General features: G+C 65.3%; 58 protein-coding genes and 1 pseudogene (1 of these 59 running past the window's edge). 9 read left to right on the top strand and 50 right to left on the bottom strand.

The features are described 5' to 3' along the window. From PYV55_RS02600 to PYV55_RS02450, 31 genes are all read right to left on the bottom strand, one after another. Positions 1–489: the 5' portion of a TIGR03747 family integrating conjugative element membrane protein gene (locus tag PYV55_RS02600; RefSeq protein ID WP_023121148.1), read on the bottom strand. Its footprint begins 261 nt before the window's first position; 489 of the gene's 750 nt are visible here — the first part of the coding sequence; its start codon is at positions 487–489; the stop codon falls past the left edge of the window. Further along, positions 486–2,642, bottom strand: coding sequence for a type IV conjugative transfer system coupling protein TraD (traD, locus tag PYV55_RS02595; protein WP_275848987.1), 2,157 nt, complete (start codon positions 2,640–2,642; stop codon positions 486–488). Before traD ends, PYV55_RS02600 begins: the two co-directional genes overlap by 4 nt. An 8-nt stretch (positions 2,643–2,650) precedes the next feature. Further along, the gene (locus tag PYV55_RS02590) at positions 2,651–3,184 is read right to left on the bottom strand and encodes an integrating conjugative element protein (protein WP_061959952.1); all 534 of its coding nucleotides are present in this window, start codon (positions 3,182–3,184) and stop codon (positions 2,651–2,653) included. After that, positions 3,181–3,801 (bottom strand): lysozyme family protein, encoded by a 621-nt coding sequence (locus tag PYV55_RS02585; protein WP_275848983.1) that lies wholly within the window; start codon positions 3,799–3,801, stop codon positions 3,181–3,183. Before PYV55_RS02585 ends, PYV55_RS02590 begins: the two co-directional genes overlap by 4 nt. After that, positions 3,786–4,505 (bottom strand): TIGR03759 family integrating conjugative element protein, encoded by a 720-nt coding sequence (locus tag PYV55_RS02580; protein WP_024537154.1) that lies wholly within the window; start codon positions 4,503–4,505, stop codon positions 3,786–3,788. The genes PYV55_RS02585 and PYV55_RS02580 overlap by 16 nt, the downstream gene beginning before the upstream one ends. Before the next feature lie 9 nt (positions 4,506–4,514). Continuing rightward, on the bottom strand, positions 4,515–5,162 hold the full coding sequence (locus PYV55_RS02575; protein ID WP_043223361.1) for a hypothetical protein: 648 nt from the start codon (positions 5,160–5,162) through the stop codon (positions 4,515–4,517). Then, entirely contained in the window at positions 5,159–5,728 is a 570-nt protein-coding gene (gene pilL2 / locus PYV55_RS02570) for a PFGI-1 class ICE element type IV pilus protein PilL2 (protein ID WP_275848977.1), read from the bottom strand. Before pilL2 ends, PYV55_RS02575 begins: the two co-directional genes overlap by 4 nt. Before the next feature lie 197 nt (positions 5,729–5,925). Continuing rightward, positions 5,926–8,211 (bottom strand): helicase-related protein, encoded by a 2,286-nt coding sequence (locus PYV55_RS02565; RefSeq protein ID WP_275848975.1) that lies wholly within the window; start codon positions 8,209–8,211, stop codon positions 5,926–5,928. 98 nt (positions 8,212–8,309) lie between these two features. Next, positions 8,310–8,615, bottom strand: a complete 306-nt coding sequence (locus tag PYV55_RS02560; protein ID WP_128666852.1) for a hypothetical protein — start codon at positions 8,613–8,615, stop codon at positions 8,310–8,312. A 102-nt stretch (positions 8,616–8,717) separates the two neighbouring features. Beyond that, positions 8,718–9,827: a DUF6094 domain-containing protein gene (locus PYV55_RS02555; protein ID WP_037040771.1), complete on the bottom strand. Its 1,110-nt coding sequence runs from the start codon at positions 9,825–9,827 to the stop codon at positions 8,718–8,720. A 65-nt stretch (positions 9,828–9,892) separates the two neighbouring features. After that, positions 9,893–10,543 (bottom strand): hypothetical protein, encoded by a 651-nt coding sequence (locus PYV55_RS02550; protein WP_037040773.1) that lies wholly within the window; start codon positions 10,541–10,543, stop codon positions 9,893–9,895. Between the two features lie 84 nt (positions 10,544–10,627). Next, positions 10,628–10,993 carry a hypothetical protein gene (locus tag PYV55_RS02545; RefSeq protein WP_009461172.1) on the bottom strand — a complete coding sequence of 122 codons (366 nt, stop codon included), beginning with the start codon at positions 10,991–10,993 and terminating at the stop codon, positions 10,628–10,630. Between the two features lie 89 nt (positions 10,994–11,082). After that, positions 11,083–11,694 (bottom strand): DUF3275 family protein, encoded by a 612-nt coding sequence (locus tag PYV55_RS02540; RefSeq protein WP_023125201.1) that lies wholly within the window; start codon positions 11,692–11,694, stop codon positions 11,083–11,085. Positions 11,695–11,749: 55 nt separating this feature from the next. After that, positions 11,750–12,301 carry an STY4534 family ICE replication protein gene (locus tag PYV55_RS02535; RefSeq protein ID WP_010792166.1) on the bottom strand — a complete coding sequence of 184 codons (552 nt, stop codon included), beginning with the start codon at positions 12,299–12,301 and terminating at the stop codon, positions 11,750–11,752. 345 nt (positions 12,302–12,646) lie between these two features. Further along, complete coding sequence (locus PYV55_RS02530) at positions 12,647–13,012, bottom strand: DUF3085 domain-containing protein (protein ID WP_009401122.1); 366 nt, start codon at positions 13,010–13,012, stop codon at positions 12,647–12,649. 65 nt (positions 13,013–13,077) lie between these two features. After that, a complete protein-coding gene (locus tag PYV55_RS02525) occupies positions 13,078–13,875 on the bottom strand; it encodes a GTPase (protein WP_275848967.1) in 798 nt (265 codons plus the stop codon). A gap of 290 nt (positions 13,876–14,165) precedes the next feature. Further along, entirely contained in the window at positions 14,166–14,882 is a 717-nt protein-coding gene (locus PYV55_RS02520) for a DUF5983 family protein (RefSeq protein WP_275848965.1), read from the bottom strand. Between the two features lie 250 nt (positions 14,883–15,132). Further along, positions 15,133–15,525 (bottom strand): hypothetical protein, encoded by a 393-nt coding sequence (locus PYV55_RS02515; RefSeq protein ID WP_003141051.1) that lies wholly within the window; start codon positions 15,523–15,525, stop codon positions 15,133–15,135. A gap of 25 nt (positions 15,526–15,550) precedes the next feature. Next, a complete protein-coding gene (locus PYV55_RS02510) occupies positions 15,551–15,787 on the bottom strand; it encodes a hypothetical protein (protein ID WP_010792170.1) in 237 nt (78 codons plus the stop codon). A gap of 779 nt (positions 15,788–16,566) precedes the next feature. Next, positions 16,567–18,582, bottom strand: a complete 2,016-nt coding sequence (locus PYV55_RS02505; protein WP_023125205.1) for a DNA topoisomerase III — start codon at positions 18,580–18,582, stop codon at positions 16,567–16,569. 294 nt (positions 18,583–18,876) lie between these two features. Continuing rightward, on the bottom strand, positions 18,877–19,260 hold the full coding sequence (locus PYV55_RS02500) for a single-stranded DNA-binding protein (protein WP_004255072.1): 384 nt from the start codon (positions 19,258–19,260) through the stop codon (positions 18,877–18,879). Further along, positions 19,257–19,805 carry a DUF3158 family protein gene (locus PYV55_RS02495; RefSeq protein WP_004255075.1) on the bottom strand — a complete coding sequence of 183 codons (549 nt, stop codon included), beginning with the start codon at positions 19,803–19,805 and terminating at the stop codon, positions 19,257–19,259. The genes PYV55_RS02500 and PYV55_RS02495 overlap by 4 nt, the downstream gene beginning before the upstream one ends. Next, the gene (locus tag PYV55_RS02490) at positions 19,802–20,590 is read right to left on the bottom strand and encodes a PFL_4669 family integrating conjugative element protein (RefSeq protein WP_004255078.1); all 789 of its coding nucleotides are present in this window, start codon (positions 20,588–20,590) and stop codon (positions 19,802–19,804) included. Before PYV55_RS02490 ends, PYV55_RS02495 begins: the two co-directional genes overlap by 4 nt. A gap of 188 nt (positions 20,591–20,778) precedes the next feature. Next, complete coding sequence (locus PYV55_RS02485) at positions 20,779–21,531, bottom strand: OST-HTH/LOTUS domain-containing protein (RefSeq protein ID WP_275848959.1); 753 nt, start codon at positions 21,529–21,531, stop codon at positions 20,779–20,781. 238 nt (positions 21,532–21,769) lie between these two features. Beyond that, positions 21,770–22,954: an STY4528 family pathogenicity island replication protein gene (locus tag PYV55_RS02480; protein WP_275848957.1), complete on the bottom strand. Its 1,185-nt coding sequence runs from the start codon at positions 22,952–22,954 to the stop codon at positions 21,770–21,772. Positions 22,955–22,957: 3 nt separating this feature from the next. Beyond that, positions 22,958–23,518 carry a DUF2857 domain-containing protein gene (locus PYV55_RS02475; protein ID WP_010792177.1) on the bottom strand — a complete coding sequence of 187 codons (561 nt, stop codon included), beginning with the start codon at positions 23,516–23,518 and terminating at the stop codon, positions 22,958–22,960. 17 nt (positions 23,519–23,535) lie between these two features. After that, positions 23,536–25,179 (bottom strand): ParB family protein, encoded by a 1,644-nt coding sequence (locus tag PYV55_RS02470; RefSeq protein ID WP_345803584.1) that lies wholly within the window; start codon positions 25,177–25,179, stop codon positions 23,536–23,538. Beyond that, positions 25,172–25,408, bottom strand: a complete 237-nt coding sequence (locus tag PYV55_RS02465) for a hypothetical protein (protein ID WP_012584779.1) — start codon at positions 25,406–25,408, stop codon at positions 25,172–25,174. Before PYV55_RS02465 ends, PYV55_RS02470 begins: the two co-directional genes overlap by 8 nt. After that, positions 25,392–26,258: a ParA family protein gene (locus tag PYV55_RS02460; protein ID WP_013721843.1), complete on the bottom strand. Its 867-nt coding sequence runs from the start codon at positions 26,256–26,258 to the stop codon at positions 25,392–25,394. Before PYV55_RS02460 ends, PYV55_RS02465 begins: the two co-directional genes overlap by 17 nt. Before the next feature lie 40 nt (positions 26,259–26,298). Continuing rightward, complete coding sequence (locus PYV55_RS02455) at positions 26,299–26,517, bottom strand: AlpA family transcriptional regulator (RefSeq protein WP_004255100.1); 219 nt, start codon at positions 26,515–26,517, stop codon at positions 26,299–26,301. A gap of 124 nt (positions 26,518–26,641) precedes the next feature. Further along, a complete protein-coding gene (locus PYV55_RS02450; protein ID WP_010792182.1) occupies positions 26,642–27,397 on the bottom strand; it encodes a hypothetical protein in 756 nt (251 codons plus the stop codon). A gap of 342 nt (positions 27,398–27,739) precedes the next feature. Here PYV55_RS02450 and PYV55_RS02445 point away from each other — a divergent pair, with 342 nt between their 5' ends. Beyond that, positions 27,740–27,982: a hypothetical protein gene (locus tag PYV55_RS02445; RefSeq protein ID WP_134586898.1), complete on the top strand. Its 243-nt coding sequence runs from the start codon at positions 27,740–27,742 to the stop codon at positions 27,980–27,982. On the opposite strand, the gene PYV55_RS02440 is transcribed toward PYV55_RS02445, so the two are convergent. Both PYV55_RS02440 and PYV55_RS02435 read right to left on the bottom strand, forming a co-directional pair. After that, the gene (locus PYV55_RS02440) at positions 27,952–28,863 is read right to left on the bottom strand and encodes a LysR family transcriptional regulator (RefSeq protein WP_013721842.1); all 912 of its coding nucleotides are present in this window, start codon (positions 28,861–28,863) and stop codon (positions 27,952–27,954) included. The two genes, PYV55_RS02445 and PYV55_RS02440, sit on opposite strands and share 31 nt — an antisense overlap. 256 nt (positions 28,864–29,119) lie before the next feature. Next, on the bottom strand, positions 29,120–29,314 hold the full coding sequence (locus PYV55_RS02435) for a hypothetical protein (protein ID WP_275848946.1): 195 nt from the start codon (positions 29,312–29,314) through the stop codon (positions 29,120–29,122). Positions 29,315–29,351: 37 nt separating this feature from the next. On the opposite strand from PYV55_RS02435, the gene PYV55_RS02430 reads away from it, so the two are divergent. Beyond that, positions 29,352–29,765 carry a LysR substrate-binding domain-containing protein gene (locus PYV55_RS02430; protein ID WP_275848944.1) on the top strand — a complete coding sequence of 138 codons (414 nt, stop codon included), beginning with the start codon at positions 29,352–29,354 and terminating at the stop codon, positions 29,763–29,765. A gap of 111 nt (positions 29,766–29,876) precedes the next feature. On the opposite strand, the gene PYV55_RS02425 is transcribed toward PYV55_RS02430, so the two are convergent. From PYV55_RS02425 to PYV55_RS02370, 12 genes are all read right to left on the bottom strand, one after another. Then, entirely contained in the window at positions 29,877–30,350 is a 474-nt protein-coding gene (locus tag PYV55_RS02425; RefSeq protein WP_004255128.1) for a cytochrome c, read from the bottom strand. A 48-nt stretch (positions 30,351–30,398) separates the two neighbouring features. After that, on the bottom strand, positions 30,399–31,598 hold the full coding sequence (locus PYV55_RS02420; RefSeq protein WP_151609303.1) for a lipid A deacylase LpxR family protein: 1,200 nt from the start codon (positions 31,596–31,598) through the stop codon (positions 30,399–30,401). Beyond that, on the bottom strand, positions 31,595–32,461 hold the full coding sequence (locus PYV55_RS02415) for an LOG family protein (RefSeq protein ID WP_151609302.1): 867 nt from the start codon (positions 32,459–32,461) through the stop codon (positions 31,595–31,597). Before PYV55_RS02415 ends, PYV55_RS02420 begins: the two co-directional genes overlap by 4 nt. Next, the gene (locus PYV55_RS02410; protein WP_151609301.1) at positions 32,461–33,870 is read right to left on the bottom strand and encodes an MBL fold metallo-hydrolase RNA specificity domain-containing protein; all 1,410 of its coding nucleotides are present in this window, start codon (positions 33,868–33,870) and stop codon (positions 32,461–32,463) included. The genes PYV55_RS02415 and PYV55_RS02410 overlap by 1 nt, the downstream gene beginning before the upstream one ends. A gap of 7 nt (positions 33,871–33,877) precedes the next feature. Then, the gene (locus tag PYV55_RS02405) at positions 33,878–34,081 is read right to left on the bottom strand and encodes a YgaP family membrane protein (protein WP_010792188.1); all 204 of its coding nucleotides are present in this window, start codon (positions 34,079–34,081) and stop codon (positions 33,878–33,880) included. A gap of 20 nt (positions 34,082–34,101) precedes the next feature. Next, positions 34,102–35,640, bottom strand: a complete 1,539-nt coding sequence (locus PYV55_RS02400) for an efflux transporter outer membrane subunit (protein ID WP_017462959.1) — start codon at positions 35,638–35,640, stop codon at positions 34,102–34,104. Beyond that, positions 35,637–36,755, bottom strand: coding sequence for an ABC transporter permease (locus PYV55_RS02395; protein WP_099589929.1), 1,119 nt, complete (start codon positions 36,753–36,755; stop codon positions 35,637–35,639). The genes PYV55_RS02400 and PYV55_RS02395 overlap by 4 nt, the downstream gene beginning before the upstream one ends. A 4-nt stretch (positions 36,756–36,759) precedes the next feature. Continuing rightward, entirely contained in the window at positions 36,760–37,929 is a 1,170-nt protein-coding gene (locus tag PYV55_RS02390) for an ABC transporter permease (protein WP_275848935.1), read from the bottom strand. Next, positions 37,926–39,698, bottom strand: a complete 1,773-nt coding sequence (locus PYV55_RS02385; RefSeq protein ID WP_151609299.1) for an ATP-binding cassette domain-containing protein — start codon at positions 39,696–39,698, stop codon at positions 37,926–37,928. The genes PYV55_RS02390 and PYV55_RS02385 overlap by 4 nt, the downstream gene beginning before the upstream one ends. A 1-nt stretch (position 39,699) precedes the next feature. Next, entirely contained in the window at positions 39,700–40,740 is a 1,041-nt protein-coding gene (gene hlyD / locus PYV55_RS02380; RefSeq protein ID WP_151609298.1) for a secretion protein HlyD, read from the bottom strand. Positions 40,741–40,767: 27 nt separating this feature from the next. Further along, a complete protein-coding gene (locus PYV55_RS02375; protein ID WP_151609297.1) occupies positions 40,768–41,193 on the bottom strand; it encodes a hypothetical protein in 426 nt (141 codons plus the stop codon). Positions 41,194–41,380: 187 nt separating this feature from the next. Next, complete coding sequence (locus tag PYV55_RS02370; protein WP_004255154.1) at positions 41,381–41,989, bottom strand: TetR/AcrR family transcriptional regulator; 609 nt, start codon at positions 41,987–41,989, stop codon at positions 41,381–41,383. 335 nt (positions 41,990–42,324) lie between these two features. Between PYV55_RS02370 and PYV55_RS02365 the strand changes: the two genes are divergently transcribed. The 6 genes from PYV55_RS02365 to PYV55_RS02340 all read left to right on the top strand — a co-directional run bounded on the left by PYV55_RS02365 (position 42,325) and on the right by PYV55_RS02340 (position 48,561). Continuing rightward, complete coding sequence (locus PYV55_RS02365; RefSeq protein ID WP_151609296.1) at positions 42,325–44,085, top strand: PHA/PHB synthase family protein; 1,761 nt, start codon at positions 42,325–42,327, stop codon at positions 44,083–44,085. 108 nt (positions 44,086–44,193) lie between these two features. Beyond that, a complete protein-coding gene (locus tag PYV55_RS02360; protein ID WP_013721835.1) occupies positions 44,194–44,637 on the top strand; it encodes a phasin family protein in 444 nt (147 codons plus the stop codon). A 10-nt stretch (positions 44,638–44,647) separates the two neighbouring features. Continuing rightward, a complete protein-coding gene (gene phbB / locus PYV55_RS02355; protein WP_151609295.1) occupies positions 44,648–45,394 on the top strand; it encodes an acetoacetyl-CoA reductase in 747 nt (248 codons plus the stop codon). Positions 45,395–45,670: 276 nt separating this feature from the next. Beyond that, entirely contained in the window at positions 45,671–46,555 is an 885-nt protein-coding gene (locus PYV55_RS02350; protein WP_226038649.1) for a LysR family transcriptional regulator, read from the top strand. A 628-nt stretch (positions 46,556–47,183) separates the two neighbouring features. After that, entirely contained in the window at positions 47,184–47,858 is a 675-nt protein-coding gene (locus PYV55_RS02345) for a hypothetical protein (RefSeq protein WP_275848926.1), read from the top strand. Then, positions 47,851–48,561 (top strand): RES family NAD+ phosphorylase, encoded by a 711-nt coding sequence (locus PYV55_RS02340; RefSeq protein ID WP_275848924.1) that lies wholly within the window; start codon positions 47,851–47,853, stop codon positions 48,559–48,561. The genes PYV55_RS02345 and PYV55_RS02340 overlap by 8 nt, the downstream gene beginning before the upstream one ends. Before the next feature lie 214 nt (positions 48,562–48,775). On the opposite strand, the gene PYV55_RS02335 is transcribed toward PYV55_RS02340, so the two are convergent. Further along, complete coding sequence (locus PYV55_RS02335; protein WP_275848922.1) at positions 48,776–49,723, bottom strand: pseudouridine synthase; 948 nt, start codon at positions 49,721–49,723, stop codon at positions 48,776–48,778. Positions 49,724–50,050: 327 nt separating this feature from the next. Between PYV55_RS02335 and PYV55_RS02330 the strand changes: the two genes are divergently transcribed. Further along, a complete protein-coding gene (locus PYV55_RS02330) occupies positions 50,051–51,202 on the top strand; it encodes a porin (protein WP_275848920.1) in 1,152 nt (383 codons plus the stop codon). A gap of 163 nt (positions 51,203–51,365) precedes the next feature. Here the strand turns inward: PYV55_RS02330 and PYV55_RS02325 are convergent. The 4 genes and pseudogenes from PYV55_RS02325 to PYV55_RS02310 all read right to left on the bottom strand — a co-directional run. Next, a pseudogene (locus PYV55_RS02325) lies at positions 51,366–51,974 on the bottom strand (AMP-binding enzyme); the annotation flags it as partial. A gap of 415 nt (positions 51,975–52,389) precedes the next feature. Further along, positions 52,390–53,157, bottom strand: coding sequence for an ABC transporter permease (locus PYV55_RS02320; protein ID WP_275848918.1), 768 nt, complete (start codon positions 53,155–53,157; stop codon positions 52,390–52,392). A gap of 38 nt (positions 53,158–53,195) precedes the next feature. Next, positions 53,196–54,026, bottom strand: coding sequence for an ABC transporter ATP-binding protein (locus PYV55_RS02315; protein ID WP_275848917.1), 831 nt, complete (start codon positions 54,024–54,026; stop codon positions 53,196–53,198). A gap of 140 nt (positions 54,027–54,166) precedes the next feature. After that, positions 54,167–55,219: an ABC transporter substrate-binding protein gene (locus PYV55_RS02310; RefSeq protein WP_275848914.1), complete on the bottom strand. Its 1,053-nt coding sequence runs from the start codon at positions 55,217–55,219 to the stop codon at positions 54,167–54,169. Positions 55,220–55,433 lie beyond the last annotated feature (214 nt).

Raw genomic sequence — 55,433 nt, 5'->3', positions numbered from 1 at the left:
CAGGGTCAGGCACAGCACCAGTAGCCGGACGAGGAAGACCAGCGTCGTGTAGGCCGCCGCGATCAGGTAGCGCTCCAGGTTCACGGAGACCAAGCCGATGTAGTAGCGGAAATCCTTGGTCGGGCGATGGCTGCCGGCGGCGGCCTGCGCCGAGGCGTCGCGTATCCAGTCCAGCAGGCCGCTCTTCACGAACAGCCAGTCGTAGCCCTGCTCGACCAGCCGGTGCGCGGTGCGGCCCGGCTCCTGCACCAACGCGCTGCGGGTGAAGTGAGTGGAGAGCTGATCCAGCTCGTAGTGCAGCATGCCCTGCGCGTGGCGCCAGCCCTGATCGGGCCAGAAGAAGTGCATGCCGACGCACGCGATCAGGATGCACAGCAGCAGCGCGCCGGACAGCACACCGAAGAAGCGGAACGGCAGCGTGACCAAGCTGGCGATCAGGCCTTGCTGTCGTTGCTGCTGGCGCTGGGCCGCGACGGCCGGATCGCTCATGCTTCGGCCTCTTCCGCGGCGGCCATCTGCTTGAAGTCGTCCAGCAGGTCGTCGGGCAGCGCCTTGTCCTGCAGGCCGGGGATGCCTTGGTTCTCCCACCAGTCTCCTGCCTCGACATAGTGCTGCCGCATGTAGCCGGCCAGCTCCTGCAGATCCTTCGGCATGGCTTCGTCGGGGTCGGGTGCCGGCAGCGGCATGCGGACTTTCCAGAGGTTGCCGCCCTCGGTCAGCGCGAAGCACTGCCCCTTGGGCAGCGCCACCACATGCGCCGGCTCGATCAACGGCACGCTGTTGCTGCTGATGCGGTCCTGGGTGTTGGACGTGAACGCGGTATTGCCGTGCGGATCGGAGCTGTCGGTGGCGCCGCTCATCAGCGCCGTGGCGTACACCTCGACCTGGGGCAGTTGTCGCGTCAGCAGCTCGGCGGTGGCGGTCTCGCGCACGCGCAGCATGAACAGGTTGTTGAAGTTGCCGACCACCTGGCCGGCCTTGGCACGGTTGCCGATGCGCGCCTCGATGTCGCTCAAGGTCTGCGTGTAGGCCGTCACCTGCACGCCGGCACCGCCGCCCTTGTTGACCATCGGAATGAACTCGTCGCCCATGAGTTCATTGAATTCGTCGGCGTGGACGTTGATCGGAATCTTGGCGCTCACCGCGGCGCCGGGCAGCCCGTCATCGATGCCGAACTTGTAGATGTGGCCGGCCACCGAGACCAGGTCGCTGAACATCGAGTTGCCCACCGCTGCCGCGACTTCGGCGTCGGACAGTGCATCCAGCCCCACGTAGACCACCGCGCGCTTGCGGATGACCTGCATCCAGTCGAAGATCGGCCGCGGGTCGGACAGGTCGGAATAGTTCGGTGCGAGCAGTTGCGCGATCTTGCCGGTGGTGAGCTTCTCCAGCAGCGGCAGCAGCGAAGCGACGATCTTGTCGAAGTACGTCCGGTCGTAGCGCACGGCGCTGCGCAGGCCGTCGAGCACCGGGTCATAGATGCGCACCTGGGACAGGTACTGTTCGAGGGCCACCACGCGCTTCTCGCGCCCGATCATGTTGCGCGGGATGTTCTTCTCGTTCAGCTTCGCTTCGAGCTGGACGATGACCTCCCAGGCCTTCGGCTCGTTCTTTGCGAAGTAGTGCTGGGCGTACTCGATGAACAGCGCGTCGATGTTGATGACGTGGCGCTGGATCAGCAGGTAGTCCGGCCGCTGCCCCAGCTCGACCAGGGCGCGGGCGATGATGTTGACGAAGCGCCAGGCGAATTCGCGGAACGCGGCGCTGTTGCCTTCGCCCGAGAGCTGTCCGGCGATGCGCGTGGCCACCTCGGATATCCGCCCGAACCGGCCCACGGCGTTGTAGCGCGCCGAGATGTCGGGCCAACCCAGATGGAAGACGTAGAACTCGCCTTCGCGCCCGGCGCGCTTGGCCTCGACGTACATGCGCTTCAACAGGTCCGCATCGCCCTTGGGGTCGAAGACGATCACCACCTCGTGCTCGCCGCGGACCTTGCGGCGGATGTCCTGGGTGATGAACAGCTCGGCCAGCCGCGTCTTGCCCACGCGCGTGGTGCCCAGCACCAGGGTGTGGCCAACGCGCTCGCCCAGCGGCAGGGTGACGTCGACCTCGTGCGGCTCGATGCCATGCAGGCGCGGCAGTCCGCCGACCGGCGGCAGCGGCCGCGCGGGGTTGAGCGGGCTGTCCCAGGCCAGCGCGCGCGCCAGCGTCGAGATGGGAAACGGTGCGAACTCAAGCCGCTCCTCCAGCCGCCGGGCGGCCCGGTAGATCGCCGTCGGCTCGACATAGCGGCGGAACTCCGGCCGGTAGGTCTGCATCAGCCGATGCGTGTGTCGCTGCTCCCAGCGAAAGCCCCGGCCGACGAACAGCCGTTGCTGACTCACCGGCACGTCGCGGCTGGTCATCACGTAGCGCGGCAGGCGGCGGATGGTGCGGCGATAGCGCAGGATCGCCCAGGCATCGCGCAGGCGAATCGCGCCGAAGGTCAGGAAGGCCAGCGCCGAGCCCAGGCCGAGCAGCGGGCTCAGCGCGAGCGACCACGGTGCCACCAGGCACAGAATCGCGGCGCCGGTGCAGACCGCCACGGTATGAAGCTCCACCGCTGGCCGCAGCAGAACCTCGACCGCATGCGGTTGGGCCATTTGCGCACCTACTGCTCGACGCCGGTGGACGTGATGAGCACCGGGTAGTGGCGCAGGCCCAGGCGCTGGGCCAGGTCGTCGCCGGAGGCCGGCGAGAGGGTCAGGCCAGGAGCGAGTCTGCGCAGCGCCGTCAGCGCGGCCATCGAGTCCACGTTGACCACCAGGCCCACGGCCTGCAGCTCGCGCAGCGCCGCCTGCCGCTGCCGCAGCCAGGCGCGCGAACGCTCGTCGTCGCCGATCAGGAACAGCGCCGTCAGGCCCGGCGCCCGGATGACGCGGCGCTGCACGTCGCCCGGCGACAGCTGCGTCGAGCGCACCGGCAGCATGGCGGCTTCGGCGTCGGCCGCGTTGCCCGCGTGAGGGACCGGCATCGGGGCCGGCGGTGTGGCCTGATCCGGCTGCGGATTCAGCGACCGGTAGTACGTCAGCGCGGAGTCGCCGCCGCGGTCTTCGACGACGATCAACGGCGCGGAGGCGGTCTGGGCGAAGACGGTGGTCGTGGACAGCAGCCCGATGGCGGCGATGAGGACGATGTGGTTCATGGCGTGGTGGCCTGGAGGGTGGGAACGGGAACGCCGGGGTCGAGCACGCGGGTCAGGTGCCGATGCACACTGCGCCGGTAGCGCGCCGCGGGTGCCCCGCCGGCGGGCCGGTGGTAGCGGCCGATGGCAAGCAGCCAGTCCTCGCCCGGCGTGTGCTGTTCGCGCAGGATTTCCGCAGCGATGGCGAGGTTGCGGTACGGGTCCAGCAGCTCGCAGGGCTGCGTGTAGCGATGCGTGTGGTAGCCGAGATTGACCTGGCCGAGGCCGGCGTCGATGCGATTGGCCGGCGTGCGGGCGAGTGCCCGGCGCAGCCCCGCGCAGGCCTCGGCGCGGGTGGCATAGCGCTGTGGCGAGCCGGCGACGTTGAGCGTCCACGGCCAGGGGATCAGGCGCCCGCGCAGCATGGCGCCGCTCTCCTGCAAGGCCACCGCGTACAGCACCGCCGCCGGCACGTCTGCACGGTGCGCCGCCAGTCGATAGGCCGGCGGCGGCACTTCCCGCGCCAGGGCGGCCAATGCCCAGCCGCCGGTGGTGAGCAGCAGCATGGCGCTGGCGCAGCGGATGGCGATGCGGGACGGCCGACGCTCCCGGCCCGGAGCACCTATTGCCGCTGCCATTGGCCGTTCACCTCGCGCACCACGGCTGGCAGCTCGCCGGGCAGGCCCAGCGACAGCCAGCGCCCGGCATCGTGGTTGAGCGTGATGGTGCGGGCGCGCACCCTGGCCGGATCGATGCCCGCCTGGGTGGCCCACTGCCGGATGCGCGCGTCGTCCTGACGGCTGCCGACCATGTAGAGGTCGAAGGCCGTGCCAGCCGCCTGCAACTGCTGCACGCGCTGCGCGCACGGTGCGCAGTCGGCCTTGACGAAGACGGCCAGGCGCCCGGAGCCGGTGTTGCCGGCACCCTGCGCCTTGGCGCCGGGCAGGCTCACGCGCGGCTGGCCGGGAAACAGGCGCTGCCACGCCGCGTCGTAGGCCCGCTGGTAGGCCAGCGTCTTGCCGACGCGCCGAGCCTCGGCCTGCACCTGCAACTCCGCGTAGCGCCTGCGCTCCTCCTCGCTGCGGGCCTCGATGCCCAGCGCCGTGAGCGGATCGAGCTGGGGCGAATAGACCCCGAGCGGCCCCTGCATCAGTTGCCGGTAACGTGCCCACTCCTCGGAGCGAAGCCCCCACTCCCGCGCCTGTCTCTCGTCGAGCGCGGCATCAGTGCCCGGCTGCACCTGGGCGGGCACCATGCGCGAGTTCGTCACCGGGGCCGGCTGGGCGGATGCGCCGAAAGCGGCGAACAGAACGACGGCAGCGAGCGACGACCGCAGGATCATGGCGACCTCCTACGGCACCGCAACGCGCTGCGTCTGGCCATTCACCTGGAACACGCCCGCCTGCGCCTCGATGGATTGCAGTTGCCAACCGCCCTCGGCATCGCCCTCGCGCAGCAGCCGGGCGCCCGCGAGCGAGGCCGCAGCGGTGGAGGTGATCGACAGAAAGCGCTCGCCTCCCCGTAGCTCCACGCCGAGCACCCGGAATGGCGGCTCCGGCACCTTGGGCTTCGTCGCAACCGGAGCGCGCGGGCGAGCGGCGGATGCCACCTGCCGGGTCTTCTCCAGGCGGGTCTCGATCCCGTTCACGCGCGCCTGCAGCGTCTGCAGGTCGACGGCCAGGGCCCTCGCCTCGTCGGCCTCTTCGAGGCGCGTCATCCGTTCGTCCAACGCCTGCCGCGCGGTGGCGAATTCGGCCTGGCTGATCGGCGCCGGCCGGCGCTTGTCCGCATCGGCCTGCCTTTCGAGATCGGCCACGCGCAGGACCAGCGCCTTGACCTGCGCATCCTGTGCGCTGCTCTGGGTCTGTTCGGCGAGCCGCGACAGGCCGACGCTGTTGATGAGTGCCACGGCACTGATGAGCAGCAGCCAGAAGACCGCGGCGACCTTGAGCCAGCGCGTGCGGGAATGGCGCTCGGATGGCGCTTGGGGAAAGGTCATGGCTGCATCTCCTCGGGCCGGTCGGCGTCCGGCACGGGCGTGGCGGTGCCGGACGGGTTGGCGGAAAGGAAGGTGGGAGCACCGCGCCGGCTGAAGCAGACCTGGCGGGTCAAGTCATCGACCGACAGCTCCCAGGCGGGGCCGGCAAGGGTCAGCAAGGCATCGCGCAGCATCAGCGGGCCCAGGCGCAGGTGTGCGGCGGGCAGCGGCAGCGCGTAGAGCGTGGCGGCCGCGGCCGCATCGCAGAGCCGGTAGCCGGAGCGCAGGAGCACATGGCGCATGGCATCGCCCACGCTGGCATCGAGCATGGGCGGAATCGAGACCTCCACCGCCTGCTGCAAGAGATCCCGCTGCGCAGGTTCCGGCACCAGCTCGACCAGGGTGTAGCGTCCGTAGCGGGCCACCGGAACGAAACCCGGCTCCGGCGCGACGGCGGTTGGCGATGCGGCCGGCACCGCTGACGCAGACGGTGCGGCGGTCGTGGCGCAGCCGGCGGCCAACAGGCTACCGGCCAGCAAGCCAGCGGCGAGGGCCAGGCGGTGAACAGCGCGGATGGATGGTTGCATGGAGGGCGCTTCCCTGGAACACGGAGCGCTCACCATCGCCGCCGCTTGGCCTGCGGGCAGCAAACAAAACGCACTGACGCCCGCCCGAATACATGGAGGGCGGCGCCATGGACTGTCATACGCCCAAGAAAAACGGCCCCGAAGGGCCGTGGAAAGAAGCCGGCGACCCCGAGGGGCCACCGGCATGGGCACATGGATCAGACCGTGACAAGCTGTCGGGCCAGGGCGACCTCGACGGAATCACCATCCTGGTTCAGAACATCCAGGCCCGACTCGGGCACGTCGCCCGACGTGCTCTGCGACACCATGATCTTCCGGGCCATCAGCCCCAGGCAGGTCATCTGCGAGGAGTTGGCGTAGCCGAGGTAGATCACGCGCACCGGCTGCTTCTGGCCGATGCGCCAGGAGCGCCGGGCAGCCTGCTGCAACGAATACACGTTGTAGCCGGACTGGAGGAACACGATGGTCGGGAACTCCAGCAGGTCCAGGCCGGTTTTCACCAGCTCGGGATTGGTGATGAGCACGTCGATGCCACGGTCCAACTGCTCGGCGATCCAGTCTTCCCGGCGGGAGGCATCCACGCTCGCGCGCAGTACCGCCACCTTGAAGCCTTCCTGCTCCAGCAGCACCTTCAAACGCGACGTGGTGTCGCGTGTGCCGGTATAGACCGAGTAAACCAGGGTCTTGCGACCTTCTGCCTTCTCCCGCTTGCAGATCTCGATCAGCTCGCGCTCCTTGGGCATCACCTCCAGCTCGTTGAACTGAGCCGGGACGAACGCCAAGGTGTTGCGCGTGCGCGGATGCACCACCGTTTCCGACCGGAAGCAGCAGTCCGGCCAGGCCAGCAGAACGTTGAGGACCACACCGAGCAGCGTCGTGTCGCGCCTCGCCAGGGCCTGCTTCAGCTCCTGGGTCAGCCGACCCGCCAGATCGCGGTAGGCCGCGGCCTGCGCCGTGTCCATCGCGACTTCGCGGAACTCCTCGTCGTAGGGCGGCAACACGTTGCCACCGATGTCCTTCAACTTGAGGAAGACCGTGAACGGCAGGACGCAACGCAGCACGCCCTTCGGACCGAAGCCCGGCGCCTTGACCGTGCGCACCGATACCTTGGTGCCCTTGGCCGTCTTGTGCGCCGTGCCCGTGCTCTCGGAATAGATGTCCTTCAAGACACCGTGATCGCGCATGAACGCCATCGCGGCCGACGTCATGCTGCCGCTCTTCGTCGGCCGGTAGCCGTCTTCGATCATCCGCCCCGGCAGGGCTCGGAACAGCAGGTGGAACAGGTCGTCGCCGTAGCCGCCCATCAGTGTGCCGGTGAGCAATAGCGTCTTGCGCGCCTTGGCCGCCAACACGCCCATGGCCTGGCCCTGTGCGGAGCCGCCGTTCTTGTACTCGTGCGCCTCGTCGGCGATGAGCAGGTCGAACGTGCCTTGGGGAAGCTGCCTCTTAATGAACTCGGACGGCTGGTAGCCGCCCTCGCCGAAGCCGAACTCCATGTTGGCCATCGCGCGTTCCATCCGGTGGGCTTGCCGGTCCGAGAAGACCAGCTCGCCGTTGCCATCCATCAGGTTGATGAACTCGTGGATGTTGTCCCCGAGCATCGACGCGAGGAAGGCGTCACCGAACTTTTGCATCAGCTTCTGCGCGGTGACTTCCCCGATGGTTGGAATACGCTTCAGTGCCTTGAGCACGGTCGAGGACTGGTCGCTGGCGGACAGGCCTCTGGGACGGATCAACGACCACAGCGGTGCACGGCAGTGGCTGCATTTGCGGCGGGACTCCTCGGCTTCGAGTTCGACCGGGTTGATCGGCTCGCCGTCGAGGTCGGTGATGACATGCCCGCAATCCGGGCAGGCCCCCACGTCGCCGTGAGGCGTGCGCCGACGAACGAAGACAGGTTTCCAGTGGAACCCCATCCGCATCCGCACGCGGCCCAGGACGAAGAACTCCTGGCCCTGGGCCGGCACGCCCAACTGCTCGCGCAGTTTCAGCAGCTTGACCAGCGTGTCCGGGCCATTGAGCACCCAGACCTTGGCACCGGTCACCGTCTCCTGGATTTCGCGCCGCCACTTGTAGACCAGGTGGGGTGGCGAGAGCACCAGGGTGCGGCGGTAGCCTTCGGCGTTGAGCACGGCGGCCGTGGCGATGCCGACGGTCGTCTTGCCGCAGCCCATCTCGCCGTTGACGATCGCGGCACGTTCGCCGCGGTCGACCAACAGCTCGGTGACGGCATGGACCACATCGGCTTGCGCCGGGAACAGCTTGCGCTTGAGCGCGGCGAGGATCAGTTGCCGATGCACCCGCACCTGGCCGGTGTAGACCGGAGGATTGGCGCGGTTGAGCGAGTCGAGCAGCTCGTCGCCGAACTCGGACACGAAGTCCTGCAGGCTGAGCGTGAGGGGTGAAGCGGCCGTTTCGAGCAGGTCGCCCTGCACAGACGCGTCATTAGCGGTAGAGGGAACGGTTTCGAGAACGATGGACATGGTGATGCTCCAAAAAATGGGGCATGCACCTCCCCCACGGGGCGGTGACATGCCCCTGGGTGGGAAGAAAGAAGCGGCACGAGGCCGCTGGATGCGGATCAGTATTCGCTGGGCAACAGCAGCGTGGTGATGCTGCGATCCCATTCGGTGATGATCCAGAGCTTCAGGTCGCGCGTGACCTGGTAGGACGAGAACAGACGATCCTCGCCGGATTGCAGCGCGGCGTCGTTCAATCGCCGATCGTCGTCGCTCAGGTCGCCCCAGTCGCCATGAAGATGGCGGCGCAGGTACGCGCTGGGATTGAGCCGGCCCTGTCGGACCAGCTCGTCGACGCCGGCGGTCATGACCACCTGCCCGGGCGAAAAGCGTGCTTGTGACGCGAGGTTGAGGATTGCGAGTGCCATGGTGGTTTCTCCTTCTGGAAGAAGGGGCCACGGCAACCCATCGGGGGCAACGTGACCCCGGTGGGCGGATGAAAGCGACGGCGAACCGTCAGGGAACAGCGATCAGCGGATGGTCAGCACTTCGCCCCACGTGGGCGAGCCCAGCGTCAAGTCCCATGCACGAATGACCGGCACGAACTTGTCGGTGAGGATGCGCGTCTCGGCCACGGAGCCGTCGTCGCGTTCGGTGTATTCCGTCTGGAGCATCTTCTCCTTGTGGGTGTCACCTTTGACGACGAGCACGCGCCCGCTCTTGGACGTCACTACGCCGGAAATCGCGCCTGCGGCCAAGGCCAGGGCGAGATGCCAGTGCGACAAGGCCCGCGCGGGCGGACGCAGCGACTGCTGCGCGGCGCCCAGATGCGTATCGAGCGCGGGCCAGAGTCCTTGCAGCCGGCCGACTTCATCGGCGAACTGCTCGGGCTCCATCGTCACGCGATAGAAGTGCTCCGGCTCGGCCGGGCTGGCAGGGACGGTGTACGGCAGGAACGGCCATTCGAGTGGCAGCTCCTCGGCTTCGGCGTCACCCTGTCCGATCTGCAGCAGCAGACCGCGCACGGCTTTGGCCGATTCCGATGCCTGGTCGCGCTGACGAATCCTGCGACCGAAGATCACCACCTGCTTGAACTGCGTTTCCACCGCACGGTAGATGCGCAGGTCGGCGAAGTGGCGCGTCAGCCATCCGACCAGCTCGGCGTCGAGCACGTAGTGCGGCACGATGAAGATCAGCACGCCACCGTACTGCAGCAGCGGCAGCGCGCGCTGATAGAACAGCTTTTCTAGCCGCGCACGGCCCTGGCCTTGATAGCCGATGTTGCCGTTCACGTCCTTGCTCAGGTCGCCATACGGCGGGTTCAGCCACAGCAGCCCGAATGACTGGCGCGAGATCAGCGTGTCCATCAGGTCACCGTGGATGCAGCGATCGACCAGTTGCCGTGCGTGGCGGGCACGCTCGGCGTCGTACTCGACGACGAAGGCCTGGACCTGCTCGCGCCCGAGGGCGTGGGCGGCTTCGGCAATCGCCACGCCTTCGCCGGCGCAGGGATCGAGGATGGACATGGAGCCGGGAGACGGCGCCAGTGCGGACAAGGCCCGCTCCAGCGTCGGTTCGTCGGTGGGGAAGTAGCCGTTACGAATGAAATTGCGCGCCAGGCGCGGAAACATGAGTGCCATGGATTTCTCCTGATGATGGATGAGGGAAGGCGGGCACGCGCGGCGCGCATGCCCGTGGGGATGGTTCACGCCACACGCCGAAGCGGTGCGTTCGCGGCCAGTTCGTACTGCGTGGCGCCGAGGGTGCCGTTGCGAATCAGTTCGCCCAGCGCCTTCGTCAGCGCCGGGACATCGAGGGCCAGCCGATGGCCTTCCAGTGGCCCGAGGGCCAAGGGAAGACCGGTCAGCATCCGCCGTGTCTGCAACAGCTCCAGCACGGTGTCGCGCCAGTGGTCGAGCAGTGGCAGCGGGCAGGTGTCCTGCACCAGCGTCCACAGCCGGTCGAGCCGGAGCGCGGAATCCCTGGGCAGAAGCGCCAACGCGCTGGCGTTGGCCTTGTCTGGCTTCACGCAGCGACGATCGAACAGCCACACATTCGTCAGCGAACCGAACAGCGTTCGCCGATAGGCGCGGGTGATGCGCTTTTCCAGGTTCTCGACGTTGCCGACGAAGACCGGGATGGATGCGCCCTGCTCGGTGATGACGTGGAACTGGTCGAGCCCCTGTTCATCCCGGCCGAGGGTCAGGCGGGCGAGGAACTCCTGAACGGCGGTGTCGCGCGCCCAGATCGACAGAAAGACGAGATTGCCCTGCTCGTCACCGACGCAACCGTCGGCCATGAGGTCGGGGCATTCGTCGATGCGGTACAGCGGTTTCGCGGAAGAAGGTGCAGGCATGGTGATGTCCTCTTGGAAATGAAGGAGCAACCAAAGCCCGCGGGGCCATGCTCGCCCCGGTTGGGTGAAGGAAGATGCGTGCCGCTAGACAGCGCGCCCCGCGTGAAAGCGGTGAACCCGCTCGCGCCACTCGGGGCTTTGCACCGGCGCCATGTCGAGATAGCGCAGCGGGCACGAGTAGTAGTACGGATGCACGGACTCGTCGAGGGACTTGTAGCCCCAATCGCCGCCCGAGCTTTCCAGCAGATGGCAGCCGATGTAGCAGACGGACTCACCGGCCGCGAGGCCCATGACGCCCGCCTGCCTAGCGGTGACGCGAACCACGGTCCACAGAACGTCGCCGTCGAGCGTGTGGTCGATGACTTCGCAGCAAGCGCGTTCGGACGCCTGCGGAGCGAGCAGCTCGCGGATCAACTGATCGCGCGTCTGACGAACGAAGGTCCAGCCCATGAGGGTCTCCTTGAAGAAAAGGCCGGAGCCCTCCCCGTCGGGGGAGAACCCCGGCGGGTGGCGGTATGCCGCGCAATGCGGCGGATGGATCAGGCAGCTTTGAGGTGCCAGTCCTGGGACAACGGAGCGAACTCGTAGCCCAGCTTGTCGAGACGGTCGCGCTGCTGACGCAGCACACGACGATCCACGGTCGCGTCGAGCTTCACGGTCTCGCCCAGGGGCCACAAGGAAGCGAAGAGCGCCGCGTCGTCTGCCTCGGCCGAGGCCGCAGCGGACGCGGGAGCCGGTTCGCTGCCGAACGGCGTGGTATCGACCAGGGGATCGCGCGGACTACGCGGCTTCGCCTTCGGCTTGGCCGGGGGCGTTGCCGGCGCGGGCGCCTGCGCTTCCTCGTCGATCGGATCGACTTCCTGCGGACTCAGCCGGCGGGCTTCGTCGCGGCTCAGGGCGTCGATGTTGGACAGGGTCATCCCGCCCAGATGGGCGCGGATCTCGATGACCATGCGGCCGTTGGCGTTGTACGTGGAGGGGCGAATCTCGACGATGACGAAATCACCGTCGTACTTGCCCTCGCGGTACTGATCGAGTTCGGCGTTCTTCACGACGAACTCGCCGATCGAGGTCGCCAGGCGGCCGACGTTGAAGTCGCCGTTCCTGCCGTGGATGGTCTTGATGGCCAGTTGGCCGGGGATGGTGATCATGAAGGTCTCCTGCGGACGAAGAGAAGACAAGGCCCCGGGGATGGGGCCTTGCGGATCAGAACGACTCGGCAACGGCCAATGCGGGGGCATCGGCAGCGTCGTCGGCAGCATCGGCGACGGGCCTGGAAGGCTCCGGTGCCGAGGCTTGCTGCGCGGCGGGCGCGTCGGACGTCACAGGGACTTCCGGGTCGCGCTCGTCGGTCTCGGTCGGCTTGGGTTCGGCCTTGTAGACGAGCTTGCCGTCGACCTTGATCCAACTGACGAACAGCAGGCGGGCCTTGAGGCTCACACCCTGCTCGCCGGCACGCTTGCCCTTGGAGTAGGTGAAGGTGTCGGTCCACAGGTCGCCCAAGCGGAAGCCGATCATCACCTTCTTCTCGGCGTCGACCGCCTGAATGCAGCGGCGCACCAGGTGCTGCGCTTCCGAACCCGATACGCGCGTGTCGAAACGCACATACGAGACGTCGTCGCTGGGACCGTTCAGAGCCGCGATGTCGCAGGCCAGGAACGCATCGCCTTTCTTGGGCTTCACTTCGCGGATGCGATTGAGATACCCGAGGCCGGTGATGTGCAGATCGAAGTAGGATTTTTCGGTGGAAGTGGTCATGGTGAATCTCCTGGGGAAAAATGAGGCGGAGACACACCCGACCCAAGGCGGGGAAGGTGTGGAACCCCCGCGTGGGTTGATGGAACAGCTTGGAGGCATCGCCATCGAGAACCGATGGCCGTTCGCGCATGGATGCCGGTGCGAACTGGAGTGATCAACGCGGTCGGAACCGCGTCGCAGCCTTGAAGATCGTGACCGCCTGGGCATGTCGCTGACGGACGTCAGCGGAACATGGCCGGAAGCGTGGCGCCAGGACGGCGCGCAGGCGAGCGGCAATCGGCACTCACGGCTGTCCGCATTGCCGGGAAGAAAGAGGCCCCCGGAGCGGGGGCCAGGGATGGGCGGTCAGTTACCGCTGGGCGTGGGAGGAACCGCCTGCAGCGACAGGTGTGTCGCGGTGGCGGACACGTCGAGGTCGTCCTCGCTGCGCAGGATGCGCGCAAACACGCCCTCCTGCGGATCGAAGAACTCGCCGAAGTCGTCGCCGCCGAACTCGGCACGCGCCAGTTCCCACCAGTCGTCGAAGGCACCGACATCCGGGTTGCAGCCGGCGGCATAGGCGATGGTCTTCTGGCGACCATCGGGTCGACGCTCGCCGCGCTCGGCCAGGAAGTGCACGCCGTGATCCTTGGCCAGGACGACGCGGCACTGATTCGCAACCGCTTCGGCGAGCACGGGCCGCAGCTCCGTGCCTTTGAATCGAACAGTCATGGGTGTGACTCCAGGGAGGCAGGAAGAGAGGCTTCCCGCCGCGAAGGCGGGAAGCTGCTGGGAGGTCAGTGCCGGACAGCCTTGCGACCCGACAGGTACTGCACGCGGATGCGCCTCCAGCTCCCGTCGTCGATCAGCCGTTCCAGCGTCTCGCCGAGGGTGTCGAAGAACACCTCATCGACCCGTTCGACCAGCTCGCCGTCGCGGCGCAGCTCCACCGCGTAGAGGTCGAGGCCACGCTCATACAGCACGGTGACGCGACCCTGGAACTTCGTCGTGTCGACGGTGAAGCCGATGGCCGGTGGCGTGCGGATGATGTCGGTGGGCAGCGGATCGACCCAGGTGATGTCCCGCGCACCGGCATCCACCAGCATGTGGGTGATACGCCGGAAACCGTCGGGAGCGGGCAACTGCTCCAGTTGGTCGATCAGTTCCCGCAACTCGGGGCAGCGGGGCTCGGGAATCGGCAGCTTCGCCGGTGCGGACCCGAGCACCAACCGCTTCACCGTGTAGGGCTGGCCGTCGGCGGTGAACTCGGTCTGCTCCTCGGGCGTGTCCGCCCGCTGACCGTCGAAGCGGCGTCTGACATAGGGTTCGACCTGCACCTTGGCGCCCTCGTCGGGCACCTCGGTCACGAGCGTGCGATCAAGCACCGCGAACTCGGCCCGTGCCGTCTTGACTATGATGGCCTCGTCGGTGGTGGCGATGACCTTGCCCTCGAAAGGCTTCGGGTCGATGTGAAAGCCCAGCGTCGAAACCTTGGGCTGGCCGTCGAAGATGTTGAACTTGAACGAACGGACGTTGGAAGGCACATGACCGACGACGAGCGTCGGCATCTGTGCACGGATGGCTTGGGTATCCATGGGGAGACTCCTTGTGGCAACCAAGGGACTCCCGCCCGCAAGGGAGGTCGGTCCCTTGAGGGTGAGGTGGATGGACGCGGGTGCGCCCGGAGAACGAAACAACCAGCACGGCGAACCGCGCCGCAGTCTTGAAGGTCTCGACTGCCTGGGCATGCTGCCGGCAACGCCAGCGAACATGCGGCCAGCGTGCGGCACATGGCGGCGGCCGTCCGCCGGGAATCGGCAATGCGCCGGCACCGCGTTCCGCGAAAAAGAAGAGCCCCGACGTAGGGGCTCGAATGGGTTGCGGGTTACTCGTCGTCGTAGAGCGTCAGCCCGTCCAGCACGGGCGCGTCGGCATCGAAGATCAGCAGGCGCACGTCGGCGAGCGCGGCCAGGTGGAGCACCTCCACGAGGGACTCCGGCATGCCTTTCCGGCGATGCTCTCGCTGCAACCGCTCGGCGGTGATGCCTTCGACCCGTTGCAGGTTCTCGTCCGTCCAGGGCGTGGCGATCAGCTTCACGCCGACCGCCGGGCTGTAGGGAATGCGGAAGGCCACGAACAGAAAACCGCTCGGCGTGGCGATGTCGGCCAGGTTGGCCAGATAGCGACCGGCCTCCACGGTGATGTGCGCCGAACTGATTTCCCAGGCACGGCTGTAGAACCCAGTCTCGAAGCGCAGGCGGCGTACCACCTCGCGCGCGGCTTCCTCGGAGAAGGTATCGCCGACGTGCAGCGGCTGGCCGGCTTCTTCGGCCATGACGGCGTAGACGAGGTTTCGGGCGATACCGTGGCTGGGGCACTGCGCGTCCAGCTCGGGCGGCACGTTCTGGCCCTCGGTGATCAGCGCGAAGTCGTCGCAGAAGACGCAGGCATGGCGCTCGACCTGGTTGTCCGGCAGATGCGACTGCGAGACGTGCAGCGGCAGATAGCTCAGCGGGCAGTCGTCGTCGTAGGAAATCGCCAGCAGCCGCTGCACGGACAGGCCATCGTAGCCGCGGACGAAGGGGTTTTTGGAATGAGACATGGGATTCCTCCAGCAGAGGATGGCCGAGGCAATCCCCTGCCGGGGATTGAACCCCAGCGAGTGGATGAAGTGGCAACCGGTCAGCCGGCCGCGGCGTCGGGCCGCCCTGGCGCCGGGCGGTGCAGGTCAGTGGAAGATGGTGATTCGGGACATGGCCGCTCCTGCGAAAGGAAGGAGGGACATGGCCCCGAACGGGGACGCATGTCCCTCGTGGGGTGGGATGAAAAGTCGGTGGGTTGCCAGGCGCGGCTCACCAGCCGTTGTAGTGCAGCGTGAGGTCAGCGATGACCTGGCGCCGTTCCAGATCGAGGCCGCCGAAGTCGGACAGCCCCTCGAAGCCGCAACGCTTGAGCATCGCGCCGCCCTCGCGGGAGTTGTAGAAGCTCACCATCGCGGACAGGAACATGCGTTGACCGCTGCTCAGCACGCCCAGGGCGTCGTTGAGCATCAGCATGTTGGGCCGCAGGTCCCACTTGGTGGTGGCACGCTGCAGACCTTCGCGTGTGCCGTCGCCGAACCACTCGTGGCCGGCGATCTGCGCGCCGCGCTTCCAGGCCTCGAAGAAGGCCTGCGGTGCAGCGTCGAAGTGCGCCTGTTCCAGCGCCATCTGATCGAGCACGTCTTCGGGTAAAGACAGATTCATGAGAGAACTCCTTGAAGGGTGGGAATCAGGGGTGAGCGCGCTGTGTCCAGGCATGGGTATCCAGGGCGCGCTGTGCTGCGAGGTGGGTCGGGAAATACTCGACGGACTCCCGCGATACCGGGCCTTCGTCGTCTTGCGTGCCGATGTAGTGGCCGGCCGCGCTGCGCAGCACCTGTAGCGGCAGACGCTTGCCGGTCCAGGCCAGCGCCAGCGCACCACTGCGTACTGCGGTTGCAGAGGAAGATGCGGAAGGTTCAGACATGCCGTGCTCCTTGGTGGGTCGGGGAGTACGCATCCCGTAGAGGATGGAGTTCCCCTCGGGTGGTTGAGAAAAGTGCATCGTCGCCAGGCCGGCGAGCGTCCGCGGTGGGCGATGCGAAGCGGACTGGATCGGTCGACGCGGCGAACCGCGTTGCAGTATTGAAGACCGAGACTGCCAGGGCATGCCGCTGACGACTGTCAGCAACGCATGGCGTGAGGATGGGCGCGAAGCATGGCTGCCGTCGCAGGGAAAACCGAATCGTGGACGGCCCGCTTTAGGGCAGGCCCGCGTCACGGGACAAGGCAGGGACCAGGGCGCCGAAGGCCACGCGGGCCTTCGGCTGGAGAGGAAGGAAAACCACCTGTGGGCTGCGTCAGCGCGGGCCGTCGTCAAAGCCGTTCGCTGCGTCAGCAATCGCACCCGGCCCGTTTCGTGGCTGGGGCCGGAAACCTCTGGCGTGCATCCACACACAAAGGGAGCCCGTTGTTCCGCCGGCGGGCACCGGCACGGAATACCCTCGGCCCAAGGGGCCTCCTCACGGCTCGCGCGGCGGCAAGGCGTCAGGAAGCCCCTCATGACCGAGGCAAGGCACACCGATCAAGGGAATGGCGGCGGGCGCGATTCGTGGAGCAATGACCTTCTCGCCCCGTCGCCCGATGGCGGGCAGACGGGGCGCGCACACCGTTGCAGAAGGAGACGCGCGCTTTGGAGTCCCGCGCGGTGCGGGACGTTTGCCTCGCCGCTAGTGAAGTGGCCGGCGCGGCAGGGGGAAGCGAGGATCAGGACGCCTTGGAGGCAGCGCGCCGCTTGCGCGGTGCGCTGCGCCGGCCCGTCGGGGACTCGATCGGCAACGTGCCCTTGCAGTCCGGGTAGCGCGAGCAGGACCAGAACGCGCCGCTCTTGCCCGTGCGCTGCTGCATCGGTGCGCCGCACTGCGGGCAGGCCGGCGCCGGCGGCAGCTTGAGCGAGAGCGTTGCGCCGCGGTACTGCTGCACGAGCTGGCCGACCCACACGGACTGCTTCTCGATGAAGGTGTCCAGCGCCATCTGGCCGGCCTCGATCATGTCGAGCGCCTGCTCCCACACCGCCGTGGTGCCGGGGTCGGCGATGGCCGAGGGCACCGCGTCGATGAGCGTGAATGCCGCGTCGGAAGCGCGGACGGCGCGGCCTTTCTTGACCAGGTAGCCGCGACCGATCAGACCGTTGATGATGTTGGCGCGTGTCGCCTCGGTGCCGATGCCGGTGGTATCTCGCAGCTTCTGTTTCAGGCGCGGGTCGGTCACGAACTTGGCGACGGTCTTCATGGCCTTGATCAGCTCGCCCTGCGTGTAGGGTTTGGGCGGCAGCGTCTTCAGCGCCTTGAGATCCACCTTTCCGACCGGGCAGGACAGGCCCGCATGCAGGGCGGGCAGCACCTGGCTGCGCTGCGCATCCTCGCCATCGGCATCGTCCGGCCGCGGCGTCGCCAGCACCTCGCGCCAGCCGGTGACGGAGATCTGCTTGCCCACGGCCGCCAGCGACTGACTGCCGCACGAGAACTGCGCCACCGTCCGGTCGAACTCATGGTGCGGGAGGAACTGCGCGAGGTAATGAGCGCGGATCAGCCGGTAGACGGCCAGTTCCTTCTCGTTCATGGCCGATAGGTTGGCGGGCTCCAGCGTCGGGATGATGCCGTGGTGAGCCGACACCTTGCCGTCGTTCCATGCACGCGAACGCTGTTGGCGATCCAGGCGCTCGATCAGCGGCCGCAAGCTGGGGTCGGTCTTGACCAGGCTGTCGAGTACGGTCGGCACCTCAGCCAGCATGCTCTCGGGCAGGTAGCCCGAATCCGAGCGCGGATACGTTGTCGCCTTGTGCGTCTCGTACAGCGCCTGGGCAATGTCCAGCGTCTCCTGCACGTCGAGGCCCAACTGCTTGGAGCACACCTCCTGCAGCGTGCCCAGGTCGAACGGCAGCGGCGGTGCCTCGCGCACGCGCTCGGTGTCCACCGACACGACCTGCGCATCGCGTGCCGCGCGAATGCGATCCGCAGCCTGCTGGGCCACCGGCTGCTGAAGGCAGCGACCCGCTGCATCCGTGCTGCCTTCGGGCGGTATCCAGCTCGCGGTGAAGGATTGGCCGGCATGGGATAGCAGCACATCCACGGCCCAATACGGCATGGAGACGAATCGCGCGATCTCGCGATCACGATCGACGACCAGCTTCAGCGTCGGCGTCTGCACGCGCCCCACCGACAGCACGCCGGTGTAGCCGGCCTGGCGACCTAGAAGCGTGAACAAGCGGCTCAGGTTCATCCCGATCAGCCAGTCGGCGCGCGATCGGGCGAGTGCGGAGAAGTACATCGGCAGCGTCTCGGCGGACGGCTTGAGTGCACCCAGTGCCTTGCGGATCGACGCATCGTTGAGCGCCGACAGCCACAGGCGCTGAATCGGCCCGTGGTAGCCGCATAGGTCGATGATCTCGCGGGCGATCATCTCGCCCTCGCGGTCGGCATCGGTCGCAATCACCAGCTCGCCCGCCTTGGCGACGAGCTGCTGCACGACCTTGAATTGCGCTGCGGTCGCCGCCTTGGGCTCGACACGCCAACGCTCAGGAAGAATGGGCAGTTGCTCGACGGCCCAGCGCTTGTATTGCTCGCCGTAGCCTTCGGGCGGAACCGCCTCCACCAGATGACCGATGCACCAGGTCACGACGACACCCGCGCCGCTGTAGCAGCCGTTGCCGCGTTGGCCGGCGCCTAGCACACGGGCGATGTCCTTGCCCTGGGACGGCTTCTCGCACAGGAACACGCGCATGAAGCCTCCTTGGAAATGTGCGGTTCATCGGATGGGCGTCAGCTTGGCGGGGCCAGGAGATGCCGGCAGCAAGGAAGCCGATTGATGCAGACACCGCTTTGTGATCGGCAGGCGGTCCGTTGCCGCAGCGGTGCGCATAGACCGCAGGAGTTGGCACAGCAAGAGCGTCGTTTCTGGAGGGCGGCTGGAACTCCGTGGACGACCTTGGAGCTATCCCCTGGGGATAGCTCGCTGGTGCATCGCGGGCGTATGACGGTTGCTACAGCCGCCCTCGGGGGAACGGCGATGGGCGAATTACTGTCTGCCGGCGGGCTTGGCGCTGAGCGCCACCGACTCGATGCGGTACGGCAGGATGCCCACGCGCCGCGCCTCGACCTTGAACGTCACGCGCTCGTTCTCGTCGGCGTCCTCCCATTCGTCGCGCATAGTGCGGCCCTCGACCAGCACCCGCATGCCTTTCTGGTACAGCGTCTTCCAGTGCTCGGCGTCGCGGTGCCACAGCTCCACGGGCGCCCAGAAGCCGCCGCGATCTTCGTACTCGCCGTCCTTCTTCGGGATCGGGTTGTCGAAGTAGACGTTCAGGCGCAGCAGCCGGCGCGGCTCGTCGTTGCCGTTCGGAAATTCGCGGTAGTCCGGCGCAGAACCGATGTTGCCCTCGCCGACGAAGTGCGTGCTCATGGTGACTCCTTGGTGGTGGGTGGAACGGACGCGGTATGCCCGTGGACGCGCCGCAGGTAAGCCGCTTCGGCCTGCGCGGCCTTGTTGGCGCATTCCAGGGCTTGGCGAGCGATGCTGTGGGTCAGGCTGATCTGCATGTTCAGCACGATGCGCTGCAGTTCGATCGCGTACAGCTCGTCGATCAGCGAGGCCGGCGTCGCGGGGTTGGCCAGCAGGGCCTCCCACAACGCCACGCCCATGGAGGAACGGTCGAGGTTGCGCCAGCGCAGGAAGGTCGTCCCTGCGCCAGTGGCCTGCTGGGCCAGTTGCACGTGGAGCAGGCTGAAGGGGTAGGCGCGCGCCTGGGGCAGCACGCGCCGCTGCGCCAGGCCAATCACGTCGTCGCGCAGCGCTGCGCACTGGCTGGCCCAGGTCTCCAGACTCCTCTTACCCTTAAAAGGCTGTAAAAGGCCTTTTAGGTAGCCTGCGTGTTCCAGCCGCTGGAAGTCCGCCTGTTCCAGCGCCACGAAGCGCGTGGAGTGGCTGATGGGGATCGATGCTGTCATGCGCCCGCAGCCTCATCGCCCGCCGCACCATCGGCTGTGCCATCCGTGTGAGCCGGCGCATCGGGCTCGATGGCGGGCGCTGCAGGCGGCGTGCCGGGCTTGGTCGTCCGCCGCGCGATCGGTGGCGCGAAACGCGAGCGGCGCGTGCCTTCCAGCACGTCTTGCGGCAGCTCGCCGAACTTCTCCAGCGCCGCTCGCGCCGCCGCGTTCTTCGCCGCGAAGTCGTCGCGCGTCGTGCCCGAGTAGCGGTACTGCTGGGCCAGCGAGAACAGGCTGCGCAGCGCGTGCGCACCATCATTGAGCCAGCGCTCCAAGGTGCTGCGGTCGATCAGCGCCGTATGGTGCGCCAGGATGAGTTTGCGTGCCAGGTCGTCGTAGTCGGCCAGCAGATACACCGCCATGAAGCCGAGCTGGGCGTTCACGAACAGCGGCAGCTTCACCGGCTGCACGTTCATGTTCTCGCCCAGGGACAGCGCCGCTGGCACGTCGGCCAAGGCCTGATCCACCTGGTCGCGCAGGGTCTGCAGACGGGTCTTGGTGTCGGCGAGCTTGTCCTCGATCCGCAGCATCCACCAGTCCGAGTACGGGTCGTCCTGCTCGGCGCCGCGCTTCATCTTGTTCATGGCGCCGATGAAGCCGTTGAGACCGATGATGCCTGGGCGCCCCTCGGTCGGCGCGCGGCCGTGCCAGATGCGCGATGCGTGGTGTGTGTGCAGCGTCAGCGACATCGCGCTGCGCAGCGATCCGAGATTCAGTTGCAGGGGTTCTGTGCGTTCGTTGGCCATGAGAGCGACTCGCGGTGAAGGGGCGAGTCGCCAGCATCGGCATCGACCGGAAGGCCGTCAGTCAACAAACCGCAGCCCATGCGCGCCCGGTTTGTTCCGCACGGAAGGCTGTGTGTGCCGGCTATCCCCTGGGGATAGCTCGGCGGAGTCGTTCGCGGCTCGCTCGGAGGTGAGACCGCGTCGCGGGGTTATGCCTCGCGAGGTCTGTACCAGGCGGCCCGTTGACCCTCCACCTCACGGTAGCGAAGCTCGAACAGGCGGCACTCGTGCACCACCTGACGCCAACTGCTGCAGCCGTACTTGGCTGGAAGCTGCTCTGGATGCCGGCCCGCGATCCAGCGGCCAGCAGCGGCGATGGGTGTCCAGCCCTCGACGGCCAACTGCGCGGCGGCCTCGCGCAGCGCGCGGACGATGCCGGCGGCCGGCCAGTCCACCGTGCCGTCCGGCGCGATGCCATTGACCACCAGGTCGTGGAACACATCCGACTGGACGAACTCCGCTGCCAGGCGCCGCGCCTGATCCATGTGCTCGGCCCAGCCGCGCAGCTGCTCGAAGTGTTGATCGATGCGCGTGTAGGCGGAACCGAGTTCGTCCTGTGCAACGCGGCACCCGTCCACGGTCCATAGATCGTGCTGATCGATGAAGTGGTGCACCAGGGTGTTGCGCAGCGATACCAGGTCTTTGAGGTCGGCTTGGGTGTTGGCGTAGTCCTGCGCAGACAGGCTCAGTTGCACGCGCGTGCGAAAGGAAATCACGTCGCCGGGAAGAGCGTCGTCGCGTTCCTCGCCGCCATTTCCATCGGTGACGACATACGAACCAAACAGTTGTCCGACCAACGTGCCCAGGGTCTTGGTCGCGGCATCTTCAATCCGCGCTGCGCGAATGGCCTCCAGCGAATGCGCCGGGCCTGAAATCTCGTGGTGGGCCACGATGGCTTTCATGAGGCGCTCGTATTGTTGAAGGCGCAACAGGCATCTGCCCAGCAAGCGCTGAACGTCTCGCTGCAGTGGTTGCAGTACGTTTGTGACGGGGGAAGTCGTCATGTCCATCATCGGCGGGGCTCGTGCGTGGCTGTCCTCGTCTGATCCACAGGCGACAGTTTCGCCTGTCGTTCGGCGGGCGACAATTGAGCGCGGCGGAAAGGTGTCTGTTCCAGCTATCCCCTGGGGATAGTCAACATCAGCGATCACGCAAGGCTTCTCGGAGCTGTGCCAGGTAGGCACGTGCCACCTCGGGGTCAGCCGCACGGGATGCCGGTGGTGACGATGGCGGGGACGCTGGCGCCGCCGATGCACTTTCTCCGACCCAGGCCTTGAACTCCCCGCGGATCGCCTTCTGGATGATGCCAAACAGGTAGCCGGCCGGGTTGCGTACCGCGCTGTTGTGGCAGCGTGCCGCCCACTCGTCGAGAACGGCCTGCCTCTGCGCCTCGTCCACCTGCTGCAGCGCCACCAGCGCGCCGGCCTGCTGCTCGCCCTTCAAGCGCAGGAAACGCTCGGGCAGCCGCAGGTTCTGCAAGGCCCTCGCGCGCGGTACTGTACGTACTTCATTTATACGATCATTACGTACTGTACGGTCCTCCTTCGGAATCCGAAGAGAGCCGTCCGGCGCGGGTTTCGGTCCTGCTTCGGATTCCGAAGACGGGCGCGCAGCATTCCGAAGAAGGGCTTCCTGGCCTTCTTCGGATTCGTGGTCCGCACCCTCCTGTGGATAACCTGGCGTCGTCCAGCCATGCCGCGCCATGCGCTGCGCCAGCACTTGCAGACGGGTCGGCAGCGTGCGCCCGCTGAGCAGCGGGTCTTCGGCGATCTCCCGCAGCGTGTTCATGCCCACGACCTGCACCGCCTTCGCCGCGTGCGTGAGCGCCTGGCTCACCAGGCCCAGGTAGTCCGGGTCGAGCTGCATCGCCTCGAAGGGTGACAGCGGTTCGTCGTGCAGCACGTAGAGGTTGCCTTGGATACGGCCGGTCTTGGGATCGCGCCGCCGCCGCACCAGGCTGAGCCAGCGCGTCAGCCGCAGCAGCGTCAAGGCGCGCGCCACGGTCTCGTGCGAGGCTTGCGCCGCACAGGGCATGGACGCCAGATATGGGCGGAGCTGGTCGTAGGTGGGAAAGGCGGTCACGCCGTCGTCGTTGAGCTGCAGGCGGAACACCTGCCAGGCATTGCGCTCCAGCGGCGTCAGGCGCCGGTCGAGGAACAACGCGCGCGGCACGCTCTCGTGCCGGTTGCCGCTGTAGAGAAAGCCGTCCTGGCTCGGCGCCGTGCCCTGCGCCGGTTCCTTCGGCTCAAGGTGCCGCAGCGACTCGTCGAACAACGCCGACAGCGCAACCGGGCCATCACGCCGTGGAGCGTCGCCCGTCGTCATGACCTACACCAGCCCCTGGTCGACCCAGTTCCGTATCGCCGACCAGATCACCGACATGGGCAGGGTCATGGCCTCGGCCAGGTCCATGGTCAGCGCCAGCATCGCCATGTCGTCGTTCAGTGCGATGTGCCGCTCCGTGATGCCGGCCTTCCAGCGTTCCCACAGGGCCACGTCCTGCGCCTCGTCGAGCACCGGATGCCGACCCTTACGCTTGGGCAGCCCGAGGATGTCGCGGCGCAGCGCCACTTCCTGATGCGTGAGGCCGTAGAACTTGCTGACCATCTCCGTGCTCGCCCCCAGGCGCAGCATGCGGTCCACCGTGGCGATCTCCCGCTCCACGTCGTGCACCTGGCTCAGCAGCCGCTTCAACACTTCCCGGTTCACCGACACCGAACACCACGACACCGTGGCATTCACCAGCATGCTCACGAGTTCTGGGTGCTTCAGCGCATCCAGCTCCTCCTCACCGAAGCCCATGGCCTTGCAGCGGCGCAACTGGCCGTTGCGCAGGTCATGCAGGGCCTGGGCGATCACGGCCTGGTTGAGCGGGTGCGGTGCCGACATACGGGAGCCTCCTGCGCTCAGAAATCCTGGCTCGCTACGCCGGCTTCCAGATCCAGCAGCCGGCGCGCCAGGCGCAGCAGACGGAACAGCTTTACCAGCCCGGCATCGCTCAGGCGCGTGACCAAGCCGCCGTGACCATGCAGCAGCGGCCCAAGGTCATCGGCCAGCCGCGCGCTGTCCAGCCCGGTCGCGGGTGCCGGCGCGGTGCTCAGCGCGTGCAGCAGGGTCAGCATCGCACGCGCGAACGCCGGGAGCGCCTTCGCCTGGCCCACGGCCGGCGTCACGCAGACGAAGCCGATGCCGCCATCGCTGGCTTCGATGTGGTCGCCCACCGCCGCTTCCCCCGCGATCTCGCGAGCGAACTGCGCGATATGCACGCGCAGGCGATCCGGCACGTCCAGGCCCGGCTCGATGTACCAGACATCCGAGATGGGAAAGAGCCCGCCAACCTGCACCGGGATCGCACGCAGCGCGTCGGCCTCGAAGTCGGGTAGCTTGTCGCCGAGCTGATCCGCGACCATCCTCTGGATGGACTGCAGGCGCTCGGTGGTTGGGGCCGGCGTCACGATGTGCCCCTGCAGGCGCTCGTCGCGCTGCCCTTCCCGGGCGTTTGGTGCAGCGGCAGGTGGTGCCGAGGGTGTCTCTGCCGGTGGCGCGACGGGCGAGGTGTCCCGTGGCGTTGGCGCCGCGGGCGACAGTTGCGGCGTGATGGCTGGCGCCGCAGGTGCGACAGGCGTTGCCGGGTTCGGCGCGGCCGGCTCGCTGGTCAATACTCGCTGACGGCTTTCGCTGTCATCGACCTCCAATGCCAGCGTGTCGTAATCCGCTTCCAGCAGCTCGGCCATCTGACCCACCAGTTCGTCCTGCACGCGCTGGGGCGAGAAGCCCTCCGGCTGCGTGTCGAACTGCGACAGCACATCCTGAAACAGCGAAGCGAAGTCCACGGTCAGCGGCCGGCCCAGCGCACGCCGCTCCCAGGTGCGCTCGCACGCCTTGCGCAGCACTGCGAGCCGGTCCACCTGATGCCGGCCCAATCCGCCGTACAACAGCGTCGGGATCGCCGGCAGCAGATAGCGCACCGCATCGTTCATGCGGCTGATGTGTGACTGCGGCACCGGATAGCCGTCGGCCGTCAGTCGCCGCGCGAGTTCGCTTTGCGACAGCGCCTGGCCGCTTTCCTGCTCGTAGAACTCGCGCGCCTTCTCGATGCCCAAGGCCCGCTCGATGAAGGTCAGGCCGCCGCGCAGCTCGTTCTCGGCCAGATGCCCGGTCAGCGCCACGATTTCGCCGCGCGCCGGCCACGGGCGGAACAGGCACGCAATCCGGAAGAAGCGTTCCTCCTTGGTCTCGCTCCACAACTCGCGCAGGATCGCCAGCCGCGTGTTGCCACCGTTGCGAATGATGTAGTGCGCCTCGCCCGGCCTGCGCGTGATCGCGGGGGGCGCGTCCAGCCCACGTTCGCGGATGGACGCCTTGATCTCCGCATAGGCCGGGTTGCGCGTCACGCGTGGGTCGTGGTCGTAGGGCCGCAACTGGTCCAGCGTCACCACCATCGGCGTGTCGGCGATGGGGTCGCTCAAGGTCGCGGCCGAAGGGCCGCTGCGCTCGAAGCCGGTGGCCAGCAGCTTGGCAGCCATGTCCTGCGGCGTCAGCTCAGCCACGGCCATTCTCCTGCGCTTGCCGGTCGGCGCGGCGAAGCTGTGCGCGGGCATTGCGGTCGGCACGGTGGTCGCTCGCCGTCGAGCTGGTGTAGATCGACGCGCAGCCTTGCTTCGTGAATTTCAGGTGCCCGCCGGACGTGCGAACCACGCGCCAGCCTTCGCCCAGCGCGAACTCGATCAGCGCGCGCAGCCGTTCGCGGCCGCGCGCCAGTTCATGCGCGCTCGCCATGGCCGGCCCCTCCCGCATCGGCCCGACCGGTGACCAGCGCGAAGCGCTCCCGCCACACGGGGAACAGCTCGCCGGCCAGCGTGCGCATGGTCTCCAACGCCGCGGGCGCCGTGCGCCCAGCCGGCTGCCGGTACTCCACCCGGTGCACCGGCAATCCTCGTGTCGCAGCGCGCGGATAGGCTTCGATGGCCGGTACGTCGGTGCCCAGCACCTGCACGCCGGCCTGTTCCTGAAACACCTGTCGCAGCGCCTGCTGGACCAGCCGCGCATTCGACGACACAGGATGCACACGGTTGATGAGCAGACGCAGCGGCGGCGGCTCGATGCCCAGGTGCCGATACGGCGCGATGTCCTCGATCAGTTGCAGCGTGCCGCGCCGCAGCTCGCGCGCCGCGAGGATTTCCGGCGTCACCGGCGACAGCGCCAGGTCGGACGCCAGCACCGCCATCTCCAGCAGCACGCTGCGCGCGCCCTGGGTGTCGATCAGCAGCAAGTCGTAGTGCGTGCGGAAGACGGGAAGCAGATGGCGCAGTCGCAGGCGCCCATCCGGAGCGTGCAGCAGCAGCGTGTTCAGTTCGCCGCGGTCGTCGTTGGAGAGCACCAGGTCCAGGCCCGCGATCACGGTGCGCGACACCAGTTGCTCGATGCGCCGCTCGTTGAAGGCCAGCATCTGGTAGATGCCGCCGGGCGCGCGAACGTCCAGCGTGAAGTAGCTCGACAGCGTGGGCTGCACGTCCAGGTCCAGCAGCAGCACGCGCAGCCCGGCATCGGCGATGAAGCCGCCCAGGTTGGCCGCCGTCGTGGTCTTGCCCACGCCGCCCTTGGTCGAAATGATGGACACCACCTGCATGGGCTTCTCCTCGTCGAATGGCATGAACCGAGAAGAAGCGTCAGGCGCGTTCTTTGAGGCGATCGGCGATCCACTGTTCGATCTCCACCGAGTCCCAGCCCACCGCGCGCACGCCCAGGCGCAGCGCCTTGGGGAACTTGCCTTCCTTCATGAGGCTGTAGATGTGCGCGCGCTTGAAGCCGGTCTTGGCTTCGACCTCGGCGCGGCGCAGGATGCGGTGCTCGGGCGGCAAGGCCGGCGCGATGGTCTGCGAAGACATGAGAGGCACTCCTTGACGCTCGATGGCGTTGTTCAGAAAGTGCCTCGCATTCCATATGCTGCTGCTGCGAGATTCACTGCAACTGCAGAACACGCAACTGCAATTGCAGTCTGCTGTTACAGGCTCAGCGCGATGCCTCCAGGTGGCGACGCGCCTGTGCCAGCTTGCTCCACAGCGTTCGCTCGCTGATGCCGGGCCGCCCTTCATGGTGGGCCAGTAGCGCACTGATCACCGCATCCATGTTGCGGAAGGACGAGTAGGCAGAGCCCGCGGGGGACTTGCCCAACAGCAATGTCAGCAGGCCGCCAATGATGTTCAGGTAAGTCGATTCGCTGCGCAGGCCCGGTTCACTCGCATCGCCCTCACGAATGCTACTGGCATGCTCCTTCGCCAACGCTTCGTGCTGTGCCTTCAGCGCCGCATGTAGTTGTGCGAGTTCGGCAAGCTGCAGCTTGGCGGCCTCGCGATCGGCCAGCAACACGTTCAGCATGGCGACGCTCACCGAAGGATGCAGTTCGCGCTCGATGCCGTCGAACAGGAATGGAGGCCGCTCACCGGGGTAGTAATGCGACATCCACGCCTTCAGGTCGACGTGGCGCACGATCAACGCAGGATCGTCGAGTGCGGGGCGCTGAGGTTCCTGCGCCATGCCTGCCTTGCCGTAAGAAAGCTCATCGTGTGCCAATGCGTCGAAGATGCGCTCGGAGAAAAGGCGCAGCAAGGGCCAGCGCGGAAAGTCGTTCGGCTCAGGCATGGCACGTGGCCCGAGCGTTTCCAGAATCCGCGGCTCAAAGCGCAACAGTCCCGCCCAACGGACGGCCGCCTCGATCGGGCGGTAGTAGATCCTGGCGCCAAAGGCAAGGCAACTCGATTTCTCCATGTCGCGTGCGTCCCATCGTCGGATCGAACTCTGGCAGACGCGCACCGCCCAAGTGGGCGAGGCGATTGCCCAGAAATCCGGATGAAGCGCAGGACCGGCCGGGATCGTGGAAGGAAGCGTTGCATCGGCGCTGACGGCCGGCTAAGGGCGAACTACATCTTGCTACGCTTGAAACTCCTCAACCATGATGCGGGCGCTTTGCCTTTGGACCGGCACGCGGCTTGGTGGTCGCGCTCCCCTGGAGTCAAGCATGGGTGCCGCGCTTTACCCGAAACCTGGCCAAAGTTTTCCGTAGGAATTCCAACGGCGTAAAGTGCCAATACGTCAACAGGATGAGCCGGTTTGCAACCAGCAAAAGCTCATGCGTTCCGCGTCAGTGAAATGACCGCGGCGGCGAGCCCGCAGGCGAGTGCCGGAGTACGGAAGGGCGCAGCAATTGCGTCGAAACTGGAATCAGTACAGCGCATGAGCCATGCGGATCGGGTCAGCCGCAAGACCAAAGATGAATCGCGCAATCCGAGAAAACTAGCCGCGCACCTTTCGATAGATCTGCGTCAGATCGCGCGTGATGTGCTTGCGTCCTGATGACATACACGTTCGGCGCGTTCGATGAACCGCTGCAACGGCTCCGTCATGCCACCCTCGGTTCGTAGCAGATAGGTGGTTATCGATGCGCTCTGACCGGCCAACGGGCGGACAACAACATCCGCCGGCTGGCAAGTTGCCAAGTGCGCGGCAGTGGAAAAACTTAGCCCGTACCCTGCGGCCACCAACGTCAGCATCAGCCCGTGAGAAGCGGCATACTCAGCCACGATCGGTTGGACATCGACAGAGCGGAACAGTCGTTCGCTCTGCCGACCGCAACCTTGGCATGCCCGTGGATCACAAAGTACCAGCGGATAGCTCACCACTTCCTGCAACGGCACTTCCTTGAAGGCTACAAGCGGGTGCCGTGCGGGCAGGATCACTACCAAGGGGTCGGCCCACAGCGGCTCAGCAATGATCCCGTCCTCCACTTCATTGACCATTGCAAAGCCGGCGTCGAACAGATTTGCGTTCAGCCCCTGCACGAGTTCGGTCAGCGGTACTTCGGAGAGCCGGATGTTTACCTGCGGCGACTCTTCGCGGCACAGTGCAAGCAGTGCTGATAGCCTCGCCCGTCCTATGTCTCTCGACAGCGCGATTCGCAAAATGCCCTGAGAACCGGAGGCAGCAGCCTTCGCGCTGGCCACTGCCTGCTCAACGCTCAACATGATGCGGCGGGCGTCGTCGAGGAAGACTCGCCCTGCCCAAGTCAGGGTTGCGCCCCGCGGCGTGCGACTGAGCAACGTCACGCCTAGAGTTGTCTCCAACTTGCGGATCGTGCGTGATAGGGGAGATTGTTCTATATGCAGCCGCCTAGCGGCTCGACCGAAGTGCAGTTCCTCGGCTACAGCAATGAAACAGCGAAGATGACGTAAGTTCATGCGCAGTCCCTCGTGACGTGACCAGTCCTTATGATCGTAGGGAGCCGCATGCGTGCGGAGAAGAGGCCGGCATGTCTTGCAGCGGCTGCCGTCGCCGGCTCACAGCACGCGGGCAATGGTGTCCGGAGTTATTGCAACGCTGCTTGAACGCGGGCGGCGGTCATGGCGGATGGCTAGCTAGAGCACTCGCGCCAGCGCGCCTCGGCTATCTTCTGTGGCCGCAGCGACCCGAGGAAGACAGTCGCGGCGTCTTACGTCACTCCCCGAGGGCGAGCGATTTGGTCTGTCGACACGGGCGGCGGCGCAGCGTCTGAAGTTCGCGCCAGCGGGCATCGCGCCGGATGAACTGTCGATGGGCATGTTCGGCGAATTCGAGATCGCCACCTGTAACCGCGCTGCTGAAGCACTGCGGCCGGAGCAGTCGCAGCAAGCGGTTGACGCGGGCGGACAAGCAATTCCTGTAACATGTGCCGCGCCTCTTCACTGCCTTGCAGCAAGCCCGCGACAGCGTGAGGGGAGCGGCCAGCGGCTTTCACGGTCAGCAACGCATTACGCTGTCCGATGGCATCACCCCGTCGCGCTTGCCGACCTTGCTGGCGTTAAGCTGGCAGGAGGAGCCCGACGTCGAGTTGCGCCTGTTCGAGGTGTCACTGTCGCAGCAAATCAAGGGGCTGCATGGCGATCTGTATGACCTAGGGCCCAGTCTGGTGAAGTGGGTGACGACATCGTGGCTAAGGCGCTTTGGAGCGCCCCCCCTCATGGTCGCGGCGCCGGCATGGCATCCGCTGCTCAAGCACAAACGTATCTCACTGGACGAGGTGCTGCGTTATCCGCTGGTGCTGGTGACCCACATGCATACGGGAGTCATGAACGTCAGATCCAACGAGTGCTGCCGCGGGTGAAGCAGGAACCCGTGATCGCTGCACGGGTGGCTTCCTGGGAACCTGAAACGCGTCGAGGTATATTGATTGGACAGAAGCTAGTCTTCCGTCAACAGGTGTAGCCATCCCTTGCTAGCGGCTTCCATAGAACTTTTCCACGAACGAGCGACGGTAACTCTGGTGGCAGGCTAGGCAGCTTTGCTGGGTCTTGGAGAAAGCCGCGATGACTGCTTGGCCGTCATTCCGCTGTGCAGCCTCGCCCATGGCGGTCGCGGCGTCATGGACCTGTCCATCAAGACCCCGAAACTTTCCAGCGTCTGCCCCAAGCCAGGCAAGGATGCGCATCTTTTCCGACATGGGCGGCTCGGCATGCTTGGCGATTCGTGGTGCTAGCTCGGCGACCAGCGGCCAGTCTTCTTTGGAGATCGCGCCCGTGACGGCTTGCATGTCGCGACCGAGTCTTTCCATTATGGTACGAAGCGCCATTGGCTTTGCCGCCTCTACGGACTGCGCACCGAGTGCCGTGGCGAAGGTTGCCAAGAGCACGGACAGCGGGACGGTGAAAAACGATCTGGGTTTCAAGGGCTGGTTCACGAATTTCTCCATTGATGTTGTGACGAATGCTTTGGGTCTAACGATTGGTTGCAGGTGTCCTCAAAATTCCAGACTCAGCGCGATCGATCCGAATGCGTGATGGCCCGCCTGCTGGTCGAACTCGCGGGTTCTCCAAACGCGCATCACGGCGAGCCGTACGCCACGTCCAGCAACGATCCATTGGCTACTGATGCCGAGAGCTGCTTGCGCGATCCAAGGCCGCCGGCTGACGTGATGGCTATGCCGGAACATGTTTCCGTCGAGTGAGAAGTCCCAGGCGACGGCTTTACCCTCCAGATTCAGGAAGACATGTGCCCCAGGTTTGGGCGCCAGGACCGACTGCGGCGTTGTCGTGCGCAGATCGGCAACACCAGAGGGCGGGCGGTTCTCTGCGCCAGGGCGGATCGGATAGCTGCCGAAGTCGTTCGGTATGTTCCAGCCCGCGCGAAACTCCACGCCGGTACTGGCGGCGGTTTCGATGTTTCCGACCCGCAGGGCATAGCTGCCGATCACGTCGCTGCCCCATCCAGGGCGGACCGCACCCTCCGTGTACGGCTTGAACTTGCGCTCCATGGCCATCTGAAACGCCGGCTCGTTGCGCAACTGGTTGTCCCAGCCGCGAAATCGCTCAATGCCGCGTGTCCGATGCACCAGATCCTGAGATTGCTCGGCCAGCGACCAGGGGCCGATCACGCCCAGGGTCAGCTCACGCACGTCAAGCATTTCGTAGCTGGCGGCTTGTGGGTGGATGCGGCGATTCCACGCCAAACCCAGGTAGAGCAAACCAGCGTACGGTCGGTCATCTGGAATCACGTCGGTGCGCGTCTTGTTCTCGGGCGTGTACATGGACTGGCCAAAGCGCACGACGAGGTTTTGCGACGATGTCTGGGCGCCGGAATCGCGCCAGAACCCGGGATCAGCCCAGCCGATGAAGCGGGCGTACAAACCAATCGGCTGTGGCAGGCACTCGGGACGGAGCTCGCCTTGCAGATCACGTGAGACTGCTGTTAGCGCGACACCGTTGGTGTAGTTGCGGTCGGAGCCGGTGAATAGATCGTTCTCCAGGCGCAGGGTGCCACCCCGCCAGCGCAGGGAGTGCTCTGGCGAGCAGGAGGGAGGATCTGCAGAGAGCGAGAAGTCGGAACCGAAAGCAGAAATCGGGCTGAACAATGCACAGGCAATCAACAAGGTGGCGAACTGCATCGACTGCTGCACCTTGGTGCCGCGCAGGCTCCGGCAATACCCGTCGATGCCGATCATGTCGCCCCATCGCCTGCTGCCCTGTTGACGTAAAAGCGTTCGAGGGCACTAACGATTTCCTCGGCTTCGTCTACGCAGGTGAACAAGTCGAGATCGGATGGAGAGATATAGCCTTCGTCGAGCAGAAGATCGAAATCAACTACGCGACGCCAGAATGCACGGCCGACCAGCACCACCGGAATCCGCTGCATCTTTCCGGACTGGATCAAGGTGAGCACCTCGAACAGCTCATCAAGCGTTCCATAGCCACCGGGGAAGGCCACCAAGCCCTTGGCGTGCAACAAGAAGTGCATCTTGCGCAGGGCGAAATAGTGGAATCGGAACGCCAAATCCGGGCACATGTAGGGGTTGGGTGCCTGTTCGTGGGGCAGCGTGATGTTGAGGCCAATCGAACGTGCGCCGACCTCGAAAGCACCGCGGTTGGCGGCCTCCATGATGCCGGGCCCACCCCCGGTGACGACGACGAAATCACGGCGGTTTTGCTGCTGGAAACGCGCCGAAATAAGGCCCGAGAAACGCCTCGCTTGCTCGTAGTGACGTGCCTGTTCGACCCGGCGATTGGCCCGCGCAAGCTCTTGCCGCAGCCCGACATCCTCCGGAGTGACGAGCGCCTGACGCTCCAGAACGCCAAGACGGGCTTCTGCCGTCTCGGCATCGCTCACGCGTGCGCTGCCGAAGACCACTACCGTCGAGCGAATGCCTTGCTCGTGCAGGATGCGCTCGGGCTTGAGCAGTTCGAGCTGTAGTCGCAGCGGCCGCAGTTCGTCCTGGCCAAGCAGCTCGATGTCTTCGTACGCAAGCCGGTACGTTGGCGACTCGCGGATGGCGCGCAGGCGTTCATCGAGATCTTCTGCGGGCTTCATCACTCGTGCGCCAGAAAGTCCGGCCAGCGCAGCGCATGGCCATACTCGGGCACCGTGACCTGCCAGCCGAGTTGCTGCTGCAAGAGGTCAGCGAAGGTTTGCGCGGCCGACGATTCCCCATGCACCACGAAGGTTTGCGCCGGTGCTTGAATGAAAGCACGGGCCCAATCCAGCAGCGCCTTCTGGTCGGCATGCGCCGAGAGGCCGTCCACGCTGTGGATCGCCGCATGTACCGGGATGTCCTCACCGAAGATGCGTACACGTTCGGCCCCCTCGATCAGGCGCCGGCCAAGCGTCCCCTGCGCCTGGAAACCGGGAAACAAGATGCTGCATTCGCGGCGTGGCAAGTTGTGGCGCAGGTGGTGCCGGATACGTCCCGCATCGCACATGCCGCTGGCAGAAATAATGATGGCCCCGGAGCGAATCCGGTTCAGCGCCATGGACTCCTCAGCGCTCGCTGTGAAATCCAGGTACGGGAGGTTCTCGCCGCGCGCGTGCCATCCGGCCAACCGCTTCGCCTGTTCGTCGAACAATTCGAGATGTTCACGCGTGATGCGTGTGGCCTCGGTGGCCATCGGCGAATCGACAAACACCATTGGACGCTGCAGACGCCCTTCGCAGGTGAGACGATGTAGGTGGTAGAGCACCTCCTGGGTTCGGCCGACCGCAAAGGCCGGAACGATGACATTGCCGCCGCGCTCGAACAGGGTTTTCTCGACGATGCCGATCATGTCCGCTTCGGTCGCCGAAAAATCCTTGTGCCGGCGGTCACCGTAGGTGGACTCGATGACGAGGATGTCGGCTTCCTCAATGGGTGTCGGGTCGCGCAGGATGGGGCGTCCCGGCTGACCCAGATCGCCGCTGAACACGATCTTCGTGGGGTAACCGTACTCGGTAATCCAAACTTCCACGATGGCCGAACCAAGGATGTGTCCGGCATCACGAAAGCGGGCGCGCACCCCGACGCGGGGTGCGAACTCCCGGTCGTATTCGATACCTCGTACTTGCTGCAGGCATTCGTGTGCATCCTGTAGGGTATACAGGGGTGGCGGCACGGTCTTTTCTTTGAGCCGCTTGGCAACCCGCTTGGCATCGCTTTCCTGGATGTGAGCGCTATCGGGCAGCATCACCCCGAGCAGATCAACCGTCGCTGGCGTGGCGTAGATGGACCCCTTGAACCCGGCGCGCGTGAGTTTGGGCAATAGCCCGCTGTGGTCGATGTGGGCGTGGGTCAGCAGGACGAAGTCAATGGACGCCGGGTCGAACGCGAACGGCTCGTGGTTGCGTGCTGCTGCTATACGCCCACCTTGAACCATGCCGCAATCGACCAGGAAGCGGACATTAGCCGCTTCGACCAGAAAGCACGATCCGGTGACTTCTCGGGCTGCGCCCAAAAAACTGAGTTTCATAGGGCGTTCACTCGGGTTTTCGCATCGGGCAAGTGCTGAGGCCGAGCAGGCGATAGCCAGGACAGCGGCCTGCCAGGCCGGTGAGGAGTGGCATGATTCCAATGAGTCCCAGCCAACGCCAGGATGAGTCCAGCCACAATGGGAGACTGAGCAAAATCAGTCCGATGACGATGCGCACAATGCGGTCGAGATTTCCAACGTTGATTTGCATGACGGCCCCCTTGTGTTGAGTCAGCGGCTTGAAAACGCGACGGGGGCGGCAGCGCCCCGCAGCGGATGGGTTGCGGTCGATGCCGTCGTCGATACGTCCCAGCCGCCACCAAGGGCCTTGTACAGCGCCACCAATTGCACGGCGGCGTTGGTATGTGCCCGCGCGGCTGCGGTTTCGGCCTCGTGCAGGCTGCGCTGGGCGGCCAGCAGTTCGACCAGCGCGATGTCGCCCGCCGCGTAGCGCGCCTTGGCGTGGCCGTAGCTGGTGCGCGCGGCATCCAGTGCCATACCGCGGCGCTCCAGTGTGTCCAGCCCGCCGTGGTAGTCGCCAAGCGCGCGCTCGGCATCGCCCAGCGCCGCCAGCACGGCCTGCTCATAGGCCAGCGCGGCCTGTCGCTCGGCCGCCTCGCGTGCCCGAATTTCGGCTCGCACACGGCCACCGTCGAACAGGCGCCAGGAAATCAGCGGCAGGATGGAAAAACGCGAGCTGGATGCATCGAACCAATCGCCCGTACTGAGCGCTTGGAACCCGCCGCCGACACCGATGGAGAGTTTGGGGAACAACTCGGCCGTGGCCACGCCGATGTCGGCGGAACTCGCTGCCAGGCGACGTTCCGCAGCCAGCACGTCCGGGCGCCGACGCAGCATCTCTGCGCGCTCGCCCACCGGCAGCGCCCGCAGCGTGCTCGGCGTCAAGGGGCCATCCAGCAGTGCCAGCTCCCGCTCCGGCGGCGCGCCCAGCAGCACGCCCAGGCTGAGTATCGCGGCGCGCTGACGCGCCTGGATATCCGGGATGAGCGCGTTGACTGCTGTCCATTGGGCGTACGCCGCCTCCACGTCGGCGGCCGACGCGTCGCCCAGCGCATGCCGCAGGCGCACCAATTCCAAGGTCTGCTGCAGCGTATCCAGTGTGGCCTGTTGTGCGTGCAACTCGTAGCGGGCGCCGACGGCGGTGAACCAGGTGCGCGCGACCTCGGCCACGATGCGCATGCGTACGCCCTGCGCCTCGGCTTCGGTCGCCTGCAGGCGGGCGCTGGCGCCTTCCAGCGCCCGCCGCTTGGCCCCGAACAAGTCGGCCTCCCAGGCCGCGTCGAAGCCCGCGTCGTAGATGGTCTGCGTGGCGTCAAGGCCGGGGATCGAACCTACGGGCAGGGGTCCGTTCTCGCTTTGACGGCGCCGGTTGACGCTCGCGCCAGCGGCGGCGGTGGGCAATGCCTCGCCGGCCACACGATCGCGCAGGGCGCGTGCCTCATCGATGCGTGCCGCAGCCTGGCGCAGATCCAGGTTCTGTGCCAGCGCCGTGGCCATCAGGCGATCGAGGATGGGATCGTCCAGTGCAGACCACCATTGGCTCAAGTCTGCGGACTGGGATTCGCTTGCCAACGGCAAGCTCCAGCCGCTGCCGACGTCGACCGGCGGCGGCTCGCGGTAGTCGGGGCCCACGCTTGCGCAGGCAGTCAGCAGCACGCAGGACAGGGCCAGCGCGAGCGGACGCGCGCGCCCAGGGGTCAGGCCGGTGACGGTTGCGCGAAGAAAGGGAGTGCGGGGCTTGGATTTCATTGCAGGCGTCCTCGGACGAATACGGTGGCCATCGTCAGCGTGGCCAGGGCGATGACCGCCAGCGGCCACAGGCTGGCGAGAATGTCACCGGGCGGCATGGCCTTGAGAAAGCTGCCTTCGACGATGATGAGGAAGTGGGTCAGCGGAATGGCCTGAGCCAGCCATTGCAGGACGACAGGCATGTTTTCCACAGGCGTCGCAAAGCCTGACATCAGCACCGCCGGCACGCCGACGGCGAACGCCCCCAGGATGGCCTGCTGCTGCGTCATGCTGACCGCGGAAATCATCAGGCCGATGCCGACCACCGAGGCGATGAACAGCACCAGGCTGGCAAGCAGGAGTGCAAACGAGCCCGTAAACGGGATGCCGAACAGGAAGACGCCCGCGCTAATCATGAACAGGCCCAGCCCGGTGCCAATTGCGAGTGCCGGCAGCGACTTGGAGATGATGATCTCGGGCGTCGAGGTGGGCGACACCAGCAACTGGTCGAAGGTGCCCAGCTCGCGCTCGCGCGCGATCGACAACGAGGTGATCAAGAGCGAGCTGAACAGCGCCAGGATGCCCGTCAGCCCGGGCACGATGAACCAGCGGTAGACCAGATTCGGGTTGAACCAGTGGCGCACGACCACGGGCGTTGGTGCCTGGGCGTCGGGCACGACCTCGGCGCCGACATCGGCGGCGATGGTGGACAGATAGGCCACGGTGATCTGCCCGGAGTTGCTGCGCCGGCCATCGACCAGTACCTGCGCGCGGCCACTTTCGCCGGCAGCGATGGAGCGCGAGAAATCCACCGGGATGGCGAGCGCGGCGATCACCTCGCCACGGTCGATCAGCTCGTGCAGTTGCTGCTGGCTGTCGACATGCCGGATGTGGGTGATGAAGCGGGCGCTGTCCAGGCGCTGTACCAGCTCGTGCGACCAGCGCCCCGTATCCTGGTCGTAGACGGCGATATCGACGTTGCGCACTTCCAGCGTCGCGGCAAAGGCGAACACCAGCAACTGCAGGATCGGCGGCACGAACACCACCATGCGGCTGCGCGGGTCGCGCAGGACGCTGAGCACCTCCTTGATGAACTGGGCGCGCAGGCGGGTCAACGAGAATGCGGACGTCAACATCGCTTCACTCCAGGTTCTTGCGCGTGGCGCGCTTGGCGATCACGAAGAACAGCACCCCGATCGCCGCCATGGCCGCCAGGTTGGGCAGGAACACGGCCCAGATGTCGCCGGCCAGGAACACCGTCTTCAGCGAATCGACGAAGTAACGCGCCGGAACCAGCCGGGTGATGGCCCGGATCGGCGCGGGCATCGCGTCGATCTCATACAGAAAGCCCGACAGCATGAAAGCCGGCAGAAAACCCGTGAACAGCGCGATCTGCGCTGCCAGGAACTGGTTGCGTGCCAAGGAGGAAATCAGCAGACCTTGACCCAGCGCCGGCACCATGAACACCGCCGACAGCAGCAGCAGCGCCGCCAGCGAGCCCCGCATCGGGACCCCGAACACGAACACCGCCAGCGCCGCCGCACCCAGCGTGGACAGCATGCCGAGCACGAAGTACGGCAGCAGCTTGCCGATCAGGATTTCGGCCACCGAGGCCGGCGTGGACAGCACCGCCTCCATGGTGCCGCGCTCCCATTCACGCGCCACCACCAGTGCAGTCAGCATGGTGCCGATGATGGTCATGACGATGGCGATGGCACCGGGAATCAGTGCGCGGCGGCTTTCCAGCTCGGGGTTGAACCAGTAGCGCGGTTCCAGCATGACGGCCTGCGCTGGTGCTCCGACGTCCAGTCCGGCACGCCAGGACTGGACCACGCCACGGGCGTAGTTCTCGACGTAGTTGGCGGTATTGGGGTAGGAGCCATCGGTGACGATCTGCACCAGCGGCTCGCTGCCACGCTGGGCCAGACGCTGCTCGAAATCCTGCGGAATCACCACGTAGCCGCGCAGGTCGCCTGAGACCAGTTGGTCGGCCACTTCGCGCCGGTCATGGGCGAAGTGCGTATTCAGGAAGCGGGTGCCCGAAAACGCTGCGGCCAGCGAGTGTGCCGATGCGCCGGGCGACTCCAGGACCACGCCGACACGGACATCCTTCGCATCCAGCGACACCGCATAGGCGAACAGCAGCAGCAACACCACTGGCAGCACGAACGCGATCAGCAGCGTCGAGGGGTCGCGCAGCGCCTGGTAGCTTTCCTTGGTCACCAGGGCGATCAAGCGCCGTAAATCAAAACGGCGCAAGTCGGTCTGCAGGGGGCCACTTCCGTCTTTGTGCATTGTGGCGCCGTTCATGTGGCGGCCTCCAGCTCGCGGTCTGACGACTCCACCAGGTGAATGAAGGCGTCCTCCATCGTCGGGTCGGGTTGTTCGGGGCTGACCGCCGAACGTTTGAGCGCGTCGGGCGTATCCAGCGCGATCAGTTGCGCACGCGAGAGCATGGCCACGCGGTCGCAGTATTCGGCCTCGTCCATGAAGTGGGTGGTGACCATGATGGTCACGCCCTTGCGGGCCAGTCCGTTGATGTGGGTCCAGAATTCCCGCCGGGTGATCGGGTCCACGCCCGAAGTGGGTTCATCCAGGAACAGCACGGGCGGCCGGTGCATCAGCGAACAAGCCAATGCCAGGCGCTGCTTGTGGCCCAGCGGCAGGGAATCGGGCGTGGCGGACAGCCAGTCGCCCAGATCGAAGGTTTCGATCATCTCGGCAATGCGCTCGCGCCGGGTGTTGCCTTCCAGTCCGTAGACGCCGGCCGAGAATTCCAGGTTCTGCTGCACCGAGAGCAGGCCGTAGAGCGAAAACTTCTGCGCCATGTAGCCGAGCCGGCTCTTGGCTGCGCCGGTGGCGCGGCGCAGATCATGGCCCACCACATGCGCTTCGCCAGCAGTTGGTTTCAACAGGCCGCACAACATCTTGAAGGTGGTGGACTTGCCGGCGCCGTTAGGGCCGAGCAGGCCGAAGATTTCGCCCTTTTGCACCTCGAAGCTGACGTTGTCGGTGGCGGTGAACTCGCCGAAGCGCTTGGTGAGGTTTCGGCACGACACGGCAATGTCGGAACCCAGCTCAACCGGCGGCAGACGCTCGGCCAGCGTCGAAGTGCCGCCGGGGCCGCCACCGAGCAGATCGATGAAGGCGTCTTCGAAGCGCGCGGGCACCTGCGCCAGCTCCACTCGCGCCTGATCGGACAGGGCCTGGAGCTGCTCCGCTTGAGCGCCCTCGCGCAACACCACGCGCACGCCGGCGCCCTGGATCACGCCATCGCTCACGCTGGGCAGGTCGAGTGCCTGGGTCAGGACCGCTCGGCGCTCGGCACCGACGTCTTCCAGACGGAAACTGCGGCCTTCGAGCTGCGCGGTCAGCTCCTGCGGCGGGCCATCGAACAGGAGCTGCCCTTGGTTCAGCAGCAGCACGCTCTCGCAGCGCTCGGCTTCGTCGAGATAGGCGGTGGACCAGACCACGGCCATGCCTTCATCGGTCAGCGCCTGCACCATGCGCCACAAGTCCTGGCGGCTGACCGGGTCGACACCCACGCCCGGCTCGTCCAGCAGCAGCACCTTCGGCCGCGCCATGAGCGCACAGGCAAGGCCCAGCTTCTGCTTCATGCCGCCGGAGAGCTTGCCGGCCAGGCGTTTGGTGAAGGGTCCGAGCCGCGTGAAGTCCAGCAGCTCGGCAAACAGATCGGCGTTGCGGTCCGCATCCATGCCGCGCAACTGCGCATACAGGCGCATGTTCTCCATCACCGACAGGTCTTCGTACAGGCCAAAGCGTTGCGGCATGTAGCCACTGGCGACATGAATGGCGTCGTTGTCCTTGACCACGTCATAGCCTGCCAAGGTGACGTGGCCGGCGTTAGGCACCAGGAGGCCGGTCAGAATCCGCATCAGCGTCGTCTTGCCAGCGCCGTCGGGGCCGACCAGACCCGTCAGCCGCCCATAGTGGATGCGCGCGCTCAAGCCCCGCAGCGCCTTTACGTCTCCGAAATGCTTGTCCACGTCTTCGATGACGACGGCAGCGTCTTCGCCCGCACCCGCAGGCACGGCGGCGATGGCAGGGCTTGCCTGCATTTCAACGCTCCCCCGCCGGGATGCTGGTGCCGGCTTTCGCATCGACCTCGATCGTCACCGGCATGCCCTGGCGCAAGGCACTGTCGCTGTCGGCTTCGTCGATGACGATGCGCAGGCGGTAGACCAGATCCGTGCGCAAATCCGTCGTCTCCACCGTCTTGGGGGTGAACTCGGCGCGCGGCGAGATGAAGCCGATCTGGCCGCGATAGACCTTCTCTGATGAATCGCTTTTGACGCGCACCACAGTACCGGGCGCGATGCGCCCCAAGTCCGACTCGCCCACGTAGGCGCGCACGTAAACCGGCTTGTCCAGGCTCAGGCTGTAGACCGCGCTCTGGCTTGCGACCATGCTGCCGGGCTCCCGCACTCGTGCGATGACGGTGCCGCTACTGGGCGCCATCAACTCGGTGTCCGCCAAGGCTGTCGTGGCTTGCGCTGCGGCAGCCTGTGCGGCCGCAAGGCGAGCTTCTGCCGCGGCGATGTCTTCCTTGCGAAAACCTTCGGATGCTTGCGACAGGGCCGCCTTGGCCGCTTCGACGCCAGCGGCTGCCTGGTCGCGTGCCGTGCGGGCTGCATCGACCGTGCGCTGGCTGCTGGCGCCCGATGCCAACAGGCCACTCTGGCGCTGGAAATTGCGCTCGGTCTCGGTGGCGAGCGCCTGTGCCTGTCTGAGAGCCTCGCGCGCCTGGGTGATTTCCTGTGGTCGCAGGCCGCGGCGCAGCTTGGCCAGTTCCGCCTGCGCCACCTGCACCTGGGCCTGCGCTGCCGCAAGGGCCTCCCGATAGGGTTGCGCATCGAGCGCCGCCAGGCGCGCGCCGGCGCTGACGGCATCGCCCTCATCGAAAGCCATTTGCATCACGCGCCCGGGCTGACGGAAGGCCAGTTGCACCTCGCGGATGTCGACGTTGCCGTAGAGGCGCAATGCATCTTGTTGTCCATGGTCGCGCGACAGCCAGAACGCCAGTGCGCCGCCAAGAGCGAGCACGACGACGGCGATCACGACCCAACGGGTTTTTCTGGAGAGGAGGTTTGGAGTTGTCATCGATGGGTTTCCGCTGGATAAAGGTGCTCAGTGCTCGCGTGCGACCGGCGCATTCGCCGCTGACCGGCGCCAGGCTATGGCCGCTATGCCTGCCCACACCAACGTGCGCAGCGTCATGGCGACCACCGTGCGCCGCTCCCAGGCGCCACCCAAAGCCACATGCACTCCGAAAGCCAGGAACACGAGTGCGGTCGCCACCGTGATGACAATCGCCAACCACGCGGCCCAGCGCCGGCGCATCCACAAGCCGACGCCGGCGACGATGTAGGCGAGCCCGGCCAGAAAATTGAACCAGAGCACGAAAGGCACATAGTGGCCGGCGGCTTGGCGCGCCGCGCCGTCGACAAACAGAACGGCGCCGCCCTCCCGAAGAGTGAGCAGGCCGAAGCCGATCGCGAGCGGGGAGATCAGCCAGTGCCAGATGCTGCGTTGTGGATGAGTGGTCATCTTCATGGCCTTTACTTGATCGCGGAAACTCCCAAGCCTTCGCCGTCGTCGCGGTGTGCGTGTGCGTTCCGCCGGGCGGTCGGGCTGAGTGTTGAATGACGCGGATTCGCGCTGGAGGCGCAACGCGATCGCATGACCGTGGTGTGCCTCTCGGCCGACCGGGCAACTGCGTGGCGGCAGGATGGAAGGCGTTTCATCGGGTGTGCGTGATGCCACGGAGATAGATGGCAAACACGGCTGGCGCATCACGACGGATGCGACTGACCTTGCCGGCCAACAGCGACTGCATGACCAGTCCCTGGATCGTGCCGATGAACAACACGGCGGCGGCATCCACGTCCAGATCCGCATCCAGGTCGCCTTGGGCCTTGCCTGCCTCCATCAGGCGGCGCAGGCGCTGTTCGTATTGACGGAGCAAGGTCTGCACCATCCGCTTGGCGAGCGTCTCGCCAGAGCGTTGCAGTTCTCCGAACAGCATGCGCGGCACGCCGGGATGCTTGGCCACGAAGTCGATGTGCGTCATGAACATGGCTTCGAGTGCCGCGGCAGGAGACGCGGCGCCCTCGGCCGCCTTGTCCACGCGCACCAGCAGACGCTCACCGACCCAGGTCATCGTTGCCTCCAGGATCGCGTCCTTGGTGGGGAAGTGGCGAAACAGCGCGCCCTGCGTCAAACCCATTCGATCGGCGATGGCCGTGGTCGTGATTTCGGCCGGGTTTTGCTCCGCGGCCAAGTCCACCACCGCTTGCACCGTGGCAGCACGCCGCTCTTCAGCGGACAGATGTTGAGGACGTTCGCTCACCGATCAGACTCCATAAAGTAAGTGACTTATTACTATCCTAACATGCAAAACATCCGCGTCGCAAGATCGGGAATACGGTTCATCGCATGAGAAAGGATGGTTCCTGCCCCATCCATGGATTGTGGCCAAGTGAGCTGACGAGACCCAGGAAGCGAACACACTCCTCTGGCACATCATGAGTAATCGGTCGGCAGGTCGGCCACCCCAGTCAGAGCAAGAGAAGCGGTTTCGTTCGAGCGAAGGCGGAAATCCCCCGGGCGTTCTTCAAGGCTTTGCATCTTTTCCCGTAGGCATTATGATAGTAATAAGTTACTTACAACATCGGAAGACCAGAGATGAACACCCTTGCCATACCTGACAAGCCCGCGCCGGCACCGTCCGAAGTCGTCTGTCGCCCCGATGTCCTGGATACGCTTGCGAACGCGTGCCGGGCACGCGGCACTGGCGGGTTGTCACCGGCGGCGGGTTTGCTGGCTTGGTACGACTGGGCGCTGCACCTGAGCCTTTCACCGGGCAAGCAGCGCAGCCTGATCGAAAAGGGATTGCACAAGCAGCGACGCTTGGCGCGCTACGTCGCGCACGCTGCAAGTGCCCACGGCTGCCCCACGTGCATCGAGCCGTTGGAGCAGGATCGGCGCTTCGAGGCGCCGGCCTGGCAGCAATGGCCGTTCAACGTGATCCACCAGGGCTTTTTGCTGCAGCAGCAGTGGTGGCACAACGCCACCACCGGCGTGCGCGGCGTGTCGCGCCATCACGAGAACATGGTCACTTTCGCTGGGCGGCAGTGGCTGGACATGTGGTCGCCATCGAATTTCATCTGGACCAACCCGGAAGTGCTGGAAGCCATCAGAACCAGCGGCGGCGCCAACCTGTGGCGCGGCGCGATGAACTTCCTCGACGATACACAGCGTCTTGCGCTTGACGATGAACCGGCCGGGGTCGAAGGCTTCAAAGTCGGCCAGGACGTGGCGGTCACACCAGGAAAGGTGGTGTTTCGCAACCACCTGATCGAGCTGATCCAGTACACACCCACGACCCCCGATGTGTATGCCGAGCCGGTGCTGATCGTGCCCTCCTGGATCATGAAGTACTACATCCTCGACCTGTCACCGCACAACTCGATGGTGAAGTACCTGGTCGACCAGGGGCATACGGTGTTCATCCTTTCCTGGAAGAACCCGACCGCGGCCGATCGCGACCTCGGCCTCGAGGATTACCGATGGCTGGGGGTCATGGATGCACTGGACGCGGTCACGGCCATCGTGCCCGAGCGCAAGGTGCAGGCGGTTGGCTATTGCCTGGGCGGCACCTTGCTGACGATCGCCGCAGCCGCGATGGCGCGCGATGGCGACGAACGGCTGCGCAGTTTGACGCTGCTGGCGTCGGAGACCGACTTCCGCGAGTCGGGCGAAATCGCGCTTTTCATCGACGACAGTCAACTTGCCTGGCTGGAAGCCGGGATGTGGGACAAGGGCTATCTCGACGGCAAGCAGATGGCCGCCTCTTTCCAGATGCTCAACTCGCGCGACCTGATCTGGTCGCGGCGCGTGCGCGAGTACCTGCTGGGCGAACGGCAGGAGTTCAATGACCTGATGGCATGGAATGCCGACGTGACGCGCATGCCGTATCGCATGCACAGCGAGTACCTGCGGCGTTTGTATCTGAACAACGATCTGGCCGAGGGACGCTACCAGGTCGGCGGACGGCCGGTGGCGATCGCCGACATCGAAGTGCCGATGCTCATCGTCGGCACGGTGCGCGACCACGTTGCCCCCTGGCCATCCGTGTACAAGATGCATCTGCTCAGTGATGCGGAGCTGACCTTCGTACTGACCAGCGGCGGGCACAACGCCGGCGTGGTCAGCGAGCCGGGGCACCCCCGGCGCAGCTACCAGATTGCGACCCGCAGCGTCGGCGCTCGCTACGTCGATCCGCAAACGTGGCGTACCGAAACCCCGCTGAACGAGGGCTCATGGTGGCCAGCCTGGCAGCAGTGGCTGGCACGACATTCGACCGAGCGGGTATCGCCGCCCGCCATGGGCGGCACGCAGGTCCCGCTTGGTGATGCACCGGGAACCTATGTGGCAATGCGCTGATACGACGCGCCGAAGCCGAGACAAGACAAGACCATTTCAACAGGGACATCGCTTGGGATGGCCTACACCCGCCCCGAAGGGGGCCCACCATGACCGAAGGGCACTGCAATGAGCAACGAACTGCCAATCCATCTCTACAAAGCCAATGCCGAGCTGCAACTGCAGATCACGCGCTTGCTGCAGGAGAGCAGCCATCACTGGCTCGAAGTCATGCAACAGCTCAGCGCTGGCAGCGTGCTGGAGACCACCTCGCGCATCCAGGGCCTCCAACAGGCGGCCGACTGGCAAGCGCTCGCGACCTTGCCGTCCGAAGTGTTCTGGCGTCTGTGCCAAGGCCGCATGGGCGATGCCCAAGCGGTCGGGCAAGTAGCAGCCAAGAGCCAGACGGCCTTTGCCAATGGACTGCGCCAGGCGCTCACGACTTGGCAGGAGTCTGTCTCCGAGGCATTCGGCGCGAGTGGCGACGCAGCCTCTTTCACGCAGCTTTGCCAGCGCTGGACCCAGCCCTGGACCGCCCCAAGCGCCGTACCCCAGGGCAAGACCAAGAAATGAGGGGACGGCAATGAATACGACGCAACGGACGGCGCTGGTGACGGGAGGCAACCGGGGGTTGGGCGCTGCGATCGCCCGTGCCCTGCACGATGCCGGCCACCGCGTGATCGTCACGCATACCCCCGGCAACACCACGATTGGCCAGTGGCAGCAAGCGCAAGCGACACAGGGCTACAAACTTGCTGCCTACGGGGTGGATGTATCGAACTACGAATCAACGCAGGAAATGGCGCGGCGCATCCACGCCGACGGTCATCGGATCGACATCCTGGTGAACAACGCCGGCATCACCCGCGATGCAACGCTGCGCAAGCTCGACAAGGCCGGTTGGGATGCCGTACTGCGCACCAACCTGGACTCCATGTTCAACGTCACCAAGCCGTTCATCGATCCGATGGTCGAGCGCGGCTGGGGTCGCATCGTCAACATCTCGTCGATCAACGGCAGCAAGGGCCAGTTCGGGCAGACCAATTATTCGGCGGCCAAAGCCGGCGTGCACGGGTTCACGAAGGCGCTGGCGCAGGAGGTCGCGCGCAAGGGTGTGACGGTCAACACCGTGTCGCCGGGTTATCTGGCCACCGAGATGGTGATGGCGGTGCGGGAGGACATGCGCCAGAAGATCATCGATGCGATTCCGGTTGGCCGTCTGGGCCAGCCGGACGAGATTGCGGCACTTGTCGCCTTCATCGCCAGCGAAGCCGCCGCCTTCATGACCGGCAGCAACGTGGCGATGAACGGCGGCCAGCATATGTATTGAGTAGTCGAGGGGCCTGCGGCATGAAAGTCTGGACCATTCGCTTGGGCAGTTCACCGAAGAGCATCCTTTACACACTCGGGTGCTCGGACACGAAGCATGCGCATTGACACGAGGGTGTTTGCGTGCTGACGGATAGTGATCTGCAAGCCCTCCGGTTGACCGCACGTTTAGCAGGCGTCGTCACCCTGATCCTGATCGACATCCCCATCGCTTGGTGGCTGGCTCGTACCAAGACCTGGTGTAAAGGGCCGATGGGAGGCTGCCTTGGAGCCTAGATTGCTACGCTATTTCGTTGCAGTCGCGGAAGAGCTGCATCTCGCCCGCGCGGCCGAGCGTCTCGGGATCGAGCAATCTCCCGTATCACGAGCAATGCGCGACCTGGAAAGCCAGCTTGGCGTGCAGTTGTTCGACCGCAGCACCCGCCTGACGCGGCTGACCTGGGCCGGCCAGGTGTTCCTAGGCGAATGCCGACGCGTGATGGCCACCGTGGAGCAGGCAGTCAAGAGTGCCAAGGCGGCGGCACAGGGCTACCAGGGCCATCTGCGCATCGCGATCTGCGACGGCCTGGCGCAGCCCCGCATCGCCACCTTGCTGGCACGCAGCCGCGAGGAGGAGCCCGAGATGGAGATTCGCGTCTTCGAGCTGCCGTTCGCGCAGCAGCTCAAGACGCTGCACGACGATCTGCTGGACATCGGCTTTGCGTTGTCAAACGCGGTACATGATGGCCTCGTCGCCGAGCCGGTGTGGACCGATCCGCTGTCGGTGATCGTGCCCGCACGCCACCCCTTGCTGGCACACGTGCAGGTGCCGCTGGCCGAAGCCCTGAAGTTCCCGCTGGTTCTGTGCCATCCCGAATCGGGATCGGGCTGCCGCCATCAGATTCAAGCGCTGCTGCAGGACGCAGGCACGCCGCTCAAGCTGGTCGATGAAGTGACCAGCCTGGGCGTGATGCTGACCCTGGTCGGTGCAGGCTACGGCATCGGCTTCGCCATCGCCTCGCAGGTGCAGACGCTACAGCGCCCGGACATCTCCATTCGTCCCTTGGCCGGCAGCCCACCGGTGCTCTCTACCTACCTGCTGCGCCGCCGGGGCGAACCCTCGGAGCCCATGAAGCGGTTCATCGAGCGGGCGAAAGGCGGGCGGGACCGCGCCTGTCGATGATGAGTCAATCCTTTGAGGACGCAGCTCACCTGTCCGTAGCGGCCTGTGGCGTGATGTGCCAGTGGACAGATAGACTTCGGTATGAAATCCGATGCTCTGGCTGTTGATGGATGAGCTTGGCTCGATTTGGATCACCCGCAGCGGCTTGCGTTGACCAGGCCGAAGACTTGAGTCCACAATCGAGTCCATTCCGTGACGCTTGGATCGGAAAAAGCGTTCGTAATAAACGAGTTAGCGACCGGGTGCTGTTCCCTTCACCCGCTCCACTTCAACCCTGATTGCCCATTAGGCGGTGCTGTGCATTTACGCGGGCGCTGGCGGACGGCTGCCGGTCATTTTGGTCGCCGCTTCGTCGGCCATGGACCCACCACGAGTTCCTCCGCAGCAACCAAACTGCCCTGCCAGTCGCCTCGCCATCATCCACGCCGCAACGCCAGCGCGCTCGCCCCCGACGCGGCGAAACGCCAGCGCCGGCCATCCACCTCTGAAGGCTGCGGCGAGATGTTTTGCAGGAGGTTCCTCCGATTCGGGCGCGCAGCCCCCGCAGAAAGAGAAAGAGGGAGCTTTCAAGGTTATTTTGGATATGTTAATATAAAATAACCTAGATAACCTTAAAAGGAGCGCATCCATGAGCGTCGTTGCAGACCATCCGGGGGTCTCGACTTTGGTTGGCACCCCGAAAGAGGTGCAGGCTCGTCTTGGGAAGTCGCATGCTGATCGCGTGCTCGTGGTCGCGTTCGACCACATTAAACCGAACGTCTTCCAAGCCCTGGCGGAGAACTTCACCAATGTGGCGTCCTCCATGTTCGAAGTGTTGCTGGAGCGCCAGGACCGGGAGTCGCTGGAGCGCCTGGCCGAGGTCCTGGTGCCTCGGACGCCACCGTCTCCTCGCCTGCTCAAGGAGGCGGCCATGCTGGTGCGGGCACGCAAGGCTGTGCTGGAAAGCGGGGACTGGTTGACTGCGGCCGACATTGCCCAACTGGCAGGACTGAGCACCCGCAATCCCAGCGCCCAGCCCAACAAATGGAAGAAGCAGGGGTTGATCTTCGCCATCAACCATGGGGGCGTCGACTATTTCCCGGGCTACGGTCTGGACCGTGATACTGGCTTCCGCCCGGTGAAAGCTCTCGCCAAGATCATCGAGATCTTTGGTGGCCACAAGGATGGGTGGGGCATGGCCTACTGGTTCGGCTCGGACAACAGCTTCCTGGGCGGCAAGCGGCCCCAGGATCTGCTGGCGTCTGGACCTGAGCGGGTGATCGAAGCGGCGATGGACGAGGTTCAGGAGATTGCCCATGGGTAGGCGAAGTGCCAAGCTGGCGGGCGGCACTGCTCCACTACCGCCCGCCGACGAAGCGTTTTCCAGCACGCCGGCTCCCCCGGACAAGCTCCATGCCACGCTTACGTCGCTCGCAAAGGGTGAGGTACTGCATCGTGTGCATCAGAGCAAATATCAGGCTGACCAGTTCAACCCGGGCGTACACGGCAATGCGCGTTTCAGCCCGATCCAGAATGAACACGGAAAGCCGATCCCCACGATGTACGGCGGCACAACGATGGCGTGCGCCTTGATGGAGACGGTCTTCCACGACGTCCCGCATACCGCCGGTTTCAAGAGCTTCGACAAGGACAAGCTGGTTGGACAGGTCCATTCCACTATCCAGGTCGAGCAAGAGTTTCAGCTCGTCGATCTGGCAAGCGTGCCGCTGCGCAAGCTGGGCGTAACGCGCAAGCAACTCATCGACACCGAGAAGGACCAGTACCCGGCCACCCGCAAGTGGGCGGAGGCGATCCACCGTCAATGCCCGCAGGCCCAAGGACTGTCCTGGGTCTCACGGCAGGACGACTCGGCGCGCGCTGTCGTTCTTTTCGGTGACCGCATCCCCGCCGGCGCCCTTCGACCGAACGGCAATTCACGCAGCCTACTGGACGATGGGGACATTTACGATGCAATGCTCGATCTGGCTGATCGCATTGGCGTCAACATCGTGCAGGGGAAGATCTGAATGGAGTGCTTCCGGATTGACGAGAGCGGCTATACGGGATTCGATCTTCTCAACCCCGAGCAGCATTTCCAGGGGACGACGGCCGTGGCCATCGGCGACAAGGACGCTGCGCGTTTGATCAAAGAGCACTTTCCGAAGCTGCAAGCCTCCGAACTCAAGTATCGGTCGGCGTCAACATTCCCATCGCCCGCTCCAAACCAGCATCTCGTTTGTCTTAGCCCAAAGTGCCGTCTGGCACTTGCTGTGGCTGTGCGTCCAATGGCAGCAACTGGCGCCGACTCTCGAAGCATCGCTGCTCACCTGTGAGTGGGTCGGTGAAGCGCAGGGTGCGCGCGAGCAGCTGCAGCGGGCGCGAAAAATCTCCCTCGGGCGGGTCGTTGACCTCCGGGTAGAACGCATCATGGCGCAGCGGCAGGCCCAGCGCGGCCATGTGCACGCGCAACTGGTGGCGTTTGCCCGTCACGGGCTCGAGCCGGTAACGCGCCCAGTGGCCCGCCACTTCGAGCAACTCCAGGCGCGTGCAGCTGTTGGGGGCGCCCGGCACCTCGTGCATGCGAAAGAATTGCGGGCTCTCCTCGAGGCGGCTGTGGTGCTCGCGCGGAAAGGTCAGGTCCGCACGCCAGCCGGCCACGGCCTCGTACTGCTTGTGGATGCGCTGCTCGCGAAACAGCGCCTGGTACACCCCGCGCGTGCGCTGCTGCACCGAAAACAACACCAGCCCGGCAGTGTCGCGGTCTATGCGGTGCAGCGGCGAAAGCTCCGCCAAGCCAAGCCGGCGTTTGAGGCGCACCAGCAAGCTGTGCTGCAAATAGCGTCCGCCCGGCGTCACGGGCATGAAATGCGGTTTGTCGGCGACGAGCAAGTGTGCGTCTTGATAAAGCACCTCTTCGGTAAACGGAATCTCAGGCTCCGATTCCAGGTGGCGGTAATAAAAGATGCGCAAGCCAGGCTCGAAAGGCCGTTCGGGCGTTACCGCCCCGCCGCGTTCATCGACCACTTCGCCCGCCTCCATGCGCCGCTGCCACGCGGCGCGGCTGAGCGCAGGCAGGCGTTCGGCCAGATGGTCGAGCACGGTGCCGCTGCCGCGTGAAGGCAGCGCCACGCAACTCGGACTCACGCCTGCGCGCATGGGCAAAGAGGAAGGGGGGCGCTGGCGGGACATGGGGGGGATTTTTGCAATGCGGCTGGGTTGCAATCTCGTCAGGTTGCCTGCTTTCAGCACAGTCAAGATGGGGATAGATATGTGTTGTTTTGCGACACATTTCAGGCCAACCTAGGGATTGTCCCAGCATGGAACATGAGAGGGATCGCCTATCTTCGCGGTGTCAATTTTTGGCCGTGTTCTCCCGGATCAGGTGCGATGCAGTGGCCCATAAGGTCTGCTCTTCCAGTCTCGATCTGGTCTCTTCCCCGAGAAGGTAGCGAGGCCCATCATTGTTCATCCATTTTTTGCAAGCAGCGTTCTCTCTTACAGAAAGGTAGGCGACACATGAAACATATTCAGAAATTCCAGCGCAGCGCTCTGGTGGCAGCCGTCTTGGCGGCGACAGCCGTGGGTGCGCAGGCGCAGTCGGGAGGCTCCAGCGTCCGTATATACGGCGTGCTCGACGTGGGCGTGAGCACGTTTTCGCGTTCGTCCACCATGGACAAGCGCCTCACCAAGATCAACACCGACACCAACAGCTCCTCGATCTGGGGACTCACAGGCACGGAAGACCTGGGCGGCGGCTTGGCCGCACAGTTCGGTTTTGAGGGGGCGCTTGATCCGAAAAGCGGTGGGGCAGGAGGAGCTAACAACACGGGTGCTCAAGGGCCAACGACGACCAGCGCAATTTGGAACCGTGGTTCTTGGGTGGGCCTCAAGAGTGATCAGTGGGGTTCGCTGCGCCTGGGCCGCGACTACACCACGTTCATCGTGTCGCAGCTCGTCAATGGTTCCGGCATGCCCAATACGGCGATCAACTCGAGTATCTCGAACATGTTTGCTGCCCAAGGGATCAGCAATGATTTCTGGAACAGCAACATGATCCGCTATACGAGCCCGAGTTTCGCGGGTTTCGACGTGGGCGTGCAGTATATTTTGGGTGAGCAGCCGGGCGATTCTTCGGCCGGCCGCGGCATGGGTGGTGTGGTCAGCTATACCCAGGCGCCTTTCAAAGTGGCGCTGAGCTACGTTAAAGACAATGGAGTTGACAATTCATCTGGAGTCCATGCGAACGACGATGTTCATTACTGGATCCTGACGGGCTCTTATGACGTGGGCAAATACCGTCTGGCTTTTATGTACGACAAAGTCAGCAACAAAAACAAGATTCCGTATGGTTGGCTCGATTCCAAAGCTTGGCTGATCGGCGGCAACTATGCCTTCACTCCTGAGTTTCGTGTGGGCCTGCAATACAGCGAAATCAATGCCAGCGACGACGCGGTGGCTGGCACGCCCTACAAGAAAAAGAGCAAGTACGCGGTCATCACGGCCCACTATAGCCTGTCCAAACGCACTTATCTGTTCTCCACCTTCGGCCACGCGGACAATGGCATTGCGCCGATTCAGCCTTTGTGGGGCGGCAGCCAGGGCGGACAGCAAAGAGTGCAAGGTGACAGCATCAACGGCTTCGTCGTAGGTATGGTGCACCGCTTCTAAGCGACTGCTCTCTTTTTTACTGCGAACCACTCCTTGCCAGCGCTTTGGGGGCAGCCCGGGTGCTGGCTTTTTGTTGGGGGTGGCGTGGGATGGGGAAAATCCACCGAGCTTGCCTGCGTCGCGGTCGCGCTCGGTGAGTCTTGAAACGTATCCGGCCTGATTTTTACGACGCTTGCTGCTCTTTTTCTTGCAGCAGGCGCCGCATCACCTTGCCGCTGCCGCTCTTGGGCAGGGCATCGACGAATTCGACGATGCGCGGCACCTTGTAGGCGGCCATGTGTTCGCGGCACCAGGCGATGATGTCTTCGGTGCTGACCTTGCCGCGGTATTTCTGACGCAGCACGACCATCGCCTTGACGGTTTCGCCGCGGCAGCTGTCACGCGCGGCGATCACGCAGGCTTCGGCGATCGCGGGGTGGCGGAACATGAGCATCTCGACTTCCGACGGCCAGACCTTGAAGCCGCTCGCGTTGATCATGCGCTTGAGGCGGTCGGTGATGAAGAAGTAGCCGTCCTTGTCCATGCGGCCGAGGTTGCCCGTGCGGAAGAATCGCTTGCCTTCGAACTCGATGAAGGCTCTTTCAGTGGCTTCGGGCTGCTTCCCATAGCCGCCGAAGACCAGCGGGCCGTGGACGATGATCTCGCCGGATTCGCCTATGGGTAACTCTTGCAAACTTTCCGGGTCCACGATGCGCGCATCCGTGCTCATGAAGGGGATGCCTAGCAGACTATCGGACTTTGGAATCGTCGGCTGCGAATGCGCCGCAGCGGCCCATTTTTTACTGTCTTCTTGCCCCATAGTCCCGCTATGGGGCGGCGAATCCGGCAAAAACTGGCCTCGCTGGGGCACATTCTCGCTATCGACGCCCAAAGTCCGACAGGCTGCTAGTGTAGTGTTCGACGCTATCTGCGACATAAAACCGCGTCTTTTCGGCCCGGGCCGCGTTGCAAATCCTCGCGATACCACCCGGTATCGCTGCGGTTTGCGCCTTGCCCAGACCAAAAATCCATCGGTTTTATTGGTCGCATCAAGCATCGAACACTACACTAGCTGGGTTCGACGCCGGATCGGGCTACGCGCTTTGGTGCAGGCCTGCGCCCGCGCTGCAGGTGCAACTCGGCCTCGGCCGGCCTGCAGTGCGGCCCGCATGACGGCAAAGACAGACAGTGCAGACGACGGCGAATGCTCAGCCGCCCTGCGTGCCGCGGTGCGCCCAGGCGGTGGTGTGTTTTTCCACCAGGCTGAAGAGTTCGTACATGACCATGGCCATGGCGCCGACCACGATCAGGCCCGCAAAGGCCAGGCCCATCTGCATGGACGAGCCCGCGGAGACGAGCAGGTAGCCTATGCCTTCGTTCGCGGCGGTCATCTCGCTCACCGTAGTGCCCACGAAGGCGAGCGTGATCGCCACTTTGAGCGAGGCGTAAAAGTACGGCAGCGAGCGCTGCAGGCCGACCTTGACGAGCACGTCCCAGCGGCGTGCGCCGAGCACGCGCAGCACGTCTTCGAGCTCGGGCTCGAGCGTGGCCAGGCCCGTGGCGATGTTCACCATGATGGGGAAGAAGCTGATCAAGAACGCCGTGAGGATGGCCGGCCCCGCGCCTATGCCGAACCAGACCACGAGAATGGGCACGAAGGCCGCCTTGGGCAGCGCATTGAACGCCGTCATCAGCGGGTACAGCGCCGCGTAGGCCAGGCGCGAGCTGCCGATCACGAAGCCCAGCAGCACGCCCACCACGATGGCCAGACCAAAGCCCGCCATGGTGACCCAGAAGGTGCGCCAGGCGTGGCCCGCGATCACGTCGCCAAACTGCACGAGCTGCGTGGCGATGCTCCAGGGGCTGGGGAAGATGAATTCCGACACGGCTAGCGCCGCACAGAGCACCTGCCACAGCAGCAGGATGGCCGCGAGCAGCAGCCACGGTGCCCAGCGTTCCACGGTTTTTTGGTGCATGGTGGGCCTTTCGTTTTGTGTGTGTTGCTTGTTGGCGCTCATTGCGCCAGCGCGGCGCCGGCACCGTTTTGGCGCAGCGCGCCGATGTGCCCGCGCAGCTCGTGCACGATGTCGGTGAATTCTTTGGTGTAGGTGACTTCGAGCGGGCGCGGGCGCAGCAGCGGGATGGTTTTTTGCGCCACGAAGCGGCCCGGGCTCTTGCTCATCACGTACACGGTGTCGGCCAGAAAGACCGACTCGCGCAGGTCGTGCGTGACCAGGATGACGTTGAAGCGCTGCTCCTGCCACAGGTCGCGCAGCGTGCACCAGAGCTCCTCGCGTGTGAAGGCGTCGAGCGCGCCGAAGGGCTCGTCGAGCAGCAGCATCTGCGGCTCGTGGATCAGCGCGCGGCAGATGCTTGCGCGCTGCTGCATGCCGCCCGAGAGCTGCCAGGGATATTTGTGCTCGTAGCCGGCCAGCCCTACCTTGTGCAGCAGGGCGCGGGCGCGCTCCTCAAATTCTTTGCGTTTTTGCCGGAACTGGCTGCGGTACGGGGCGACGATTTCGAGCGGCAGCAGCACGTTGTCCAGCGTGCTGCGCCAGGGCAGCAGCGAGGGCGCCTGAAACGCCATGCCCGAAATTTTGAGCGGCCCCGTGACGGGCTCGCCGGCCACGCGGATCTTGCCCATGCTGGGCTGGCGCAGGCCCGTGGTGAGCTTCATGAAGGTGGATTTGCCGCAGCCCGATGGCCCGACGATGGCGATGAAGGCGCCGCGTGGCACCTGCAGATCGATGGCTTCGACCGCGAATTGGTTTTGCGCGCGCAACTCGTCGCTGTAGGCGAGCCAGACGTCGCGGAATTCGATGAAAGCAGGATTTTCTGGCTGCATTTTGGGGTATCAAATAAGGCTTTTGCGCTTGATTGGTCAGCACAAGCAGCTATCGAAAGTCAATCCGAAAAAGTGAGCAAGCCGGGGCATGGATGCCGTATATGCACAGGCCCCTGCACCCGCACCCGTAGCTGCACGGTTCACTTGCGCGGCAGCACGTCGAGTTCGGCCGCGGGCGGCAGAAAACTGCCGTTCCACACGGCCGCCGGGTCCACGCGCGTCTTGGTGCGGTAGGCGTCGGACACCTGCGAGGCCATGAGCGACAGGCGCGCGGGCCGCACCTGGCCAAAGCCCTCGGCACGCGCGTCGGGGCTGTTGACCACGGTGTCTATGGCCAGCTGCAGGCGCCGCGTTTCGAGCGCCACGTTGACGATGCCGTCGCGCGCCCTCACGGCCGCGAGCGCTGCGGCGGGCTGCGCGATCACCTCTTTGGCGCCGCGCGCGAAGGCCCGCAAAAACGCCTTGACCGCTGCCGGGTTCTCGGCGATCAGCCGGGGGCTGGCGATGATCGCGTTGCCGTAGAGCTTCACGCCCCAGTCGGCGTAGGGCAGCACCAGCACGTCAGCGGGCTTGGCGCCGCGCGCTTCGAGGTTGAGCAGCGAGGTGAAGGTAAACCCGGTGATCGCATCGACGTCGCCGCGCACCAGCATGGTTTCGCGCAGCGGCGGGTCCATGGTGATCCACTGCACTTCGCCCACGTGGTTGGCCTTGGCGAAAATCGGGAAGGCGCGTCGCCCCGCATCGAACACGGGGGCGCCGAGCTTCCTGCCCGTGAGGTCGGCGGGCTTGGCAATGCCGCTTTTCTTGAGCGCCATGACCGAGGCGGGTGTGTTGTTGTAGACCATCATCACGGCCACGGGCTTGTTGGGCGCGTCGGGGTTGTTGGCGTGGAACTCCATCAGCGCGGCCAGGTCGGCAAAGCCCATGTCGTAGCTGCCCGAGGCCACGCGCTGCACCGCCCCGCCCGAGCCGCTGCCCGCATCCACGCTCACGTCCAGGCCCGCAGCCTGGAAGTAGCCCTTGGCCACAGGGTGCAAAAAGAACGCCGCCGGCCCTTCAAAGCGCCAGTCGAGCTGGAACTTGATCGGCGTGGCGGCGGTGGGTGCAGCGGGGCCGGCAGTCTGGGCCTGTGCCGTGGGCAGGCTGCCGCTGCCTAGCAGCAGCGCGGCCTGCAGGAACGATCGCTTTTTCATCGGGCTTCCTTTGGAGAACGGATGGCGATCTTTCAGCAAGAACGATGCCCGTTTGGGCATCGTGCCCGCACCCGCGGGGTGCGCAGGGCAGGCGCCGTGCGGTCCGTTGCTAGTGTAGTGTTTTATTCTTAATGTAGCTTAAAATCTGGCTGGGATTCCATCGATCCACGATGATCCCCAAAAGGAGCCAGGCCATGCGGGTAGCCCCCAAAGT

It is taken from the genome of Extensimonas soli, assembly GCF_029211265.1.
Lineage (GTDB): Bacteria > Pseudomonadota > Gammaproteobacteria > Burkholderiales > Burkholderiaceae_C > Extensimonas > Extensimonas soli.
The sequence above is the reverse complement of the archived record's forward strand: the minus strand, read 5'-3'. Positions and strand labels throughout refer to the sequence as shown.

Coding starts and splice junctions, on each gene's coding strand:
- traD (WP_275848987.1), bottom strand. CDS start 2,642: ATGGCCCAACCGCATGCGGTCGAGGTTCTGCTGCGGCCAGCGGTGGAG.
- PYV55_RS02590 (WP_061959952.1), bottom strand. CDS start 3,184: ATGAACCACATCGTCCTCATCGCCGCCATCGGGCTGCTGTCCACGACC.
- PYV55_RS02585 (WP_275848983.1), bottom strand. CDS start 3,801: ATGGCAGCGGCAATAGGTGCTCCGGGCCGGGAGCGTCGGCCGTCCCGC.
- PYV55_RS02580 (WP_024537154.1), bottom strand. CDS start 4,505: ATGATCCTGCGGTCGTCGCTCGCTGCCGTCGTTCTGTTCGCCGCTTTC.
- PYV55_RS02575 (WP_043223361.1), bottom strand. CDS start 5,162: ATGACCTTTCCCCAAGCGCCATCCGAGCGCCATTCCCGCACGCGCTGG.
- pilL2 (WP_275848977.1), bottom strand. CDS start 5,728: ATGCAACCATCCATCCGCGCTGTTCACCGCCTGGCCCTCGCCGCTGGC.
- PYV55_RS02565 (WP_275848975.1), bottom strand. CDS start 8,211: ATGTCCATCGTTCTCGAAACCGTTCCCTCTACCGCTAATGACGCGTCT.
- PYV55_RS02560 (WP_128666852.1), bottom strand. CDS start 8,615: ATGGCACTCGCAATCCTCAACCTCGCGTCACAAGCACGCTTTTCGCCC.
- PYV55_RS02555 (WP_037040771.1), bottom strand. CDS start 9,827: ATGGCACTCATGTTTCCGCGCCTGGCGCGCAATTTCATTCGTAACGGC.
- PYV55_RS02550 (WP_037040773.1), bottom strand. CDS start 10,543: ATGCCTGCACCTTCTTCCGCGAAACCGCTGTACCGCATCGACGAATGC.
- PYV55_RS02545 (WP_009461172.1), bottom strand. CDS start 10,993: ATGGGCTGGACCTTCGTTCGTCAGACGCGCGATCAGTTGATCCGCGAG.
- PYV55_RS02540 (WP_023125201.1), bottom strand. CDS start 11,694: ATGATCACCATCCCCGGCCAACTGGCCATCAAGACCATCCACGGCAGG.
- PYV55_RS02535 (WP_010792166.1), bottom strand. CDS start 12,301: ATGACCACTTCCACCGAAAAATCCTACTTCGATCTGCACATCACCGGC.
- PYV55_RS02530 (WP_009401122.1), bottom strand. CDS start 13,012: ATGACTGTTCGATTCAAAGGCACGGAGCTGCGGCCCGTGCTCGCCGAA.
- PYV55_RS02525 (WP_275848967.1), bottom strand. CDS start 13,875: ATGGATACCCAAGCCATCCGTGCACAGATGCCGACGCTCGTCGTCGGT.
- PYV55_RS02520 (WP_275848965.1), bottom strand. CDS start 14,882: ATGTCTCATTCCAAAAACCCCTTCGTCCGCGGCTACGATGGCCTGTCC.
- PYV55_RS02515 (WP_003141051.1), bottom strand. CDS start 15,525: ATGAATCTGTCTTTACCCGAAGACGTGCTCGATCAGATGGCGCTGGAA.
- PYV55_RS02510 (WP_010792170.1), bottom strand. CDS start 15,787: ATGTCTGAACCTTCCGCATCTTCCTCTGCAACCGCAGTACGCAGTGGT.
- PYV55_RS02505 (WP_023125205.1), bottom strand. CDS start 18,582: ATGCGCGTGTTCCTGTGCGAGAAGCCGTCCCAGGGCAAGGACATCGCC.
- PYV55_RS02500 (WP_004255072.1), bottom strand. CDS start 19,260: ATGAGCACGCACTTCGTCGGCGAGGGCAACATCGGTTCTGCGCCGGAC.
- PYV55_RS02495 (WP_004255075.1), bottom strand. CDS start 19,805: ATGACAGCATCGATCCCCATCAGCCACTCCACGCGCTTCGTGGCGCTG.
- PYV55_RS02490 (WP_004255078.1), bottom strand. CDS start 20,590: ATGGCCAACGAACGCACAGAACCCCTGCAACTGAATCTCGGATCGCTG.
- PYV55_RS02485 (WP_275848959.1), bottom strand. CDS start 21,531: ATGAAAGCCATCGTGGCCCACCACGAGATTTCAGGCCCGGCGCATTCG.
- PYV55_RS02480 (WP_275848957.1), bottom strand. CDS start 22,954: ATGACGACGGGCGACGCTCCACGGCGTGATGGCCCGGTTGCGCTGTCG.
- PYV55_RS02475 (WP_010792177.1), bottom strand. CDS start 23,518: ATGTCGGCACCGCACCCGCTCAACCAGGCCGTGATCGCCCAGGCCCTG.
- PYV55_RS02465 (WP_012584779.1), bottom strand. CDS start 25,408: ATGGCGAGCGCGCATGAACTGGCGCGCGGCCGCGAACGGCTGCGCGCG.
- PYV55_RS02460 (WP_013721843.1), bottom strand. CDS start 26,258: ATGCAGGTGGTGTCCATCATTTCGACCAAGGGCGGCGTGGGCAAGACC.
- PYV55_RS02455 (WP_004255100.1), bottom strand. CDS start 26,517: ATGTCTTCGCAGACCATCGCGCCGGCCTTGCCGCCCGAGCACCGCATC.
- PYV55_RS02450 (WP_010792182.1), bottom strand. CDS start 27,397: ATGGAGAAATCGAGTTGCCTTGCCTTTGGCGCCAGGATCTACTACCGC.
- PYV55_RS02440 (WP_013721842.1), bottom strand. CDS start 28,863: ATGAACTTACGTCATCTTCGCTGTTTCATTGCTGTAGCCGAGGAACTG.
- PYV55_RS02425 (WP_004255128.1), bottom strand. CDS start 30,350: ATGGAGAAATTCGTGAACCAGCCCTTGAAACCCAGATCGTTTTTCACC.
- PYV55_RS02420 (WP_151609303.1), bottom strand. CDS start 31,598: ATGATCGGCATCGACGGGTATTGCCGGAGCCTGCGCGGCACCAAGGTG.
- PYV55_RS02415 (WP_151609302.1), bottom strand. CDS start 32,461: ATGAAGCCCGCAGAAGATCTCGATGAACGCCTGCGCGCCATCCGCGAG.
- PYV55_RS02410 (WP_151609301.1), bottom strand. CDS start 33,870: ATGAAACTCAGTTTTTTGGGCGCAGCCCGAGAAGTCACCGGATCGTGC.
- PYV55_RS02405 (WP_010792188.1), bottom strand. CDS start 34,081: ATGCAAATCAACGTTGGAAATCTCGACCGCATTGTGCGCATCGTCATC.
- PYV55_RS02400 (WP_017462959.1), bottom strand. CDS start 35,640: ATGAAATCCAAGCCCCGCACTCCCTTTCTTCGCGCAACCGTCACCGGC.
- PYV55_RS02395 (WP_099589929.1), bottom strand. CDS start 36,755: ATGTTGACGTCCGCATTCTCGTTGACCCGCCTGCGCGCCCAGTTCATC.
- PYV55_RS02390 (WP_275848935.1), bottom strand. CDS start 37,929: ATGAACGGCGCCACAATGCACAAAGACGGAAGTGGCCCCCTGCAGACC.
- PYV55_RS02385 (WP_151609299.1), bottom strand. CDS start 39,698: ATGCAGGCAAGCCCTGCCATCGCCGCCGTGCCTGCGGGTGCGGGCGAA.
- hlyD (WP_151609298.1), bottom strand. CDS start 40,740: ATGACAACTCCAAACCTCCTCTCCAGAAAAACCCGTTGGGTCGTGATC.
- PYV55_RS02375 (WP_151609297.1), bottom strand. CDS start 41,193: ATGAAGATGACCACTCATCCACAACGCAGCATCTGGCACTGGCTGATC.
- PYV55_RS02365 (WP_151609296.1), top strand. CDS start 42,325: ATGAACACCCTTGCCATACCTGACAAGCCCGCGCCGGCACCGTCCGAA.
- PYV55_RS02360 (WP_013721835.1), top strand. CDS start 44,194: ATGAGCAACGAACTGCCAATCCATCTCTACAAAGCCAATGCCGAGCTG.
- phbB (WP_151609295.1), top strand. CDS start 44,648: ATGAATACGACGCAACGGACGGCGCTGGTGACGGGAGGCAACCGGGGG.
- PYV55_RS02345 (WP_275848926.1), top strand. CDS start 47,184: ATGAGCGTCGTTGCAGACCATCCGGGGGTCTCGACTTTGGTTGGCACC.
- PYV55_RS02340 (WP_275848924.1), top strand. CDS start 47,851: ATGGGTAGGCGAAGTGCCAAGCTGGCGGGCGGCACTGCTCCACTACCG.
- PYV55_RS02335 (WP_275848922.1), bottom strand. CDS start 49,723: ATGTCCCGCCAGCGCCCCCCTTCCTCTTTGCCCATGCGCGCAGGCGTG.
- PYV55_RS02330 (WP_275848920.1), top strand. CDS start 50,051: ATGAAACATATTCAGAAATTCCAGCGCAGCGCTCTGGTGGCAGCCGTC.
- PYV55_RS02320 (WP_275848918.1), bottom strand. CDS start 53,157: ATGCACCAAAAAACCGTGGAACGCTGGGCACCGTGGCTGCTGCTCGCG.
- PYV55_RS02315 (WP_275848917.1), bottom strand. CDS start 54,026: ATGCAGCCAGAAAATCCTGCTTTCATCGAATTCCGCGACGTCTGGCTC.
- PYV55_RS02310 (WP_275848914.1), bottom strand. CDS start 55,219: ATGAAAAAGCGATCGTTCCTGCAGGCCGCGCTGCTGCTAGGCAGCGGC.